The 57,671-nt window shown below is 37.4% G+C and carries 45 protein-coding genes and 1 pseudogene (1 of these 46 running past the window's edge); 22 read left to right on the top strand and 24 right to left on the bottom strand.

Features of this window, described 5'->3' with window-relative positions:
* From EHQ70_RS06015 to EHQ70_RS06005, 3 genes are all read right to left on the bottom strand, one after another.
* Positions 1 to 95, bottom strand: partial view of a cysteine-rich CWC family protein gene (locus EHQ70_RS06015; protein WP_135584502.1) — the beginning only. Its footprint begins 181 nt before the window's first position; only the first 95 of its 276 coding nucleotides appear in the window; the start codon lies at positions 93 to 95; its stop codon lies beyond the left edge, outside the window.
* 301 nt (positions 96 to 396) lie between these two features.
* Positions 397 to 1,179: an ethanolamine ammonia-lyase subunit EutC gene (eutC, locus tag EHQ70_RS06010; protein ID WP_135584500.1), complete on the bottom strand. Its 783-nt coding sequence runs from the start codon at positions 1,177 to 1,179 to the stop codon at positions 397 to 399.
* Entirely contained in the window at positions 1,176 to 2,570 is a 1,395-nt protein-coding gene (locus EHQ70_RS06005) for an ethanolamine ammonia-lyase subunit EutB (RefSeq protein ID WP_135584498.1), read from the bottom strand. The genes eutC and EHQ70_RS06005 overlap by 4 nt, the downstream gene beginning before the upstream one ends.
* A 228-nt stretch (positions 2,571 to 2,798) precedes the next feature.
* On the opposite strand from EHQ70_RS06005, the gene EHQ70_RS18575 reads away from it, so the two are divergent.
* From EHQ70_RS18575 to EHQ70_RS05995, 3 genes are all read left to right on the top strand, one after another.
* Positions 2,799 to 2,960 (top strand): hypothetical protein, encoded by a 162-nt coding sequence (locus EHQ70_RS18575; RefSeq protein ID WP_167481697.1) that lies wholly within the window; start codon positions 2,799 to 2,801, stop codon positions 2,958 to 2,960.
* Between the two features lie 412 nt (positions 2,961 to 3,372).
* Entirely contained in the window at positions 3,373 to 5,604 is a 2,232-nt protein-coding gene (gene katG / locus EHQ70_RS06000) for a catalase/peroxidase HPI (protein WP_135584496.1), read from the top strand.
* Positions 5,605 to 5,606: 2 nt separating this feature from the next.
* A complete protein-coding gene (locus EHQ70_RS05995; protein ID WP_135584494.1) occupies positions 5,607 to 5,981 on the top strand; it encodes a high-potential iron-sulfur protein in 375 nt (124 codons plus the stop codon).
* 20 nt (positions 5,982 to 6,001) lie between these two features.
* Here the strand turns inward: EHQ70_RS05995 and EHQ70_RS18625 are convergent, their stop codons facing one another.
* Positions 6,002 to 6,508 (bottom strand): hypothetical protein, encoded by a 507-nt coding sequence (locus EHQ70_RS18625; RefSeq protein ID WP_208729508.1) that lies wholly within the window; start codon positions 6,506 to 6,508, stop codon positions 6,002 to 6,004.
* 300 nt (positions 6,509 to 6,808) lie between these two features.
* Here EHQ70_RS18625 and EHQ70_RS05985 point away from each other — a divergent pair, with 300 nt between their 5' ends.
* Complete coding sequence (locus EHQ70_RS05985; RefSeq protein WP_135584492.1) at positions 6,809 to 8,194, top strand: Lcl domain-containing protein; 1,386 nt, start codon at positions 6,809 to 6,811, stop codon at positions 8,192 to 8,194.
* 29 nt (positions 8,195 to 8,223) lie between these two features.
* On the opposite strand, the gene EHQ70_RS05980 is transcribed toward EHQ70_RS05985, so the two are convergent.
* A complete protein-coding gene (locus tag EHQ70_RS05980) occupies positions 8,224 to 9,663 on the bottom strand; it encodes a lactonase family protein (protein WP_167481696.1) in 1,440 nt (479 codons plus the stop codon).
* 102 nt (positions 9,664 to 9,765) lie between these two features.
* Between EHQ70_RS05980 and EHQ70_RS05975 the strand changes: the two genes are divergently transcribed.
* The 8 genes from EHQ70_RS05975 to EHQ70_RS05940 all read left to right on the top strand — a co-directional run bounded on the left by EHQ70_RS05975 (position 9,766) and on the right by EHQ70_RS05940 (position 19,499).
* Complete coding sequence (locus EHQ70_RS05975) at positions 9,766 to 11,703, top strand: 7TM diverse intracellular signaling domain-containing protein (RefSeq protein ID WP_135584490.1); 1,938 nt, start codon at positions 9,766 to 9,768, stop codon at positions 11,701 to 11,703.
* Between the two features lies 1 nt (position 11,704).
* Positions 11,705 to 12,463: a helix-turn-helix domain-containing protein gene (locus EHQ70_RS05970; RefSeq protein ID WP_135584488.1), complete on the top strand. Its 759-nt coding sequence runs from the start codon at positions 11,705 to 11,707 to the stop codon at positions 12,461 to 12,463.
* 330 nt (positions 12,464 to 12,793) lie between these two features.
* Entirely contained in the window at positions 12,794 to 14,074 is a 1,281-nt protein-coding gene (locus EHQ70_RS05965; RefSeq protein ID WP_244288233.1) for an ATP-binding protein, read from the top strand.
* A gap of 83 nt (positions 14,075 to 14,157) precedes the next feature.
* Positions 14,158 to 14,682: a chemotaxis protein CheW gene (locus tag EHQ70_RS05960; protein WP_135584486.1), complete on the top strand. Its 525-nt coding sequence runs from the start codon at positions 14,158 to 14,160 to the stop codon at positions 14,680 to 14,682.
* A gap of 13 nt (positions 14,683 to 14,695) precedes the next feature.
* Positions 14,696 to 16,216, top strand: a complete 1,521-nt coding sequence (locus EHQ70_RS18725; protein WP_135584484.1) for a HAMP domain-containing methyl-accepting chemotaxis protein — start codon at positions 14,696 to 14,698, stop codon at positions 16,214 to 16,216.
* Positions 16,217 to 16,224: 8 nt separating this feature from the next.
* Positions 16,225 to 18,090, top strand: a complete 1,866-nt coding sequence (locus tag EHQ70_RS05950) for a chemotaxis protein CheA (RefSeq protein ID WP_135584482.1) — start codon at positions 16,225 to 16,227, stop codon at positions 18,088 to 18,090.
* Positions 18,090 to 19,112: a protein-glutamate methylesterase/protein-glutamine glutaminase gene (locus EHQ70_RS05945; RefSeq protein WP_135584480.1), complete on the top strand. Its 1,023-nt coding sequence runs from the start codon at positions 18,090 to 18,092 to the stop codon at positions 19,110 to 19,112. Before EHQ70_RS05950 ends, EHQ70_RS05945 begins: the two co-directional genes overlap by 1 nt.
* Positions 19,113 to 19,130: 18 nt before the next feature.
* Positions 19,131 to 19,499: a response regulator gene (locus EHQ70_RS05940; protein ID WP_135584478.1), complete on the top strand. Its 369-nt coding sequence runs from the start codon at positions 19,131 to 19,133 to the stop codon at positions 19,497 to 19,499.
* On the opposite strand, the gene EHQ70_RS05935 is transcribed toward EHQ70_RS05940, so the two are convergent.
* From EHQ70_RS05935 to EHQ70_RS05920, 4 genes are all read right to left on the bottom strand, one after another.
* Positions 19,496 to 20,041 carry a chemotaxis protein CheD gene (locus EHQ70_RS05935; RefSeq protein WP_135584476.1) on the bottom strand — a complete coding sequence of 182 codons (546 nt, stop codon included), beginning with the start codon at positions 20,039 to 20,041 and terminating at the stop codon, positions 19,496 to 19,498. The genes EHQ70_RS05940 and EHQ70_RS05935 overlap by 4 nt on opposite strands.
* A gap of 200 nt (positions 20,042 to 20,241) precedes the next feature.
* Positions 20,242 to 21,120: an LIC_13355 family lipoprotein gene (locus EHQ70_RS05930; RefSeq protein ID WP_135584474.1), complete on the bottom strand. Its 879-nt coding sequence runs from the start codon at positions 21,118 to 21,120 to the stop codon at positions 20,242 to 20,244.
* A 324-nt stretch (positions 21,121 to 21,444) separates the two neighbouring features.
* Positions 21,445 to 22,917: a RecQ family ATP-dependent DNA helicase gene (locus tag EHQ70_RS05925; protein ID WP_135584472.1), complete on the bottom strand. Its 1,473-nt coding sequence runs from the start codon at positions 22,915 to 22,917 to the stop codon at positions 21,445 to 21,447.
* 77 nt (positions 22,918 to 22,994) lie between these two features.
* A complete protein-coding gene (locus tag EHQ70_RS05920; RefSeq protein ID WP_135584470.1) occupies positions 22,995 to 24,875 on the bottom strand; it encodes an adenylate/guanylate cyclase domain-containing protein in 1,881 nt (626 codons plus the stop codon).
* Positions 24,876 to 25,144: 269 nt separating this feature from the next.
* Between EHQ70_RS05920 and EHQ70_RS05915 the strand changes: the two genes are divergently transcribed.
* From EHQ70_RS05915 to EHQ70_RS05880, 8 genes are all read left to right on the top strand, one after another.
* The gene (locus tag EHQ70_RS05915) at positions 25,145 to 25,546 is read left to right on the top strand and encodes a hypothetical protein (protein WP_135584468.1); all 402 of its coding nucleotides are present in this window, start codon (positions 25,145 to 25,147) and stop codon (positions 25,544 to 25,546) included.
* A gap of 4 nt (positions 25,547 to 25,550) precedes the next feature.
* Positions 25,551 to 25,826 (top strand): hypothetical protein, encoded by a 276-nt coding sequence (locus tag EHQ70_RS05910; RefSeq protein ID WP_135584466.1) that lies wholly within the window; start codon positions 25,551 to 25,553, stop codon positions 25,824 to 25,826.
* A 5-nt stretch (positions 25,827 to 25,831) separates the two neighbouring features.
* Positions 25,832 to 26,407, top strand: a complete 576-nt coding sequence (locus EHQ70_RS05905) for a WG repeat-containing protein (protein WP_135584464.1) — start codon at positions 25,832 to 25,834, stop codon at positions 26,405 to 26,407.
* A 9-nt stretch (positions 26,408 to 26,416) separates the two neighbouring features.
* Positions 26,417 to 27,997: a C1 family peptidase gene (locus EHQ70_RS05900; RefSeq protein ID WP_135584462.1), complete on the top strand. Its 1,581-nt coding sequence runs from the start codon at positions 26,417 to 26,419 to the stop codon at positions 27,995 to 27,997.
* A gap of 74 nt (positions 27,998 to 28,071) precedes the next feature.
* Positions 28,072 to 30,093, top strand: a complete 2,022-nt coding sequence (locus EHQ70_RS05895; protein WP_135584460.1) for a sensor histidine kinase — start codon at positions 28,072 to 28,074, stop codon at positions 30,091 to 30,093.
* Positions 30,094 to 30,232: 139 nt separating this feature from the next.
* On the top strand, positions 30,233 to 31,174 hold the full coding sequence (locus EHQ70_RS05890) for a DUF1554 domain-containing protein (RefSeq protein WP_135584458.1): 942 nt from the start codon (positions 30,233 to 30,235) through the stop codon (positions 31,172 to 31,174).
* 473 nt (positions 31,175 to 31,647) lie between these two features.
* Positions 31,648 to 35,343, top strand: a complete 3,696-nt coding sequence (locus EHQ70_RS05885; RefSeq protein ID WP_135584456.1) for a LamG-like jellyroll fold domain-containing protein — start codon at positions 31,648 to 31,650, stop codon at positions 35,341 to 35,343.
* Positions 35,344 to 35,697: 354 nt separating this feature from the next.
* Complete coding sequence (locus tag EHQ70_RS05880) at positions 35,698 to 36,540, top strand: CPBP family intramembrane glutamic endopeptidase (RefSeq protein WP_135584454.1); 843 nt, start codon at positions 35,698 to 35,700, stop codon at positions 36,538 to 36,540.
* Positions 36,541 to 36,566: 26 nt separating this feature from the next.
* On the opposite strand, the gene lsa20 is transcribed toward EHQ70_RS05880, so the two are convergent.
* The 10 genes from lsa20 to EHQ70_RS05830 all read right to left on the bottom strand — a co-directional run bounded on the left by lsa20 (position 36,567) and on the right by EHQ70_RS05830 (position 48,670).
* Positions 36,567 to 37,184, bottom strand: a complete 618-nt coding sequence (gene lsa20 / locus EHQ70_RS05875) for an LIC11469 family lipoprotein adhesin Lsa20 (RefSeq protein ID WP_135584452.1) — start codon at positions 37,182 to 37,184, stop codon at positions 36,567 to 36,569.
* A 7-nt stretch (positions 37,185 to 37,191) separates the two neighbouring features.
* The gene (locus tag EHQ70_RS05870) at positions 37,192 to 38,661 is read right to left on the bottom strand and encodes an NADase-type glycan-binding domain-containing protein (protein ID WP_135584450.1); all 1,470 of its coding nucleotides are present in this window, start codon (positions 38,659 to 38,661) and stop codon (positions 37,192 to 37,194) included.
* Positions 38,662 to 38,723: 62 nt separating this feature from the next.
* Complete coding sequence (locus tag EHQ70_RS05865; RefSeq protein ID WP_135584448.1) at positions 38,724 to 39,632, bottom strand: thioredoxin domain-containing protein; 909 nt, start codon at positions 39,630 to 39,632, stop codon at positions 38,724 to 38,726.
* Between the two features lie 48 nt (positions 39,633 to 39,680).
* Positions 39,681 to 40,961, bottom strand: coding sequence for an ankyrin repeat domain-containing protein (locus tag EHQ70_RS05860; protein ID WP_135584446.1), 1,281 nt, complete (start codon positions 40,959 to 40,961; stop codon positions 39,681 to 39,683).
* A 1-nt stretch (position 40,962) separates the two neighbouring features.
* Positions 40,963 to 42,483: a parallel beta-helix domain-containing protein gene (locus EHQ70_RS05855; protein ID WP_135584444.1), complete on the bottom strand. Its 1,521-nt coding sequence runs from the start codon at positions 42,481 to 42,483 to the stop codon at positions 40,963 to 40,965.
* 2 nt (positions 42,484 to 42,485) lie between these two features.
* Positions 42,486 to 43,718, bottom strand: coding sequence for a cytochrome-c peroxidase (locus tag EHQ70_RS05850; RefSeq protein WP_135584442.1), 1,233 nt, complete (start codon positions 43,716 to 43,718; stop codon positions 42,486 to 42,488).
* Between the two features lie 261 nt (positions 43,719 to 43,979).
* Positions 43,980 to 46,958, bottom strand: a complete 2,979-nt coding sequence (locus EHQ70_RS05845; RefSeq protein ID WP_135584440.1) for a PP2C family protein-serine/threonine phosphatase — start codon at positions 46,956 to 46,958, stop codon at positions 43,980 to 43,982.
* Positions 46,955 to 47,383 (bottom strand): ATP-binding protein, encoded by a 429-nt coding sequence (locus EHQ70_RS05840; RefSeq protein WP_135584438.1) that lies wholly within the window; start codon positions 47,381 to 47,383, stop codon positions 46,955 to 46,957. Before EHQ70_RS05840 ends, EHQ70_RS05845 begins: the two co-directional genes overlap by 4 nt.
* A gap of 10 nt (positions 47,384 to 47,393) precedes the next feature.
* Positions 47,394 to 47,735 (bottom strand): STAS domain-containing protein, encoded by a 342-nt coding sequence (locus tag EHQ70_RS05835; protein WP_135584436.1) that lies wholly within the window; start codon positions 47,733 to 47,735, stop codon positions 47,394 to 47,396.
* Positions 47,735 to 48,670: a hypothetical protein gene (locus tag EHQ70_RS05830; RefSeq protein ID WP_135584434.1), complete on the bottom strand. Its 936-nt coding sequence runs from the start codon at positions 48,668 to 48,670 to the stop codon at positions 47,735 to 47,737. Before EHQ70_RS05830 ends, EHQ70_RS05835 begins: the two co-directional genes overlap by 1 nt.
* A gap of 431 nt (positions 48,671 to 49,101) precedes the next feature.
* On the opposite strand from EHQ70_RS05830, the gene EHQ70_RS05825 reads away from it, so the two are divergent.
* A complete protein-coding gene (locus tag EHQ70_RS05825) occupies positions 49,102 to 50,805 on the top strand; it encodes a cation:proton antiporter domain-containing protein (protein WP_135584432.1) in 1,704 nt (567 codons plus the stop codon).
* 91 nt (positions 50,806 to 50,896) lie between these two features.
* Here the strand turns inward: EHQ70_RS05825 and EHQ70_RS18745 are convergent, their stop codons facing one another.
* The 4 genes and pseudogenes from EHQ70_RS18745 to EHQ70_RS05810 form a co-directional block, all read right to left on the bottom strand.
* Positions 50,897 to 51,355, bottom strand: a complete 459-nt coding sequence (locus EHQ70_RS18745; protein ID WP_425270021.1) for a hypothetical protein — start codon at positions 51,353 to 51,355, stop codon at positions 50,897 to 50,899.
* 129 nt (positions 51,356 to 51,484) lie between these two features.
* Positions 51,485 to 52,864: pseudogene (locus tag EHQ70_RS05820) on the bottom strand (AMP-dependent synthetase/ligase); the annotation flags it as partial.
* Between the two features lie 191 nt (positions 52,865 to 53,055).
* Positions 53,056 to 54,354, bottom strand: a complete 1,299-nt coding sequence (locus EHQ70_RS05815; protein ID WP_135584428.1) for a glycoside hydrolase family 1 protein — start codon at positions 54,352 to 54,354, stop codon at positions 53,056 to 53,058.
* A gap of 51 nt (positions 54,355 to 54,405) precedes the next feature.
* Positions 54,406 to 55,074: a DUF2461 domain-containing protein gene (locus EHQ70_RS05810; protein ID WP_135584427.1), complete on the bottom strand. Its 669-nt coding sequence runs from the start codon at positions 55,072 to 55,074 to the stop codon at positions 54,406 to 54,408.
* 113 nt (positions 55,075 to 55,187) lie between these two features.
* Here EHQ70_RS05810 and EHQ70_RS05805 point away from each other — a divergent pair, with 113 nt between their 5' ends.
* Positions 55,188 to 56,084: an HTH domain-containing protein gene (locus EHQ70_RS05805; RefSeq protein ID WP_135584425.1), complete on the top strand. Its 897-nt coding sequence runs from the start codon at positions 55,188 to 55,190 to the stop codon at positions 56,082 to 56,084.
* 509 nt (positions 56,085 to 56,593) lie between these two features.
* Here the strand turns inward: EHQ70_RS05805 and EHQ70_RS05795 are convergent.
* On the bottom strand, positions 56,594 to 57,184 hold the full coding sequence (locus EHQ70_RS05795; protein ID WP_208729507.1) for a type I restriction endonuclease: 591 nt from the start codon (positions 57,182 to 57,184) through the stop codon (positions 56,594 to 56,596).
* Positions 57,185 to 57,671: the final 487 nt, after the last annotated feature.

The following is a 57,671-nucleotide window of genomic DNA, read 5'->3' as shown; positions in this document are numbered from 1 at the left end:
CTTCGATTACAATTGGGACAAAGTTTTTCTTCATGTTTGATTTTAGTTTCGGATTTTTTTAAAAATTCTAAGTTATTTGGTTTGGATTCTTCCAAGATAAATCTCCTTTGATCCAGGAGTCACTCAATCTCTGTTAGGGGGAGGTTGGGACATTCCAGTATCTATGTCCGGGATCCTTTCTTTAATCTAGGAACGAATGATCGTTTACGGGCGATTCATTTGTGGGAAGATCCGACTTTTCCATCCAAAACGAAAGGATGAGAATTCACGGTTGCACCGTCAGTTGAGGAGTTTCACCTCATTCCTCCCGGAATTGATTTTATTAAAAACCAAAGTCACTGTTTCTGTCAATCTTCTGTTCCTGACTAATTCAGTTTTTTCAAGATTGATTCACATTCACTGTGCATCTGTGATTGCCGTTTGGTCTTTGGATGGTAATAAAAACTCTGGAGGCATCTCATCTTTCAACTCTACTCCAGAAAGTTTTCTTTGAATTGCTTCGTTAATCAAATACATTGTTTTAGCTACAGCACTTTCAAAACTAAAACCATTGGGACGAACATTTGAAATACAATTTCTGCTTTCATCAGTTTTACCAGCTAGCGGTTTATAGGTAACGTAGACACCCAAACTATCAGCAGAAGATAAACCTGGTCTTTCACCAATCGCTACCACAGATAGTGTGGCATTCAAAATTTCTCCGATTTCATCACCGATGGCAACTCTTCCATATTCGGAAAGAACCAGTGGTGCAAGTTTAAATCCGGTTTTATTTATGGATTCCATCAAAAGTTTAAAAAAAGGAACTAAATTTTCATCGATAGCCTTTGCGGAAAGTCCGTCTACACCAACCAAAACCAAATCAAAATTACCAGCTAACAGTTGCAACCTGCTAGTGGATTCAAAATCCAACCTTCTTCCCAAATCAGGTCGGAGTAAATATTCTTCTTTGGAATGGACTTGGCTTTTAACCAACAAACTAGAAAGATTTTTTGGTTTTCCTAAAACATCTATCTCTTGGATCAACTTAAGAAAATTCGGACTCAATAAAACTGCATCCCTTGCTCTCGCATGATCCAAACGAAAACGTAATACATCTTTTGTGGACAAAGACCCTCCAAACCTAGAAAGTCCAATCCTTGCATTGCTAAACTGTTTCCATTCCTCTAAAAAAGTCATAAATTTGATTTTCCCAACATCTCTTCTAGTAAACCAAATGCTCTGTTTTCTTTGGGTAAAAATCCATTTTGGTTTGAAAAAATACCTCGATCGAGTAACCAACTTTCAAATTCAGGAGCTGGTTTGAGTCCCAAAACTTGTCTTAGATACAAAGCATCATGGAAGGATGTACTTTGATATGACAACATCACATCATCAGCACCAGGAATCCCCATAATATAATTACAACCAGCAACTCCTAACAATGTTAACAGTGTATCCATATCATCTTGGTCTGCCTCTGCATGATTTGTGTAACATACATCAACACCCATAGGTAGCCCAAGTAACTTCCCACAAAAATGGTCTTCCAAACCGGCTCGGATAATTTGTTTTCCATTATACAAATATTCAGGTCCTATAAAACCAACAACCGTGTTGACCAGTAGCGGAGAAAACTCTCTGGCGACTGCGTATGCTCTAACTTCTAACGTCTGTTGGTCGATCCCATGATTTGCCCCTGCGGACAAAGCACTTCCTTGGCCTGTTTCGAAATACATAACATTATCTCCCACAGTTCCACGTCCGAGAGCCAGTGCCATTTCTCTCGCTTCTTTGAGAACAGAAAGAGAGATGCCGAAACTTCTATTTAAGTCTTCTGTTCCCCCAATGGATTGAAAAACCAGATCTAATGGTGCTCCTCGTTTCATCACTTCCATAGAAGTAGTTACGTGAGATAAAATACAAGACTGAGTGGGAATCGAATATTTCTGAATGAGATTGTCCAACATTTCCAAAAGGACAATAGAAGTTGGAATATTATCTGTTGCTGGATTGATTCCAATTACGGCGTCTCCACTTCCAAGCAGAAGACCATCTAACAAACTAGCGGCGATTCCCTTTGGATCATCGGTGGGATGATTGGGTTGTAATCGCACAGAAAGGCGTCCCGGTAAACCCAATGTATTCCTAAACTTAGTAATTACTTTTATTTTTTTACCAACTAAAATTAGATCTTGGTTGGACATAAGTTTGGATACAGCAGCAGCCATCTCTGGAGTGATCCCCCATCGAATCGAGGCAATCACTTCAGATGTTGTTGTTTCTGATAATAAAAAATCACGGAACCCACCAACTGTGAGATGGGAGATTAAAACGAATGCTTCTTTATTATGAGAAGCAAAGATAAGCCTGGTCACCTCATCCTTGTTTGCAGGAATCAGTTCTACATTTAAAAATTCTGATAGGTAAACATCGGAAAGAGCGATTTGTGCAGCGACACGTTCTTCCTGGCTTTCGGCCGATAAACCAGCAAGATCATCACCAGACCTTTGTGGACTCGCCTTCGCTAATAAATCTTTTAATTCGGGGAAATGATAGGTTTTTGATCCTAGGATGGTTTTGTAACCCATAAAGAAATTATATCCGATTTTGGAGTTTTCGGATATAACTTTTCTTTTGGATCACCCAATCAAATAGAGCATTTCTTCTCTTTTTGATCTTTGCAACTTTGTCTTAAGACTAGCCGAGCCATTTCGCAGGCAGAGTCTCTCGTAGTCACGGTATATGTTGATGGATTGGATCCAAATTGGTAAGAAGTCCGATATTCCGTTTTCGTACAATTTGGGTAGGCAACAAAAATGGATAATTCGCAAATGGCGGCTTCTTCTTTTGCTTTAGAACAGTCCTTTCCCATGGAAGGATCACAGTTGAAGTTAAATACAGATAAAACGATCAAAAACAAGAACCTAATTTTAAATGAACTTTTAAATGAACTTTTAAAATGCTTTGAATCAATGTAATTAAAAATAAACAAACATTAACCTTCCTTAATATAATATACATCGTATATTCCTTTCTTTCTCTGCAATGTTAATTTAATAATCACAAAACATTTGTTCTGTTGTATATTTATTGTTTTTAATGTTCTATAAAATATCATATCGATCTGAACCCAGAGAAACACCTTTTAGTAACAGAAGTTTGTGGAGAAACCAGGGATTTCCGTCAGTTCAAAAAGAAAACGAGATACTCGTCCGGAGGAAAAAGGAAGGGAATAGAGAATCTAATTCAGATTTTTTTTCCGTTCGCATTGACAAATTCTAAGAAATATTGCTTCACCTGTTTAAATTTAGACTAAATCTAAAAAATTGCTTGATTTCTATAGTTAGACTTACCCTAAATTTAAACTAAATCTAGAAAGTGAAGGACAATATGAGAACAACCAATCTATCTGCTATTGCCATTTTAGTGCTTTCCTTAAGCTCCCTGGGAGCTGTGGACACTAAAGAACCTTCGAGTTCGATGGAGCGCCAAGGAAACTCTAACCAGTTTTGGTGGCCCGAACGACTCGATTTAGCACCTCTCCGCCAACATGCTGCGGAATCAAACCCCCTGGGAAGACAATTCAACTACTCCAAAGAATTCAAAGAACTCGACATCCAACAAATAAAAGAAGAGATCAAGACCTTAATGAAGACCTCCCAGGATTGGTGGCCTTCTGATTACGGTCACTACGGGCCATTTTTCATTCGGATGGCTTGGCATAGCGCCGGAACTTACCGGATCGCAGACGGTCGTGGTGGTGCCGGTGGTGGACAACAAAGATTTGAACCACTGAACAGTTGGCCTGACAACGCAAACCTAGACAAAGCAAGACGCCTCCTTTGGCCGATCAAAAAGAAATACGGAAAAAAAATATCTTGGGCCGATCTTATGGTTCTCACAGGAAACGTAGCTCTTGAATCTATGGGATTCAAAACTTATGGATTTGCTGGAGGCAGGAATGATGATTGGGAAGCCGACCTCGTGTATTGGGGACCAGAAAAAAAATGGTTAGCAGACGAACGTTACGAAGGTGATAGAAAGCTAAAGAATCCACTCGGTGCCGTACAAATGGGACTTATTTATGTAAATCCAGAAGGACCTAATGGGAATCCTGACCCACTAGCAGCCGCTAGAGATATCCGAGATACCTTTGGTCGAATGGCTATGAACGATGAAGAAACTGTCGCACTTATTGCCGGTGGTCATACCTTTGGGAAAGCACATGGGAAAGCTGATCCCTCCAAACATGTTGGTAAAGAACCAGCAGCAGCCGGTATCGAAGAACAAGGGTTTGGTTGGAAGAATGCCTATAAAAAAGGAAATGCAGAAGACACCATTACCAGTGGCCTTGAAGGTGCATGGACTGCCAATCCAACAAAATGGACAACCCAATATCTAAACAACTTGTTTGGTTTTGAATGGGTACAATCAAAAAGTCCAGCAGGTGCCATCCAGTGGATTCCTAAAGATGGAGCTGGGGCCAATATGGTTCCCGATGCTCATGACAAAACTTTGCGCCATGCTCCCATCATGTTTACAACGGACTTGGCTTTAAAATTTGATCCAAGTTACAAAGTCATTGCTAAAAAATTCCAAGAAAATCCAAAAGAGTTCGAACTTGCTTTTGCTAAAGCTTGGTTCAAACTCACACATAGAGATATGGGACCTCTTTCCCGTTATATCTCGAAGGATTTACCAAAAGAACCTCTCATTTGGCAAGACCCACTTCCAACCGTGGATCACAAGTTAGTTGGATCAAAAGAAATTGATACCCTAAAAGGTAAAATTCTAAAATCAGGAATCAGTATCCCTGAATTAGTAAAAACTGCTTGGGCATCTGCCGCAAGTTTCCGTAGCACTGATATGCGAGGAGGAGCCAATGGAGCAAGGATACGATTGGCACCTCAAAAAAATTGGCCCGTAAATGATCCTGAAGAACTTGCAAAATCATTAAAAAAACTGGAGGAAATCAAATCCGATTTTAATGAATCAGGAAACAAAATTTCTCTCGCAGACTTAATTGTTCTCGGTGGAAACGTAGCCATCGAAGAAGCGGCCAAAAAAGCAGGAGTCAAAATCTCCATTCCTTTTACCCCAGGTAGAACCGACGCAACCGCGGAACAAACGGATGTGTATTCTTTCTCTGTATTGGAACCAAAGGCAGATGCATTCCGTAACTATTATGGTGCAGGTAACTCTCTTTCTCCAACGGAGATGTTGGTAGACAGATCCAATATGTTGTCTCTGACCATTCCAGAAATGACAGTGTTACTGGGTGGTTTGAGATCTCTAGATGCCAACTCTGGCAAATCGAAACATGGAATCCTTACCACACGCCCTGGAGTTCTTACCAATGACTTCTTTGTCAACTTACTCGATATGTCGACAAAATGGCAAAAGTCATCGCAGACTGATGGTGTGTATGAAGGTGTAGACCGCAAAACAGGTGCTAAAAAATGGACAGCTACTTCTGTGGATCTAATTCTTGGTTCTCACTCAGAACTTCGCGCTGTTGCCGAAGTGTATGCAGCTGATGATGGTAAAGACAAGTTTGTGAAAGACTTTGTTTCTGCATGGAACAAAGTGATGATGTTAGATCGGTTTGACGTGAAGAAGTAAAAATGTCCAAATCTTCACGAAAAGATTTTCTAATCAAATCATTGTATTTGGTAACCTCTCTCTCTTTTGTGGAGGGAGGTTTTGGATTCTTCTCTAGTTTGATGGCAGAAGAAAAACTTCCAGAGACTTTGCCAGAAGGATTCAAACCCGTTTCCGAATCAGACCCTACAGCAAAAGCTTTAGGGTTTCACCAAGATTCCAAACATACAGACTTTACCCTTTACCCTGAAAGAAAAGAACCAGGATCCAAAAACCAATTTTGTAAACACTGCGCCCAGTATACAAAGATCAATGAAAAATGGGGGAAATGTAATATCATTTCTTCTGGTCTAGTTTCTTCTCAAGGTTGGTGTTCGGCTTGGTCGTTAAAATCATAACTATAGTTTGCAAATAGTTTTTATTTCCAAACACAGTTTGTCAGATCTACTTTTTCAAAAACCCAAGGTTTGTGAGCGTGTTTCGCATTTTTGTCTTCAATTAAGTCAAAAGATTTTGCTTCAGAAGCAATACTTGGGAAGTATAAAGTAAACGGAGTATTTTTCATCTGTGTTCGTTTCGGGCAAAGTCCGACACCTTCTGATTTCACAAAAGGATAAGAAGTTCCCAAATCATCCCGAAACAACATCCCTTCTTTCAATACACAAACTTTTTTAGATTCTTTTGTGTACAATTCCAATTTAGTTTCTGATTCGGAAACACAAACTTTACTAAGAACCACAACTCCTAAAAATTCGGAATGCAGGTCACAACACTGCGGAGTCGGATTCCAGGCGCGTTTTGTAACGGTTGTTTGAGTTGTCTCTTCTACAACCTCATCTTTTACCTGTTCGGTCGAACAAAAACTAACCAAACCAGCAATACATAAAAACATTAAAATATTCTGATATAAAAATCTACTGATCATACAACGAACACTTCCTTAATATCCTAATATTAGGACGAGAATCACATTTACACTAAGAAAACCCATTTCCTCTTCCATCCCTTTTTTTAAGCATTTATCTAATTTCTTCAGAAAACAAAACCTGCAAAAAGGGATAAAATGACGGAAGTTTTCAGCTAAAAATTTGGTAATTTATTGACTCCCGAATTAAAATTCCGATTTCAAAAATTAGAATCCTTATAGATTTATACATAAATCTACAGGTGGGAACGTCCCATTTGACTCTGTTTTTTAGGGTTGGAAGGGAAGGTTAGGATCAATATGAAACGAAGTGATGAACGTTCTCTTAAAAACTTCCGTTTCTTTTATTTGTTTTTTCTGTTATTCTTCATTACCTGCCAAAATCCCGAGTTGGAAAACCTTTGCGACCCCAAGTATAGCGGTTACTATGAAACCATCATTTTCAAAATCCTTTCTGGAAATACATCCAACCACTGTGGTCTGAACCTAAACCAAGTGTTTATCCCTATGTTTTCTCCAAATCCTGGACATTATACGGAACCAAATTTTATATCCATCACTTCCTTCACACCCGGGGCCACCATCTACATCACTACTGACGGTTCTTTACCAACGACAAACTCTACTCCCTATACATCACCATCTTCGATTTGGAGATTGGCGGGACAAAAGATCCGTGCAGTGGCGACCAAATTAGGAATGGACAATAGCCCCATTGCCGAAGCTACCTATTCCCTCATCCCATTAAAAACGGGACAAACTGGATCCTTTGGCACTGGATCAGATGGAGACATTCGTTCCGGATTTTCTACCAATTATTCTGGACCTAGTGCCAATGCAACCTACCCCAATGATTATACAACCTATGACCAATCCACCGGGATCCTTTGGAAATCTTGCTCCCAAGGTTTGGAAGGGCCAACTTGTGGAATTAACAGTATTACTGCGGGAAACTTTTCTACCTTAAGTTCTTCATGCACCGCCCTCAATTCCTTAAATTCGGGTAATGGTTATGCCGGTCAGAAAACTTGGCGCCTTCCTACCATGAAAGAATTGTTAACGACTAACGATGCAGATAAAGCGGTAGGAACGATGATCAATCCCACAGCCTTTCCTGCGACGGTGAACTATGCCTATTGGGCTTCTACCCCTTACCTAGTGAATCTTAGCGTTAATTGGTATCTGGATTACACTCGTGGAGATTCCTATCTTCAAAATACAAACGTTTATCATGGTCGCTGCGTGGCCTCACCGGCACCGATCGAAACTGTTTCCTATACTGACCATGGAGATGGAACCGTCAGAGACAATGCCACTGGCCTCACCTGGCAAAAATGTTCTTATGGACAAAACAATGATAACACTTGCTCTCTAGCAGCGAGTGTTATGGATTGGGGAACAGCTCTCACTTATTGTAATACTTTGAATTTAGGCTCTAGAACCTGGAGACTACCCAATCGAAATGAACTGGTTAGTTTATTTCATTATCCTCAAACAGCAGCCCCGATGATTGACCAATCAGTGTTTCCAAACACTTCTAGTAACTTTTATTGGACATCCACAACTCATGCTGATGCAACAGCTAATGCTTGGTATGTAAACTTTAATACTCCCGCCCCTCCTTCCAATCTTACTGAAGGAATCAGCAAAGCAACTTCGCAGTACGTTCGTTGTGTTTCGCAATAACGAAAAAAACCGAACCACCACTTCCATCTCTATGGGTTGGTTCCAGAAGTCACAACTACAAATGGTAGTGTACCAACCCCTACGTTACCGATGGAAACTAAACTTCCATCGGCTTGGTTGATTCGAAACATATCCACTGTATTTGCAAAAGAACTCGTAACGTATAAAAATTTTCCAGAAGAATCAATCGTAATGCCAGTGGGCCCACCACCTGTTCCGATAGAACTCATGGTTGCTGGAATTAAATTACCCGCCACGGGATCAATTCCATAGATAGAAACAGAATTAGAATTTTGGTTGGTCAAATAAAAAAATCGTCTAGTTGGATCGGCAACCACCGCTCTAGCACCTAAACCCAGAGTAGAAGTTACCGGAAAATTAGAACTCATAAATCCATTATTTGGGTCAAGTTGGTAAGTCGAAATATTGTTATCTGCATCATTAACTGTATACATATTTTTACCATTGGCTAATATCTCTACATTTCTTGGATAGGCTCCGCTCCCAATGGTTTGTAATACTGCTGGATTTGGGATTCCCGACGATGGATCAATCTGGTAAAAATCGATTGTTTTTCCATTATAGTTTGGAACATACAAATAATTTCCGAAAGGATCAATGGCAATACTAGAAGCACCCGTACTTGCCGGCATAGTATTAATCAATGTTAAATTTCCGGTAAATGGATTCACGGAAAAAGTAGTTACATTTAAACTATTTCGAATGTATAATATATCTTTATAGGGATGATATGTCATAGCAAGCGGAGAAAAGCCACCACTTGCTATCGTTTGTAAGATCGTTAAATTTCCAGTATTTTGATTGATTACAAACTGACTGATATCATTAGAACTTCGATTTGCAACTGTTAAATAAATTTGACTTGGGCTAACCCCCATAGACTCTGGACCCCCTCCTGTAGCACCAGTACCAATAGACGCAAGTGCGCCGGTAGTTGCATTAATCGAAAATACATTCACAGAACCAGAAGTTGTATTCAATACATAAACAAACTTGGGAGCAAACAAAGATTTGATGATGAGTGAAATGGTCGTTTGTTTGTTACTACTGCTCGCAGTAATCATGTATTTTGTTGAGTTCATTCCCAAAACAGGAGTACCAGAGATAACACAATTGGATTCGTTTAAAGTCAAACCTGCAGGTAAACTAGGAGAGGATTGGCATTTTTCAATTGGCTCTGAGGAAAACGGTATGATAGAACCTACTGGTTCATTTTGCCGGATTACAAGGAAATCAGAACCGTAATTCAATCGCAGCGGATTCAAACCCGCAAAAGCAGGACAGAGAAATTTGCCATCATTAGAACCAAACTCTAATAATGCGGACAAAACAAAACTTTCACTTTCCGGATCACAAGCAGAATTCAATTTAGCGGGACTACACTGAAGATTTAGAAACAGAAACTGAAAACCTAAAAACAAAGACAAAATATTGAATTGATTCTTCACTATAGAAAACCTTAATATGGATTCTAATCGAAAGAATTTTGTTTGTCGTCCTGGGACGGGAATCAGGAGCCACAACCAATTCTCTGGATGTTTCTTAACCAAATGGCGCAAGATACTATTGTTTCATGGATTCCCCGTAGTGTTATATACCACGCAAAAATCTTGATTGTGGTTTTATTTCTCTATTCTTGCCAAACAAATCCAACTGACGAAAGTTCACCGAAGGTCATTGATGGGAAAATTGTTCTCAACGAATCCAATTTACAAAACCAAACAGCAATTAAATTAGATGGAGAATGGGAATTTTATTATGAACGTTTGCTCAGTTCAGAAGATTTCAAAAACGACTACTCAAAGTTAAAAAGAGAAACAATCACATTACCTGGATTCTGGAACGAAACAAAAAAAAATGGAAAATATTATTCGCCATACAGTTATGCTACCTTCAGACTACACCTAACAATTCCTAAATCATACATAAACTCTTCACTATCATTCTACATCCCACACGCATTCACTACGTATCGCATGTACACCAATGGAACCCTTATTTCCGAAAATGGAATCGTAGGAATTTCGAAACAAGATACAAAAGAATATTGGTTACCTAAAGCCGTTTTTTTTACTCCCAATTCTGAAAACTTAGAAATCATCATCCATGTAGCAAATTACAAAGCTCTGAATGCTGGATTTCGACAAAGTATAGAAATCAGCACAGAATCAAACATGGTTCGGATCAAACAAATCAGACTTGCTTTAGATATTTTTCTGATTTCTAGTTTATTTGTAATTTCCCTCTATCACTTCACACTCTACCTACTACGCAAAAACGACCTAAGTTTATTTTATTTTTCTTTGTATTCATTTGTAAACTTAGTATATAAAATCACGAGTGGGGAATTCTTTTTACTCATCATATTCCCTGATTTTGATTGGGATTGGCTTATCAAAATTTTCTTCTTATCAATCTATTCAACTTTCCCATTATTACTTTGTTTTCTTGGAAGAGTTTTCCCAGAGGAAATAAACAAAAAAACAAACAATACATTTCAATTTTTATTTCTAATATTTTCTATTTTCGTATTGGATCCAAAATCAACATGGATAGAGGAAACCTTACTCCCTGCAGAAGTTGTAATGTTATTTTGTTGTTTTTATGTTTTTTATATATTAATCAAAGCGGTAAAAAACAAAAGAGAAAGTGCAACAGGTTTTTTGCTCGGATTCGTTTTTTTATTTTTAACAATCATCAACGACATTTTGTTTGAAAAAAATATTATCAAAACAGAAGTGTATGGACCCATAGGCACCTTTGTTTTATTTTTCTCTCAATCTTTTTTCTTATCAAAAAAACATTCAAATCTTTATGTAACTGTTGAAAAACAAAAAGAAGAACTAGAACAATCAGCATTACTCAAGGAAAAAGTTTACAGAACTAACATTCATTCCAAACGAATGGAATTAGAGTTGTATAAAAAAACGATCCAACCACATTTCTTAATGAACTCTTTGTCCGCAATTCGTTACTGGGTTTCCGAAAGCGCAGAAAAATCTGCACTGATTTTAGATTCTCTTGTCGGCGAACTTCGTATTATCTTAAAAGTAGCATCAAAACAATTAATTCCCATTGGCGACGAAATTGAATTATGCAAATACCATATTGGTGTGATGACAATGCGAATGGAAAAAGAATATCGATTTAAAACCTTAGGGATCGATTATACAGAAGAAATTCCTCCCCTAATTTTCCACACGTTAATTGAGAATGCCTTTACCCACGAAGATTCCTTACATGCAAAACTAAGCTTTGGAATCTTCAAAAAAAAGGCTAAAAAAGATGAGAAATTATTTTCTCAATATTGTTTTATCGTATATAACCATGCTAAAATCAAAGAATCAAACCAACCAAAAACTGGATCAGGAACTGGTTTGGAATATGTCAGACTTAGATTGGAAGAATCCTATTCTGGAAAGTGGTCGCTTACCCATGGAAAATCAAAAAAAGGATATAGGGTCCTCATCCAAATTCAGATAAATTAAAATGAAAATATTGATTTTAGAAGATGAACCAGTCCACGCAAAATTTCTAACAAAACTATTACATACTGTTTTAGGATCGTCCATTGTTGAGATCATACATGTGACTACGATTGACGAGGCCGACGCAGAGTTAAAAAAATCGCCAATCAATCTTCTTTTTTTAGATCTGAATATATTTGGATTTGATGGTTTTGATATTTTAGACAGAATTCCAACTATATTTGTCAACACTATCGTTGTTTCTGCCAATACAGACAATGCCATTAGAGCATTCGAATACGGAGTTATTGATTTTATTGCAAAACCCATCTCTGAAGATCGATTGCGGTTGGCCCTTGATAGACATTCTCTTTTTGCAAACACTTACCAAAGAGGAGGAGATAACCCAAACAATACAAAATCTCGATTGTTACGAGTAGATCTCGAAAATCTTCAAAACCGACTCAGCCATCTTATGGAAGTAAAAAAAGTTTATCAAAACGAAGATTTATCTCTAGAAGTTTTAGCGGAAGAACTAGATTTACATCCTAGACAACTTTCCGAATTTTTAAATGGGAAAAAACAAACTAGTTTTAATACTTTTTTACATAGTTATCGAATTAAAGAAGCCAAAGAACTTTTAATCAAATACCCCGAGAAAAACATCAGCGAAATTGGATTTGAAGTTGGGTATAAATCCCTATCTTCCTTCTACGAAGCCTTCAAAAAAGAACAAAAAATTACAGCATCCGAATTCAGACAAAAGGCAACTTTGCTTTGAATTTTAAAACAAAACCATTTAGATTCAGTGGCAAACAAAACTAACCTTTAAAAACCACCGTCACTTTAGTGCAAAAACTAAACTGTCTAGGGAATAAGACTACAGATACCAATAACATTCGTTTATCAATATATTATAAACTATTGCGGTCATTATGTATTGCAAAAAAAGAACCAAAAATCAAACTAGGCACGGACCGATTCCTAACTGAAAATCCAAAATGTCATACGACATAGTTCTGAAAACCTCTTTAAATTTTATTTATGAACTTTTTTTCATACGCCACTTGAATTTATGAATTTATTATGTTATAAATAGAGTCCGTTCATTATGTATTCTAATTCCAAAACTGAGGGTGAAATTACGGGAATGTCCACGGATGATGCTATTAAAATTTTTACAGGTTCCTTATTCCCCTCCCTTCCCTCTGGAACCTACATCCTGCTTTCCCAAACCGGGGAGATCGTTGAAACTTACACTTCTGCTACAAATCCTTGGGAACTAGGTCCCAGTGCCATTGGCAAACCTATTGAAGAATTAATTCCGCAAACTTATGTAAACTTGCGAGAGACCATAGCCAAGGTAATAGAAACAGGGATCCCTTTTGCCTGCAGTTATTCTTTCTCAAACTTCCAATTGTATATAAAAGTAGCACCTTGTACTTTTCCAAATGAACCACAGAAGTTTTTCTTAATCTCTGCTTTAGAAATCACAGAGGAAACGGACCCACTGGCAAACCTTTCCCAAGTAGAAAAAGCCGTTGTACAATACGAAGAAAACTTACACAAAGAGATTATAAAAATTTTTAACTGGCGTCACGAAATTGAAGGTAAAGGAAGCCATAAAGATTGGATGGAAAAGGCATTACCCAATCTCAATACTTCCCTCATGCAAGGTTCTGGTCTGGGAGCTTTAGTCACAACTGTTGGTTCTCTTATCAGGAAAGCTAAAAAAGAAGGAGACCACTATGAAGTTCCTGCTGCCATCTTTGAGTTGATAGAAGACAACTTTCGCAGCACAAAAAAATTAGTCCAAACCTTAGCAGAAGCACAAGTGGTTTTTGAAGGAAGTGCAAATGCAACAGAACCTGTCCAGTTAAAAGATCTACATAGTATGATCCAAGAAGAAGTAAGTTATCTTTCCGATATGACCATAATCAAAAACCAAAGGTTTCATATCTCAAACTTACAGAACGGACAAGAAAATAAATTCAACTGTCATTTTAAATTATTAAGAACTGCCATTCGAGAACTTTTGATCAATGCAATGAAATATGGACCGGACAATTCCAGTATCTATATTCTATTCATGAGAGCCGGAGAAAAACTTTCTCTCAAAATTTTAAACTCTCCTATGGATCCTTCTATCCACCAATTTGATTTTAAAAAATCAGAAGAGATCATCTTATTCCAACCATTCTATCGTGTGAATCGATATGTCGATGAAAGGTATTCAAAAGAAGAATTTGGTTTAGGTCTTGGATTACCAATTGTCAAAAAAATATTAGAAGATATGAATGCAAAAATATACTTCAATGTTTTAGATTCAAATATTTATAAGGATAAATCTTCAGAAGTATCAGTAACTTTGGAATTTGACATTGTTCCATAAGAAATAGGATTTATTCACCAATTTTATGATTTTAATTGCACTAGTTCAAATATACTTTTTATCGATCACAAGTAGGCGACACTATGAATAACTTAGACATGGACTCCCTTTCTGATGAGAATGATGATTTTGATGACGATGATACACTTGATGGTCGTTTTCTTATATTTTCATTGGCAGACAGAAGTTACGGAATCGAAATCAAATTCATCACCGAAATTGTTGGCATGCAAAGCATTACAGAAATTCCAGACATGCCAACATTCATCAAAGGAGTCATCAATCTTCGCGGGAAAGTCATTGCACTCATTGATGTTCGCGATAGATTTCGAATGCAATCCATTGGTTACAATGACAAAACTTGTGTCATCATTCTCAACGTAAACCAACAACTGATAGGACTAATTGTAGATACCGTTAAAGAGGTAATCAAAATTGCTCCGACAAACATGGAAGAAGCTCCAAAATTTGGAGACCACCAAGGGAATCAGTTTATCAAATCTATAGCAAAAGTCAGCGACGATGTAAAAGTTTTACTCAATATAGAAAACCTTCTCAAAGACGAAGACCAACTGGCGTTAGACGTAGCAATCAGTAATCAAACATAAAAAGAGGCAGAAGATGTTTAACCTAAAATCTATGACAGTCAAAGGAAAATTGATCCTAGGGTTCAGTTTGTTAATTTTTTTCATCGGCATTGGAACTGGATCGGGAATTTACAGTGTTAATATTTTTAACCAAAAAGTAACCGATTTAGTTTTAATCTATTCACCGAAGGTTCAGCTTTCTGAAAAAATTCGAACCAAATTCATGTGGCTTGCCCGGAACGAAAAAAACCTAATTCTTGATGAGTCAGCTGAGTTGATGAATAAACGTCTACAAGATCGAATCAAATATACCGCCGAATTGTTTGGATACATTGAAGAATTAGAAAAAATCGGAAACGAGAAAGATAAAGAAAAATTGGCAGAGCTCAGAACAGCTTACAAAGATTATGCGGATGCTTTCGAATTAGTAAAGGTTATTGCATTAAAAAACTTAATTCAAGAAGCCCAAAAAATTTCAACCGCCAAAGGCCGTCCTGCCGCTGACCGATTTGATGCAGTTGCCGATGACATTGCGGCCATGGCTGCGGCAGATATGGATGAAGCCAACAAATTAACAGATGAACTCTACCAATGGATTTTTGTTTTTATGGCGGGTCTTTTTATAGTTTCAGCAGCAATCTCTGTTATCATCGCAGCCTGGATCATCACAAGTATCACAAAAGCACTAAACTCGGCAGTTGAAATTGCAGCCACTGTATCGACCGCCGCAGAACAAGTTTCGTCCACAGCTTATTCTCTTAGCCAAGGTGCGAGCGAACAAGCGGCCTCCATTGAAGAATCCACAGCCTCCATCGAAGAGATGTCCTCTTCCGTAACACAAAATTCACAAGCAGCAAACGAAACAAATGAAATTGCCTCTACCTCTGCCAAAGAAACTACAAAAGGTCGAGAATCAGTATTCAAAACTCTTGATGCAATGAAAAATATCTCTTCCAAAATTAAAATCATCGAAGAAATTGCATATCAAACCAACTTACTTGCATTAAATGCTGCTATCGAAGCTGCCCGAGCTGGTAAACATGGAAAAGGATTTGCAGTTGTTGCTGATGAAGTTAGAAAACTAGCAGAAAGAAGTCAGGTTGCTGCCCAAGAAATCAATCAACTTTCTTTTAACAGTGTTTCCCTAGCGGAAGAAGCTGGTAAAGTCATTGAAGAAATTGTTCCTAGCATTCAAAAAACGGCAGAACTAGTTTCGTCCATCGCTGATGCGTCCAGCGAACAATCTTCGGGAATCAACCAAATTTCCTTGGCGATGACACAAATGGATCAAACCACTCAAATTGCCGCATCCTCATCTGAAGAATTAGCAGCAACTTCCAATCAGCTAAAAGAACAATCAAGCCACCTAATGGATATTATGGGAACGTTGGTTAAAATCGATAGAGAAAAACTCACGCACAATAAACAGAAAAAAACCATAACAAACAAACCTGGTGATCTAAAAAATATTGCGGCTGAATTTGGTAAAAACAACAAGTCTTCCAATAACTTTGGTTCTGGGCATGAACATGCTGCTGTAACAGAAAAATTTTGAGTTAAGTTATGGGAAGAGAACAGCTCTTACTCGATTTTATCCCCGAAGGATTTGAACTCATAGAGGTTTGTGAATCAGCAATTCTCTCTATCGAAGAAATCAATGACCAATCGGGGGATTATGATGAAGAGTTAATTAATAATCTATTTCGGGCAGTACATACATTTAAGGGTTCTAGCGGATTACTAAAACTGGAAAGTTTAGTTAAAATCTCACACGAAGCTGAAACTTTGATGGATATTTTACGTAAGGAGAAAAAACTCCCTAGCGATGATATATGCCAGGTATTAATTAACACTTGTGATCAATTACGAAGACTCTTACAAAAAGTTGACGAAACAAAATCTAATCCAGAATTAGATGAAGAATCCGAAGCAATTATCGAAGTCCTAAAACGTGAAATCAAAGACTTAAACCTGGAAACGGAAGTTTCTGATTCAGACAACAAACCTAAAGAACCAAAGAAAAAAAGTTTTGAAATCTTTGGAGAGGAATCTTCAAATACTTCCACTCCACAAGAGCAAAAAAAACCTGCTTTTGAAATTTTTGGTGAATCAAATGTAACTTCCGAGCCGGAGAAAATTGTTACCGCCGAAGTAGTCAAACCTCAAGTTGATTCAGAAAAAAAGGCACAGGAAACTTTCACACAAACAAAAGCTCCAACTGATAAAGATGAAACCAATCCCTCCTCGTCTGTTCATAGAAAAGAAATAAAAGTAGCTAACGAAAAGTTAGATGCTCTAATGGATTTAGTTGGAGAGCTAGTGATTGCGGAATCGAATGTGACTCAACATTCTTTACTCAAATCTTTGCGGAACGAAGATTTTAATTCATCCATCAATCGACTGAGAAAAATTGTTTTAGACTTACAAGAAGTTGCTTTATCCACTCGGATGATACCGATCAGCGGTGTCTTCCACAAGATGTCTCGTTTGGTAAGGGATCTACAAAAAAAGGCCAATAAAAAAGTAGCCTTGTACATTAGCGGTGAAGAAACAGAAATCGATAAGTCGATCGTTGATCTAATTGCAGACCCTATCATTCATATCCTAAGAAATTCCATTGATCATGGAATCGAAAATACAGAAGAACGGTTGTTATCGAATAAGCCAGAAGTGGGCTCCATTCAACTGAGCGCAAGACAATCTGTTAACGAAGTTTGGGTAATGATTCGTGACGATGGAAGAGGACTCAATCGAGAAAAAATCATCAAAAAATCGATTGAACGTGGAATCCTTACTGGTGACACCGATCAACTATCTGACCGAGAAGTTTTCAATTTAATTTTTGTGCCTGGATTATCCACTGCAGAAGCTGTAACTGATATTTCTGGTCGCGGAGTGGGCATGGATATTGTTCGCCAAAATATAGAACGAATGGGCGGAAAAATTGAAATCCATAGCCGTTATGGAAAAGGAACAAGTTTTATCTTAAGAATTCCATTATCGCTTGGAATCATGGAAGGGACTGTTGTTCGTATTGGTAGTAAATTTTTTACAATCCAAACAACTGAATTAAGAGAATTTATCAGCCTTCGTGACAGAGAAGAGATTCCTTTGGAAGATAATCAAAAGGTAATCGATGTTCGTGGAGCATTCATTCCTATCTTTGACATCAATCAGATTTTAAACCATAGAGAAGAAATTTCTTATGATGGTTTAGATCCGCTAATGATAGTTCTTGAATATGAAAAACGACTAATAGGTGTCCGAGTTGATGAAATCATTGGTAACCAAAACGTTGTTATCAAACCATTACAAGGAATTTTAGAAGAAGCAAATGGAGTGAATGGTTTCACAATTCTTGGAAGTGGAAATGTAAGTTTGATTTTAGATGTTAAATCCATTTTTCAAAAAATGCAAAGAATCGACTAATGATTAAGTTACTCATTGTTGATGATCAGTCTGTAGTGAGAAAAGTTTTGGCGGAGATGTTTGCCGGTGATAAAAATATCCAAGTTGTAGGAACTGCATCCAATGCTTTAGAAGCAAAACGATTGGTTCCGCAACTTCTACCCGATGTTATAAGTCTAGACGTAGATATGCCGGGAATGTCCGGGATTGAATTTTTAGACTGGTTAATGCCAAACTTTCCTACTCCAGTGATTATGCTGAGCACATACACCGTGTCAGGTGCCAATGCAACAATCCAGGCCCTTGAAAGAGGAGCAATGGATTTTGTTAAAAAACCCGATGGAACCGAAGCAGATTTCTTGCGAATGTTAGAAGAATTAACAAACAAAATCAAAAAGTTCGGCATTGGTGCAAAACCAAAACAAGTCTTAACAAATTCGCAATCAAAACTTTCTGGATTAAAAGGCAAACAAACAGAGATCAAACTAATTGCAATTGGAGCGTCTACTGGAGGAACCCAAGCATTGGATTTTATATTACATAAATTACCAAACGACCTTCCTCCAATTGTTGTTGTTCAACATATGCCAGAACATTTTACAGCACTGTTTGCGCAAAGACTCAACCAAACCACAGGTCTTCCCGTAAAAGAAGCTGCACATGGAGATATCTTAGAACAAGGTCATGTTTATTTAGCACCAGGTGACCAACATCTTCTCGTTCGTCGTATGGCAGGACGTTTTTATTTAGAAGTCGAAATGTTTGATAAGGTAAGTGGACATCGCCCCTCAGTTGATGTTTTATTTAATTCTATCTCTCAAGGAAAGATGGGAAACCATTGTTTAGCAATTTTGCTCACTGGAATGGGAAGAGATGGAGCCAGCGGGTTAAAAGGAATCAAAGATGTTGGCGGAAGAACCATTGGACAAGATGAAGAATCTTGTGTGGTTTACGGGATGCCAAAGGAAGCATTTCTGTTAGGTGGTGTCGAGAAACAAGTAAGTCTTTCAGCGATACCCGATGTTATTTTACAATATTTATAATTTAATAGGAGATTCAATATGTCAAAAAAAATATTACTTTGTGATGATGCACCAACTGCCTTAAAACTTATGGAAATGGTGTTAGGAGATGAAGGTTACGAAATTTTCAAAGCTGAAAACGCAGAACAAGCAATGAAAAGTTTAGAAGTAAACGGGCCTTTTGATGGTTGTGTTTTTGACGTGAACATGCCAGGAAAAAATGGGATCGAACTATCTCGTGATTTTTTAGCACACCCCAAAGGAACAGGAGCAAATATTGTTATTGTTTCCACAGAATCCAGTGATCATTTGCGCCAAGCAGGTAAAGATGCAGGAGTTAAAGCTTGGATTGTGAAACCATTTGATGATGAAGATTTGATTGAAGTTCTAAAAAGAATCACTAATTAAAATGTATAAACATTTGTTTTTTTAACCATTCTTTCGCGAACCTTAGTTTCGAAATGTCTTTCTTGTGTAAGAATTTCAGTAGAGAGGTTCGCAGGAATTCTGGTTATAAAAACATCATAACTATCCGTATGAAAAACTAATTTTCTATACAACTCTCCACCCGTATCTTCGCTTATAATAGGAATTTTTTCTGTTTGCAAAAAATCTTTAACGAAAGAAACATTTTTCGGTCCTGCGTTACTTGATGTTAGTTTCAGAGTTTTAGAACCACCGAATATTTTTGCTTTTAATTGATTCCGCGGGATATTGAGTTTTACAAATTCGTTGATGAGAAGTTCCATAGAAGTAATTCCATACCTTGAACTTTTTTTCTCTTCTACTTTGTCGTTACTACCTGGTAACAGGATATGATTGATCGCACTATGTTTAGTTTTTTCATGATACAAACAAACAGAAACACAGGATCCTAAAATCGTCCTGATTTCATAATTTCCAGAAGTGAAATAAGCTTCACCAATATTTAGAAAAACCTGTTGTTTCATAATGAAATATAAATTCTACAGAGATGTGTATCTTCATTATTATCGGAGAAATAAATTTGTCATTCCAAATTATTTTTCTTTGGTAAACAAGCCTGTGAGTTATCAAATAATTTTCAATCTTGTTCTTTTTTATAAAAATGAGACCATCCAAAGGGAGATTCCCTAAACAATTTGGATGGTCGTAATCTAATTAAATATATTTACCTGGCAGTTCGATACCTAGCGTACACTCCGTCAATATCCGGCCCATTAGAAATCGCCTCTTTTACAAAAGCTAAATTTGTATCTGGATTTTTCCAACGAACGGAAGAGGCAGAAGATAATCGGATATAGGTAAATCCATTTTTTAATTCATCTCGTAAAGTCGAATTACAGCCAGATCCACCGGCCAGGTTGGAAACATCACTCAGTTCCTCTAAATCAAACCCATCTCCCCCAGAATTATTTGTATCAAAAACTAAATTAGGATCGTATCCAAAGTTCTTTGTTGTTTCGTTAAACAAAACGGAATTACGACCGGCAAATCTCGGCCAATCAGCAGGATTCTTCGAATAACTAGTCTCAGGCGAAAAACCATAATTTGGATTAAAACCACACCAATTGACTGTGTCATTACTCAATTCAACAATTACGATATCCATAAAGTATGTACTTGGATTTGATACTTTGAATGCATTTTCAAAAACAATAAAATCAATCCCTGGACCGTTTGTAATTTTGTAACCAGACCACTCCAAAACAATATGATCATTGGCCAAAGTATAGTATAACGAAAACACATCCACTCCACCACCACTTAGGCCGGCACCTCTTACACCGTTAACAGCGTTATTACTATTTCCAATCCCTGAGCCCGTATGTCCGGGAGCTGACTTTACAGTATCTGCTAACCATACGCCATCATCTCCAGTATTTATAGGTCGATTTGGTGTGTTTTCTGATCCACCGGCCGAACTCCCCGTATCGAGTTGTAATAGAGGTAAAACTAACGACGAATCAATGTTCGTTGGTTTTGTTTCGCAGCTCCAAACCAAAAGAAGGGAAATGCAGACGAGAGTTAAGTTTGTTTGAGTTTTCAATTTTGTCTCCTTTAGTTGTCACTAGGAGCGTAGAATTGATAAGTTGTGATTTTTTCATTTGCAACGACCCAGAGTGACATATTCGTCCGGGGCCCTGAAAATAAATTTCGGTGCAAATGATCGTTTACGGGCGATTCATTTACGGGAAGATCCGACTTATTCCATAGAATCTATGGAAATCACGGTTGCGCCGTCAGCTGAGGATTCACACCTCATTCCTCCCGGAATTAAGTCCAGTTTTTGTAAGCAAACATTTTTAACAAGGATTAAAGCATCTGAACTGGAAGAATCCAAAAGAGAAGAAAGAAGTTTTTAAATTTTGAATCAACTTCCTATCTTAGCTAAACACAAATCACAGTTTCCACAACCATCAAAAGAAGAATCAAAATATTCATGAATGAACTTTCTCCTACAATCCTCCGTTTTGGTATAGAGAACAGTTTGGTACAAACGTTTTTGATTTTCCTTTTTTTTGTCTAACAATTCTGACTCAGAAAAAATAGAATCAGACCAAGGGGATTCTATTTGCAAAGTCCCACGTTCCATATCACCTGAAATAAGGCCTTTACTTGCTAGTAAACTGAGAGCTGTTTGGATTCGATGGTCTCCTTTGTTTTTATAAGTCATCAACGATTGTAAAGTTTCGTAATCCATACCGGATAATTCAGTTTGTTTTTGTAAAAGAATATGGAACAACTTTTTTAAATACACTAGATCTGGATTTTGCCATTCAATAAATTCCATTTGAACGGTTAGGTCATCTTGACAATAGTAAAGTTTACAATCGGAAGGGAAACCATCTCTTCCTGCACGACCAATTTCTTGGTAATATGATTCTATACTTCCCGAAATTTGAGCATGGTATACATTACGAATATTAGGTTTATCGATCCCCATGCCAAATGCATTAGTCGCCAAAAGGATTCCCTCCTCTGACTTAAGAAACAATGATTGTATTTTGTTTCTCTGTTCAGAAGAAAGTTTTCCGTGATAAACAATATGACGTTTATGTTTTGTATCCAACCAATGACTAAACTTTTCGAGCTCCCCAATCAAACTAAAATAGATAATGGTTGCACCCTTTGATTGTTTCAAATCTTCCAAAATGGCTTTGTATTTAGATTCTGAATCAAAACAATCCACCACTGATAGTTTCAAATTTGGTCGAAATAATCCGTTATCAAAAATCTGAATTTCTTCTTTTGAAAATCCAAGTTGAGTGATGATATCAGCTTGCACTCGTTTGGATGCAGTGGCCGTAAGTGCTATCGTCGTCGGGAAACCTAAGATTTCACGAAACCAAGCAACTTTAGTATAGTCAGGTCGAAAGTCATGACCCCACTGACTGATACAATGTGCCTCATCAATTGCCAGAAGAGAAACCGTAAGCTCACTGAGTGCATCTAAAAATTCTTTTTTTTGGAATCGTTCTGGTGAAACATATAAAATTTTATAATCACCCGATTTTAGTTTAGAGTAACGATCGATTCTTTCGGCTTTCCCCAAACTGGAGTTTATAAAAACAGCAGAAACACCTTTTTTCTGTAATGCGGCTACTTGATCCTTCATCAAAGCAATTAAAGGTGAAATCACGATACAAATTCCAGGAAGACTAACTGCGGGGATTTGATAACATAAAGATTTTCCCATTCCAGTAGGCATCAGAACAAGAGAATGAGAACCACCAATCACATGTTTTATGATAATTTCTTGTTTACCGCGAAATTCAGAAACACCAAAAATATTACAAACTTTTTCAAAATCTTGCGAGGAAGGGAGAAATGATTGGTTATCGATATTCAGGATTTTTACCTTAACAACTGTCGCACCGAGATCGCATAAAAGTCATTTACTTTTTAAAAAATCTAAGCGAATTATGTTACGAGAAACACTTCCATAGGTTTCAACTTACCTTTCACTGTCTCTTCAGCAATAAATTTTGTATGGAATTCTTCTGGATGTTCTAAACCAGCGATAGTAGAGCCTGAAACAAGTATATCAACAGAATATTTTTTAGTTAATCCTTCTAATCGACTCGCAGCATTCACTGTATCACTAATGACAGTAGAGTCCATTCTTCTATTTTCGCCTATTGTTCCAAGCATCAATGGACCAGTATGAATTCCAATACCAAACTCGACAGCTTGGTATCCTCCCCGAACTCTCCCGTCGTTGTATTCTCTTAGGGTATGTCTCATCGCAATTGCTGCCGCCAATGATTCGTCAGGTGGCCCAGGAAAAAGAGCCATGATTCCATCTCCCATATATTTATCTACAAATCCATTATGATCTCTAATGATAGGACCAAACAATTTAAGAAATGAGTTGATAAACTTAAAATTTTCTTTAGGACTCATTGATTCTGATAAACCAGTAAAGTTTCGAATGTCCAAAAAGAACACAGTCATTTTCATTTCAGAAAAATCACCTAAAACAATTTCGGTAATACTTTTTTTGTTTAAAAAACCCAAAACTTCTCGAGGAATAAATCTTTCAAGAGATGAGTTAATTCTTTCCAAGGCTGCAGAATGCATCTCACTCGTCGCAAATGCATTGGCAAATAAACGTGCAACAACCAAAGACTGTGCTAAAATAAAAACAAGGGTTCCTACATTCACAAGCGAAGGTAGATTCCAGAAAAAATGACTTTTGACTATATCAAGTAGAACGGTAAATAAAAAGATACCCGTACCCCCTACAAACAAACCAGCACCTGGTTCTTTATGAATGAGGGCTCGACCAACAGTGATTAAACTATAGATACCATAGAACACGAGGAGTAATTGAAAAGGGACAAGTAGTTTTGTTGTCCAAACAATTGGAGCGACGACATTGATGATTGCATAAACAATTCCCCCTGTAACAGTAAGGATTGTTATTGGCCGATAGGAGTGTCTAGGATACAACCTGTCCACAAATGCTGCAAAACTAACAAGAGCCAACGCCATCGTAGCATAAACTCCACGAATTACAAAATACCAACTGACATCTGGGAAAATTTCCAAAAATAAAGTTTCACTATATAGAGTAGAACGAAATGAAATCATTAAACAAAAGACTCCAAACCAAAGCGGAGCTCTATTTTGACTTCGAAAGAAAAAGGAACCACAATGATAAAGACCCATAAGGAAGATAGCACCAAAAAGTAAAGCTTCCCATATAATGGCTTGTGTTCGAATCATTTGAATCTGTTCTAAAGTACCAAGTCTTAAACTATAATAAATACCTCCAAATTGATCATCCCAATTTGAAACTTCAACCATTAGATTGATTTCTGATTTATCAGTTTTGGGAATTAAGATCACCCTCGGTCGATAAGAAGGAGAACCTCCTCCTGGAACTGAAGAAATTTTACCTTCTTCTGCAATGACATCCCCATCAACTGACAAAGAAAAGGCGGTTCCCACCAAAGGAGATAAAATTGCTAAATCCGAGGAACTGTCAGGTAATTTAATTTTTAATCGGTAAACGCCATAACCAATTGGATTTCCATGAAATCCTTTTGTAGACGGAACTTCCCAAGGAATTTCGTTTAGAGTCCATTCTCCATCAAGCGAAACAGGTCCTTGACTCCAAGACCAAACACTCAAATCCATTGTTCCAGCAAGTGCAATTGGACTTTGCGATTGTCCAGATTTTGCAGAACACATAGTACAAAAACTAATGGCAATCAATACAACTACGTTATGGATGGCAGGAAACATTTCTTGGAATGCTAACGAATGGTAGGAGATTGTCAATCGATTTAGAATCATTGGGATACACAACTAATCAAAAGAATAATTCATCTATTCAGAAAACTTTGGATTAGTTTTCAGAATCCCATACTTCTAAAATCTAATTCTTTATGATTTTCGAAATGCCTTCTACATAAACTACGGTGAACTACTAAATACCAGAAATAATGCGATGTTTTTTAATCAGATAGGAACAATCTGTCAATGAAGCGGAACAACAAATCTGGTTCAAAGAACTTGACAGTAAATTTTAGAACTTTAGAGTTTTGTAATCTAAAGGAGACTAGATGAAATTAAAACTATCAACAATCGTTTCGATTTGTATTTTTTTTACGCTGACTGCATCCGTTCCAGCACAAAAAGGACAACAGTATGAAGCAAAACCACATGGTGGATTTACAAAAAATATATCAGGCACTTGGGATTGTGGTGACTTTGGGAAACTAACACTCAAACAAAATGGAATTTCAGTCACTGGTGTTTATGATACCAACGGAGGAAGTTTGAGAGGAACCATTACTGGGAATACATTTAGTGGTGTTTGGTCTGAATCAGAAACTGGTGATTCAGGAGCGTTTGAGTTCGAACTAGCCATCAAACGTATGTCTCCAGACCCTACTCATTTAGATGGGAAGTGGAATCACACAAACGATCGTAAATGGCAGACTGGTTGGAACTGCGTCAAATAAGATTATGATAGGAACAATAGTAAAATCTGTTTTAATTATTGCAGGGTTCATTGCATTAGGTGGGGCCATTGGCTTTTTTGGACCTTTCATCATTGCACAATTCGATCAAAATCCTGCTTGGTCTATGATCACAATGATTACCGTACCAATAGGTTTTAATCTAGGACTTGTCGTCGGTTTGTTTTGGGTTTTTGGATTTACCTTTCCCGGAGTCATCGTTCCTTTAATCACAAGCCTTGGTTTAGTTACAATGGTTTACTATCTAATTTTTAATCAGTAGGTGTTATGAAATTTCTTTTTACTTTCTTAATTTGCTTTATGCCATTATTTGCCAAACCAAATCTTCCAATTTCTTTTGAAGAAAATGGGCTTTATGGTTTTAAAAATAAATCGGGTAAAGTCATCATCAAACCCCAATACCAACATGTGATGGACTTCACTAAAGAATCAGTCAGTTTTGTTGTGAGTGAGAACAAGTGGGTATGTATCGATACCAAAAACAAAATTCTTTTGGAAACCTTTGTTTATGATAATGGGCCTGATTATTATTCAGAAAAACTCGCGCGGTTTGTAGAAAATGGTAAGTTCGGTTTTTTTGATTCTCATTGCAAAAAACAAATCCCAGCAACTTATGATTTTGTTTTTCCTTTCGAAAATGGTTTTTCTATCGTATGTAATGGCTGTAAATTACAACCAGAGGAAGAACATTCAAGGATCGTAGGAGGAAAGTATGGTGCCATAAATAAAACAGGCAAACTAGTCATTCCTATCGAATTTGAATCAATCAATTCCATCGATGCAAAAAAGAAAACAGCCAACGTTACCAACAACAAAACAAAAAGTACAATCAACTTCAAATAGAGAATCACAATGCCAATTCGAATGACAGATGACGACAAGGAACCAGAAGAAGAATCAAAATCAGAAGGTAGTTCTTTTTTTCTAATAGCGATTTTCGCCTTCCTCGGTGGACTTATTTTCAAATACCCAAAGGTAATGATCCCGATTCTACTGATAGGCCTACTCGGACTCATTTGTATTGGAAGTATTTCAGATGATTCTGACACAGAAGAGGATCATTCCACCGAATCTGTGTCAGATGGTCCTCATAAATTAGGTGCAAAGTTTGATACGAAAAAGTATGACGCAACACCTGTTTATGAACCTCTTTCTAAAGATTCTGAGAACACATTACCTTCCGAAGTTTCCCTACTCAAATACGCTCCCAAAAGACAAAGCCAAGGAGAACAAGGATCTTGCACTGGTTGGGCCGTATCTTATGCGGCTCGTACAATTTTACACGCGAAAGCAACTGGCGAAGATCCAAACAAAGTTAGTTTCAGTCCCGCTTACTTATTCAATCAAAACACGGATAAAAATTGTGATGGTGCTTATCCTGTGGACTTACTTGAGGATTTAAAAAAACAAGGAAACTTACAGTATTCAGAATTTCCATACAATGAAAATTCCTGTCGCAACAAACCTTCCTCAGAACAAAAAGAAAAAGCAAAAGAGTTTCGAATTGAGGGTTACCAGCGCCTAACAGAAGATGGCGAAAAATACGAAACTGATATTGATTCGATCAAACAATATCTATCCCAAGGTTCGCCCGTAGTGATTTCGATGGAAGTGGGCGGAACTTTTTTAGATCTAAACAAAGCAGTTTGGATTCCCACTTCAGAGGATTACAAAGCGGTCAAACGTTATAAAAAAGGAAAAGATTCATCCGGAGACTGGGGTGGCCATGCAATGACTGCCATTGGTTATGATGATAACAAAGAAGGTGGAGCCATCCAAATCATGAATTCTTGGGGAGAACGATTTGGTCATAAAGGAATTTTTTGGATTCGTTACGAAGACTTTAATTTATTCGTAAGAGAAGCCTATGCACTTTATCCACCAAAAACTTTTGCACCTAACGAAACTTTTTCTTACCAACTTGGCCTAATTGATAATGCAACAAAAGAATTCATTCAGCTGGAACAAACAAAGGATAACGTATATAAAACGAAGGAAAAGGTTAAAATTGGAACACGTTTCAAAGTAAGTGTAAAAAACGAAAAACCAATTTATCTTTATATTTTTGGACAAGATACAGATGGTAGTTCCTATGTTCTATTTCCTTATACGGACAAACATAGTCCTTATTGTGGAACCAGTGGAGTCAGAGTATTTCCCAAAAAACAAAGTTTAGAAGTAGATAACGTTGGTAAAAAAGATAGTATCGCAGTTGTTTTTGCAAAAAAACAACTAGATTACAAATCAATCAATGCAGCGGTCAATAAATCCAAATCAACCTCTTATTTAGAGAAATTCCAATCGGCGTTCAAAACAAAACTTTCCAAAACATCCCAATTCGGCAAAGCAGGAGACAAGGTTGATTTAATTTCAACAGACCATGATCCCAATACACTCGACTTTGTACTAATTGAGTTTGATAAAGAAAAATAAACCTGTGACACCAGAACTCAAGTTTTCACGATGGCAGTGTCGGATAAAATCCGAACCACCGGTTTTTTTGAAAAATGAATTGGAAACTTTTGTTTTGGTTACTTTGCCTATGTAGTTGTGCACCACTTTCTAATACAACAGAAAGCCCCATTGCCACCCAAGGGAAAATGGATCTAAAGCAATGGGACTTTGCATCTACTCTTTTTCTGTCTGGTGAGTGGGCCTTCCAATGGAATCAATTGATCCCGCCAAACCAACTCACACCTAATAACTTACTTAACTTTCATAATCAAAACGCGGAGAATTCTAAAAATTTCCAAGTTATCGGAGAAAGATGGAAAAATAAATTTGAAGGAACTGGCTATGCTACATACCAATTAAATATTTTATTTCCGGAAACTGCAAAAGAAAACATTTATACCCTTCGTTTTTTCCAAACGGGAGGTGCCGCAATGTCTGTCTATATAGATGGCATTTTGAAGTTAGAACTTGGTAAAGTTGGCACAACCAGAGAAACGATGATCCCAACTCGCAGTTCAGGAATTGTAGTCCTGCCACACCCAAATAAAGAGATCAATATTCTGATCCATATATCCAATTTCTATCATGACGATGGAGCATTTTGGTATCCACCAACTTTGGGGTTATACCAAACTACCAATAAACAAATATTAAACGAAGCTATTAGAGATTCCCTTCTTACGGGTGCTCTAGTGTTTATGGCTTTTTATCATTTTGTAGCATTTTTATTCAGAAGGAATCGATCCTTAATTCTATACTTCGGCCTGTATAGTTTTGTCATTTCCCTACACTCCATCTCTTTGAATGGAGATTCTTTATACTATTTATTCCCAGAAGTTCCTTACCGCCTAGCATTTGCTTTATCTTTAATTTTTTACTTAGCAATGCCCTTTTATCTTTTATTTTTAAAAGAACGATTTCCGGAAAATTTTTCAAAGAGAATCACTCACTTTTTTGTTATTTCCTGCTCCATTTTGTTTCTTTTTGTTTTGCTAACACCATCTGAGTGGGGATCACAAACAACATTTTATGGAATATTTTTAACCATCCTTGGATTACTTTATTCAATCATTTGTATTACGTATGCTGTTTTCCAAAAAAGAGAAATGGCGATACCTTTACTTCTAATTCAAATTTTCCTATTTTTAAGTGCAATCAACGACACTTTATATCTCTATGGGATTTTAAATTATTTTTTAATACTTAAATATTCTTATTTATCAACTGTTTTATTCCAATCATTAATATTAGCTTCGTATTTCACAAAGTCTTTTATCAAAACTGAGATGTTGGGAAAAGAACTTTCGGCACTCAATGAATCTTTGGAAAAAACAGTCGTTCTTCGCACAAAGGAATACAAGGAAGCAAAACAAATTGCAGAAGAAGCCAACAAATGGAAAGATAAATTTATTTCCCTTGTGGCACACGATTTACGATCTCCATTAAGCACCGTTTACTCAGCGTTAACCATTGTAACGGATAAAAACTCAAATGAAGATGAAAAAACACATATTTTCAAACAAGTGTTTGTAATTTTAGAAAATGCCCTGTCGACAGTAGAACATCTTTTAAATCTAAATCGATTCCGATTGGATCAAGGACTAATCCATTTACAACTATCGGAAAACAAGTTATTAGAAATCGTAAGTTCTCTCAAAGAATCTTTTTCATTTGAACTGCAAAAAAAATCATTACGTTTAGAAATACTCGTTACCGAATCTGATACTGTTTATGCAGATATGTCCATGCTTGTAGAAATCATTCGGAATCTAATTACAAATGCAATAAAATTCAGTCATCCGAATGGTTGGATTCGAATTGGTTTAGAGGATCACAAGGATTTCACTGAAGTTACAATTGAAGATAATGGCCAAGGCATTTCCATAAATCGCCAAAAAGAAATTTTTTCTAATCCAATTCCATCGCAAGGAACTATGGGCGAAAAAGGATTTGGTATTGGTCTCAAACTCTGTTTGGAACTCATGCGCCTTCATGGAGGAAACATCCGAGTAGAATCCAAACCAGAAAAAGGTAGTAAATTTATTTTAGAGTTTCCCAAAAACAAAACAATTTAGAAAGATCGAAAGGAGTAACCGGATAATTACAATATATTCATCAAACCTAAACTATCTAGCCAAAAGTCGTCTATCGTCGACCTTTTCAAAATCTATAATTTATTGACAATTTTCAAATTTTATAAGTAAAATGTAGCCAATGAAATCGAAAGTTCTAAAAATATCTAGTTTGATTTTTATTCTCACTTTGTATTGTAAACCTGATGATCTCTGCAATTTCAACGATGCAGAAGAAAAGTGCGGTTTAACCAATATATTGGTACAATCGAACTGTGAAATTTCCGCATCGCCGCCAGCCAAACCACAAAATTTGATCGCCACCCCGAGTAATGGACAAATTGCACTAAATTGGAATTCAAGCTATTGTGCAAATCGTTATTCAGTGTATTGGTCCAATACTTCCAATAGCAATCTGCTTACCGCTAATAAAATTATTACTCAGGATGCAAAACTAACGCATACAGGTCTCACCAATGGAGTTGTCTATTATTATCGCATTGTTGCTGAAAATTCCCTAAACCACAAAGAGAGTCTTCCATCCGATGAAGTTTTTTTTTCCCCAACACCCGCAACTCTTAAAATATTTGTAACGGGAGCAACCTATCCAATTCCTACGATCGGAAGTATCGCCGGCGCCGATACAATTTGTAATAGTGATGGTGCCAAACCAGTTGGTGGATCTCTTTACAAAGCTTTACTTGTCGACGAATCTGGCTGTAGTTCTCTTCCTTGTAGAAGAGCCTCAATTACTGCCAACGTCGGAGATGGACAAATTGATTGGGTATTAAAACCAAACACAAATTATGTGAGATCTAACGGAATTACACCGATCATGACAACCAATGCTAATGGATTATTCATTTTTGGAACTCTAACAAATAGTTGGTCAGCAGCTGCAGCTACAGGAATCAGCGGAATGTCTGGTAACTGGACAGTTTTTGCAGGACTTACCTGCACGAATTATAGTTTAAATTCTGGATCGGTAACAACAACCCAATACAACCAAACAGGTAGCGGCTCCCTCTCCAGTGCCTCTTTAACTTGTGGAAACTCATATTCCTTACTTTGTGTAGAACAATAATGAGTTAATAATTTCAGTAAACAGATCAATATTTGCATTTCATTAAATTCGAGACTATATACATCATTCGCGTTCTGCAAATCCGAGGGGCTACATTGGATAAAAGAAAATAAGATGAGTAGATACCACAACCGATACAGAACTTCCGGACAAAGTAAACGCAAACAGTAGAATTCCTACCTTTTCCTCTTGGCCAATGAGTATAATGGATTTTATGACACGGGTCGTTCCGATATAGATTTCAGAACAAAAATTCAGGAACGAATGAATCATTTTGAACTGCAACAGTCTTTTTCTGGGTAGTTTCGTGAATTGAAAAAGTAGGATGGATACAAAAACAACAAAAATGCAAAGGAAACCTTTCAAAAAAGATCAGGTTACATCAAAAATTAGAAACTTCCAAAATGGAAAGTCGAAATATCTTGATAAAAATCCCAAACATTCCACACTTCAATAAACAACGAGTTACTAAAATGAAGAAATTTACACTACCATTGGTATTTCTGGTTCTTTCTTCCTGCTCGTTCCCTTCCCTGACTCGCAGCCCTTTGGATTTTTTAGCTTTCCTCCGTTTTTTTTCCGGTCCACAGTTTACAGGACATAGTATTGGTGGAGCTGTATCGGGGCTCCTTCCTGGAACATCAGTCACACTCACAAACAACCAAGAATCAGTAACAGTGAGTGCTGATGGAAATTTCGTTTTCCCTACCAAACTCAGTTCAGGCCAAAGTTATGATGTCAGTTTTGTAACCAATGGTGCAGGATTGGTTTGTACGATTGCCAATGCACAAGGTGTTGTTCAGAGCAACAATGTAACAAACGTAAGTATCACTTGTGGACTGGGTTCAAACTTTTATGAAGTTGGTGTAAACCTCTCTGGTTTAAGTGGAACCATCAGTGTACAAAATAATGGAGCAGAAACTCTAAACATTGCTACAGATGGTCTCACAAAATTTTCAACTCTCGCAGCAACTGGAACCAATTATTCCGTAGTCATCACCTCACAGCCAGTAGGTACAATCTGTTCTTTTGACAACCCAACATTATCAATAGGCACAATCGCTGCTACCAACGTAACCATATTCATAACATGTGTTACTGGTTATATTGTTGGAGGGAATCTCCACCAAAATCCAAGTACAAATTTAGGAACTAACTTAATCGGAAGAAAAACATTCATTCGAACCAGAGTTGGATCTTATCCTACTAACGCTGGTGGTGCTGGCGCCATTACCGGCGGAGCCGTTGCTTCTGCCGGGCCAACAGTGGCTCGCTTTAATGGCCCAGGTATGATTGCTACAGATGGTAACTTTGTATATGTAGCGGATACTAATAATGCTGTAATTCGTAAAATCGATAAATCCAACGGCACTACAACCATCCTAGCCGGAGGAAATACCGGTGGTGGGACAGTTTGTCCGGGCACTGTCACAACCAGTTGCCAAGATGGGGTTGGAACCTCTGCTCAGTTTAATGGGATTGTTGGCCTCACAACAAACGGAAACAGTTTATTTGTTTTAGAAGCAGCTGGTAGAAGGATTAGAACTGTTAACCTAACAACCGCTGCGGTATCTACATTTGCTGGTTCTGGAAATGCAGCCTCGGCTGACAATACTTCAGGGATCCTAGCTTCTTTTAACAACCCATCCTGGATCACTGTTTTTAATGGAACCATCTATGTTGTGGATAGGGGAAATTGCACCATTCGTGTTGTGAATCCTGTAACAACTACAGTGAGTACTATTGCCGGCGGCCCAACATTGTGTAGCTTTGTCAACGACCCGATAGGAACTAACGCACGTTTCGTGTCCCCAATCGCAGTGGTCGGCCTAGGAAGTTACCTCTATGTTTCTGATATTGGTGTTGGAGGTCATAAAATTCGTAGAATTGCCCTTACAGGATCCAATGCTGTTGATACCATTGCTGGTGATGGGGTGCAAGCTTCCACTGATGGAATTGGAACTGCCGCACAATTCAACGATCCACATGGCCTTACAACCGATGGAACCGATTTATTTATTTCTGAATGGTCTGGTCATAAAATCAGGCATCTAAACCTAACAACAAATAAAGTCACAACCTTAGTCGGAAGTGTTACTGGATACGCAGATAATACTGGAGGAAATGGGCTTTTGAACTTTCCAGGTTATTTATTGTCAGATGGACTCAATATCTATATTGCAGATACGGGAAACCACTCCCTTCGTTACCTAGAATCTTCAGAACTACTTCGTTATACCTTTGATGGAAACACAAACGACTCGATTGGGACAAACAATAGTTTGGTGACAGGTGCACCCACTCCCACTATGGATGAAAATGGACTCGCGGGTGGAGCTTACGAATTTCATGGGGGCGGAGAAGTCATCCAGTCAACAGCAAACATCAATCCAGTCATTACAGATAATTTAACCATTTCTGCTTGGATATATCCAGCAGGTGGAGTTAGCACGCAGTTTATATTCTATAATGGTCAGGGTGGTTCCAATGGATATGGCCTCACTTTCGATAGGAACACTCGTACTTTAGCGATAAGTTTAGGAGCCGTTGCAAGTAGTGGGAATTCCACAATGAAATTACCCTTAAACCAATGGTCTCATGTCGTATTAACTCGGAATGCTACCAACTGGAAAATCTATATCAATGGCAAAATGGATCCCCTTGTTTTTACGATGAATCCGAACCCACCAGCAAATAGTTTCAAGGTGGGAGATGCAGGGAATGGTTTTTTCTTCAAAGGGAAAATCTCTGATGTTCGTTTTTTTAATGGTGCCCTTGCCAACGATGACATCCAAAAACTAGCAGTGCAAGTTCCTTTCGGACTCATCACCTATTTTCCGTTCAACGGGAATTCAAAAGACTATGGAAATTTTCAAAATGATTTGACGATCTCGGGAGCCATAACCACAACAGACCGCAACGGACATCCCAATGGCGCCTATTATTTTAATGGCGCTTCCTTTATGCAAAAATTGAGTCCAAGTGGTTTGCCAATAGGAAATAATCCAAGGACGATTTGTGCATGGTTTAATAAATCCAGTTCTATTGGTGAATACATCGTGGGATATGGAACCTTTACGACCTCACAAGGGAATGGGCTTGTGGTTTCTGATACAGTTACAGGTATGTTTGGTGTGGCAGATGACGTCACAACCTTTCATGAAGGTTTTCGAAACCAATGGATGCATCTCTGCGGAACTTATAATTCCACAAACACTGAAATTTATGAGAATGGAGTTTTACGTGCTGCAGGGCCTAAATCATGGTCTACTGTTCCTGGAGCCAGTTTGGAAGTGGGCAGACGCCTAGATGGAATCGCAAACTTTACTGGCGACCTTGATGAAATTAGAATCTACAATCGTGTTCTTAGTATTTCGGAGATCAGAGCCTTGTCAGGCCATTATCCGACCCAGGTCAGTAGCTGGAACCAAACACCTGCTAGTAGCAGTTTAAAGTTTTTCTTGATGCCGGAGGCCGCATCTTTTGGCCCAGGCCTTTGTGTGGGAGGATCCAATTGTGTAGGTGTTTTGGATGACCGGAGTGGGAACGGCCTTCATGTCAGCCAAGGCACGGGGGCCCAACAGCCAATTTTTAACGCTATCGGTATCAACGGATCAAAAGGTTTGCGTTTTGTGAGTTCAGTAGGAACATATTTAACTAGAGCTTGCATTCCTGAATTAAACACTCCCGCGAACACAATCTTTGCCGTATTTAATGATATGGATGGTTCTGGCAGCGATGGAATTTTTCATAATGGCACATCAGGTAAGTTATTGTATTTACCCAATGGGTCTGGGAACCAAATCAGCTTATTCGACTTGCAACTTAACTCAATTCGATTGATCTCTAACGCAAGTTACAGTGGAGTCAATGAAGAAATATTAATGACTCTCGATTATGATGGAACTTCTGGAAATATTTATAAAGGTGGAGCCATTGAGGCATCCTCAAGTTTTGGGGCTACCGCTTATAATTGTTCTGCCGGACAATTGGACATCGGTAGGTTCTATTGGGGCGGAGGAGCACCCGCCTTTGATGGAGATTATTTAGAAGGTTTTCTTGGTGATTTGATCTATTTCGACCAGCAACTTTCTACCGTTGACAGAGAAATTGTTGAATGTTATCTTTCCAATAAATACAATCTTGCAGTAAGCCACCCCTGCCCGTAACCAGAAATCAATCAACTAGTCAGTCTCCATTTCATATCTTGTTCGTTAGGTGGCCAAAAGCCATCAAAATCATTACAACTTTTATCTTTGGAATTTTTAAATCTTGTTCAGGAGTATTTGAAAAAACACCGTTCAGAAAGATTAAGGAAAACAAGATTGGGTTTTGAATTTTTTAATTGTCTGACCAAGACTGGAAAAAAATTTTTCTAGTCGAGTTCGACATATTTTAATCACTGAACCTGATTCAGCCAAGAAAAAGAAGAGGCAACCGTTAAAAAATAATAAAAAAAACATTTAATCCAAAAGTAAGATATACTAAAATACTAACACTTTTAGCTTTAGCGAACCTTCCTTATGTCCGTATATAAAAAGTTTACTGTTTTTTTCCTATCTATCATCTTTTTAAGCCTAATTGCCAGCTTAGCTATTTACAGCTTACAGATGTTTCTTTATCAGAACAACCCAGAGACTCAATTAAAACCATATCATTTTTCCAAAATCTTATCGCGGACAGCTACTGTTATACTTTTCATTTCTCTGATTTGGTTTCGAAAAAAGATCGATAAAAAATCAATACAATCCCTCGGGCTTGAAAATTTTTCAAAAAGAAAACAACAACTCTGGATTGGTTTTTTAGCCGGAATTTTATCTTTATCACTTGTAGTTGTTGTGAAAATTTTCTTTGATGTTTCTACCTTGGCACCAAAAACTTGGGAGTTCTTCGATTTAGTTAAATGTTTGTACTTCTTAGCTGCTGTGTTTTGTATCGCATTTGTTGAAGAATTGTTTTTTCGAGGTTACCTCTTACAATCATGGATTAGTGATTTAGGAGAAAAAAAAGCCTCAGTATATACAAGTTTATTCTTCTCTCTCACTCATTTCATACGACCTATTTCAGATCCTTTGATTTTTGTATCTGAATTTATTGGGCTATTTTTGGTCGGATATACCTTATCTTTAGCATGGATTTACACTCGTGCATTGTATCTTTCCATCGGAATCCATGCTGGTTGGGTTTACGTCGTCAAAATGCAGCCGTATTTTGTAGATTCTATTCCCCATGACAATCATTGGGTCTTCGGTGGAGAAAGACTTGTCTCAGGTGGAATCTCCTGGATGTTTATGATAGCCTTCGTGTGGTTTCTCAAACTTTCATACGACAGAACGTTAGAGAATAAAAAAATCGAATTGGTATAATCTTATTTCTAAAGTAAATGCCAAACTCAATCCATCTCGTTAGGGATAGATTTTCCAGCACTTTTCTCAAATTGTAACATTCTCTCTCGACTGATACCGATTAGGTTATGAGTTAGAGTCAGTTGATCACCCAAAAAATCGGGTGCTAACCGAATTTCAACAACTCGATACCAAGTTTCCTTCGGCGGGACAGTAAAGGCATGGTTGACACATAAACATTTGAATTTAAATCCAAAACTATGTTCCGCAGGCATAGCGGAATGGGGAGCCGCAAAAAAATATACAGCTCTGTCCGTTGGATTTTTCATCACAAGTAAAAACTGCTTTTTAGAGCCTGGCTTTAAAATGAGAAGACTCTCGGGAATCAAATCTCCAAACGGAGCTCGTTTTCCTTCTTTGACTGACCCAGTGGTCCATAATACCAAATTTTGTTCGCCACTTGGTTCTCGAATTTCCATTTGTAAAGGGAGTTTCGTTGTTTCCCATTTGATAAAAATAGAAACCTTACTTGCTTTATGCGGATTCGAAATGAGCGTTTCTGTTTGAGAATTCTCTTTTTTTTCACCCTCCCCACCACAGGAGAAGATGATTACAAATAAAATTGACAAGCTAATAAAAGTTAATTTATTCAAAAAATAATTCATTACTATTTCATTCTAAACTTAATTCCAAAGTAGAGAAGTCTAAGTTTTCTGTTTTTTTAGAATTGGTCAGATAAAAATGTTTTCCTCTTACTTGTAGTGTCACAAATTCCTGAAAAATTTTCTCCGTATTATTTGGATCAGGATTTTTTACTTGGTTACAATCTCGTCCGCAACCATTACAATCCCCTTCCCCATAATCTAAAAAATTTGTGAACGTTTGTTTACGGAGGAATCCAAAAATTCGAAGATCTATCTTTCCAGGACTTGTCTCTTTAATTTCATAGTTCCCCATTCCATAAAAACGCTGAGAACTTTCTTCACCCGCATCGTAATTGGTACGTGCTGTGGAACCTTCCAAAAAGAAAGTTCCGTCAGAGCGCAATCGAATGGTCCAATCAGAAGCCGAAGGTGGATCCAAGTTCTCTTCCACGGAAACTTCGTTATCTGCACCTGCTGGTAGATCCGTAACCGCTTCTTCTGTTACGGCTGTCACTTCTCTTCCTGTTAAACCGCGATTCAGTACCTTTCGTAAAGAGGCTTTGGTGAAGGCTTCAAAATTTTTGTTAGCAGTCTCTTTGGATTTTGGGAGTGTATCCATCGCGAACCAATCTCCGTCGTTTCCAAAACGTAACTCTGATAAAACGATTCCTTTTTCAGTTAAACCTGGATAAATCTCTTCCACCTTCATGGATAATTTTTGACCTTGATAAGGAGTGGGAAGTGCGATCTCTTGGCTTCCCATTGAGTCTTCTACATTTATCTTTGCAGAATATCCGTCATCACCAGTCAAAAGAAAGGATTTCACTCTTCCATTTTTGATACAATGAACATCAGAACGTTGGTATCCGTTCCAAATTTTGATTACAGATATTTTTTTCTTTTCCGTGAAATCAAAGTTAAATGTGACTCCAACACCACCTTTGACAGAAGCATAACCATTTTCATATTTAGAATCAAAAAGATTTAGAACAGAGTAAGTTGGTTCCGGTGAAGCTGTTTCCGAGGCAGTTACGATTCCTGAGATGATTTCCGGTGCGTAAGTTCTATATGCTTTTTTCTTTTCATCATAAAATTTCACTGACTTCAAACAAATATTTTGGTTTCTTTGGAAATTCAAAGTAACCGACCTAGCCTGCACAATCGGATCAAAATTAACTTCTGAATTTGAGTTTTTAACGTCTGTACTTGCATATACTTCGTCAAAATTTACATAAGCAGCGATACGATCTTTAAAAGAACCAGAACAAGATTCAATAGAAACCTTACTCAAAGAAAACGCATTGTCCGCATAAAAATGCAATTTGACAAACTCCGCACCTGGTTCGGCCTTCCACTCTTTACCATCTAACACAAAAAATGGGAGACCGTTTTCCATTGAAGTGGATGTAACCATTGAGAAGTGGAGTTTTTTGCCACAATTTACAACAAGTAAAACTGGCAAGAGCAACAAGGGAATTACAGATAATCTAAATTTCATATTCTGTCCTCTGAAAAGGTGGATTTAGGAAAACCGATTTGAAAAAGAAGGCAAGAAATTTTTTACGGACTCATTGTATCTTTTAAAACTCGCTCCCAAGTTTCAGCATTCAAACCTCCCACGATCCATCGACCATTGACCCAAAAAGTTGGAACCGAACTCACCCCAAAGGCAGCTGCTTCCTTCAAATCATCTTTCACGAGTGCGAAATATTTCGATTTAAGCTCCTTTGATTGGCATTCCGTTAGAGATTCCCACTCGGCAACCTTTATGTTTTCGTTACGTGTTATTTTTTTAGAATTTCCATATAACAATTGCATATGGAGAGGAAAATTCTTTGAATCCCTTTTCCACAAACAGCGACCCATGGCAAGAGGTAACAAACCTTCTTCCGAATCTGAATCTAATGGGAAATCTTTATGAACATAAAGTATTTGCGATTTATATTTTTTAAGTATATTCTGAGTATGAGGAAAAGTATCTCGGCAAAAATTGCACAAATAATCACTCCATTCGACAATCACCCATTTAGCATCCAAAGAACCGAACTTAGGTGAATTTTTAATTGATATTTTTTTTAAAAGTTCATTTCGTCCAATTTCAAAAGACTTTTCTTTCCATTGAACACCCGCTCGGTGAAAGATACGACTCCATACGATACGAATGCGAATTGATTCTCTTAGACGATCGATTGAATCTGTATCAGAGACTTCCCTTGGTAAGGATTTTTTCTCCAAAGTCCAAAACTTTGATATTTCTTCATCGGTAACCAAGGAACGTTCCCTTTCTTTCCATGCCGTTAAAGTTCTACCTTCCGATTTCGCAACACTTTGTAACTTCGCTAAATGAGAGTCAGATGAAAGAGAAAGTTTAATGGTTTCCTCAGAAGGCAATGACTCTGGTAGAAAAACATCCTTACGGGGGCTCTCTTCACAAGAAAAAAACAAAATGATGAAAAATATAAAAGGCACAACACAAAACCTAGCAAAATAGAAGTTTTAATCAAGATTTTTATCCTGTTACTTAGCTTTTAATAAATCGGCAATTTTTTGGTGTCCGTTTTCTAATGCTAATTCTAAAGCCAGCTGTCCTTTTTTATTTTTCAATAAAGGGTTTGCCTTTTGGGTTAACAAAAACTCTACGATTTCAAAACTACCATCTCTTGCCGCAAGAATCAATGGAGTTTGACCTTCTATTGTATCCGCCCGGTTGATATTGCAACCAAGAGAAACCAATTCCTTTACCATAGGTTCATTCTGAAGCAAAACTGCTAATAATAAAGGAGTTTGTCCAAATTCATTCAGCGCTTCTAAATCTGCACCGTCCTGGACAATCGATTTTACAAATGGAATCGAACCACCTTGTATCGCCCAAAAAAGAGGAGTGTATCTGTGTTCATCAACTTCGTTAATGTCGACGCCTGTTAGTCGTAGAACCTGAAAAAGAGTTATATGGTTTTCTCTAGCTGAATAAATCCAAAGTAATTTTTGTCTTCTAGAGTAATCCAAAAAGAATAAACTAATCAAAATAAATAAAAGTATAAATCCAAAAAACGCTCTTTTAGCAGCATATCTGGTATCTGGATGGAAAAAAAACTCAGAATTTTCTCCCAAAGTTTTTAGAACCGATCGGTATTTCAAAACAATTAAATATACTAATATAATATTTGTTGGTAACGTAAACGCAATGAGGTAAGGAATATTTAGTATTTTACCATTCCCTGCATATAACAGAAAGTATATAGGGAATAAAAAAATGAGGAATCCGTAAATCGTGAAACTACTAGCGATATATCCTTTTGCAGAACCACCAATTCTCAACAAAAGCCCTCTATGAAAACTCATTAACTGCAATAATAACGAGGAAAGAATGGCCCACACAACCGAACTAAGGATTTGTAAGGACGGAAGTGGAATCGGCATATCCCAACGATTTTTGCTCATTCCAACATATAGACCAGCAAGAATGGCAACTCCACCTACAAACCAAAGAGAAAAGAATATGCGAACGGAATGTCTTGCTCTTACCATTCGAGATGGTTTGTCTTCCGCAACATCTTCCTCTCCCAGAATTTCCTCCACCGCGGATCCTGCGCGCAACATACCCAATACGGATACTGCTATGTAATAACAAAGGAATGAAACTGCTAAAAGGTTACGTTTCCAAGACTCATCATTTGATAAATAACGAACAAAAAAAATTAAAATGAAAGTTAATATGGGTGGAGTTATCAGTCTGATGGTTGAAATCAATCCACCATGGAACGGATTCATTAAGGTGAGTTTTTTTTCTGCAGTCATTTTATTTTGTCACCCCTTTGTTCCCTTCGTCTTTTAAATTTAGAATATAATTTGCAACGGCTGTTAATTTTTCATTTCCCAAATACTTTTGAGAAGGCATTTCGATGAACCCTTCTCTAACTTTTTTTGGCATAGAAGCAAAAGAAACCACTCCATAGACATCTTTTTTGTATTTTTCTTGAATTTCTTTTATTGGAGGGCCAACCGTACGAATGTTCATCGAATGGCACCCTGAACATACAGCACCAAATACTTGTTTTCCTAATTCTCTAGCATCTGATTTGGTTTCACCTTGTTTTGGATCACCTATCATAGTTTTGATTTTTTCACTTGTATCCTTGGTATCACAAACACCAAAATCCTTTGTTCCAATTTTTGTAACTGAGTCAGGGGAAATTAAACAATTGTCTTTTCCTTTTCCGGAAGCAACAACATCGTATCCATCAGGAAAGATCCCTACCTTACCACCATTAGGAGATTCTGGGATAGGATTACCGGAAAATATAATTCTTATCACATAAAAGATCCAAGACACTAAATCATTCCACTTACGAACTCCATTATCAATGAAAACATTTTCTAAAATTTTATTACGATCTGGGTTTGGCTCCACATCTGGATCTGGTGATTTCGAATTGGGAAGTAAGTTATTATCACCAATTCCAATTCCTGCAAAGCTATTTCTCCGAATGATATTACCTTCAATGGTTACTTCGTCACCAGCCATCACACCAATACCAATTCCAGGAGGAACACCAGCAACAAGTGCTCCAGGTTCTGCAAAGTTTCGATGGTTGTTATCAAAAATAAAATTTTTCCGAATGATCACGTTTTCTACTTTTTTTAACGGGAGACCCGGCAAAGCAAAAGCAACAATTCCTGCGGAATTATCGTAAACAGTGTTTCCTTCAATCAATACATTTGTAGAATTTTCTATTTCGATTCCAATAACACTTCCATATACCTCATTTCGCCTAACATCAACATTGTGACACATACCAATATAAATAGCTGCATCTGCAATCCCTAAACTAACCGTATCTTCGATTAATACATTCGTACCCATTGTTGGATAAATCCCATAAATTCCCGTGTTTTCTACAATGAGTTTTCGCATTGTGATGTTACCCGCACCTTGGGTCATCACACCATTTGCTTTATAATTTTTAATATGAAAATTTTCGATGAGAAAATTGGCACCTGATCCAATCACTCCATCATTTAACTTACCTAATCCATCCAAAACTGGCCACTTACCATTTACAATTACACCGGATAAAGTAAAATGAGTTTTATCCACAAATAAAAATTCGTGATAAACTCCAGGAAATACTTTTACAGTATCACCTTTTTCTAGTGAGTCGATGACCTTTTGAATAGACTCTCCTTCATGAACTTCAATTGTGCGTGAAAAAATTTCAGAACTGAAAGTAAAAAGAAGAAAGATAACAATACATAGGTGAAATAAACTTTCACGCATTTGAGAAGAAAGATTAGATAGAAAAAGTTTTTTAAAACTCATTATTATTTGGAACTCCGATGGTATGATTCAAATTCGATGGCTACAGGTAAGTTAGAAGGAACAAACTTAGGGATTTTTGGCATACTAGTTTCGTCATTCAACGTACCTAGAAACGAAACAAGGGAAGTGATTTCTTTTTTACTTAGGCCCATTTTCCTAACATGCCAATGGATTCTAAGATCACTCGGTGCACTATTCCCTCGCCCCCCGCCCTCATTGTAAAAGTTAACAACATCTTCCAATGTTTCCAAATTCCCTGAATGCATATAAGGCGCGGTTTTGGTTATATTTCTCAAACTAGGAACTCGAAAAGATCCTCTTAGTAATTCCTGTCCGGTAATGGATTCTCTTCCATAATCCCTATCGCTGGAATCTAACACCCCGATGGTCGCAAAAACGTTATTTGTAAACATTGGTGGTGGATGGCACTCGGCACATCGGGCAACAAAAGAACGAAAGACATTGTAACCTAACAGTTCTTCATCGTTTAAAGCTCCTTTATCTCCCGTTGACCATTTGTCAAATCGACTGCTAAAAGAAACAAGTGACCTTTCAAAGGAGACAATGGCATCAATGACTAAGTGGACAGAAATTTTTGAACCTTTGGCCCCATAGGCTTGGCGAAACATTTTTTGGTAAAAAGAAATATTATTTAACCTTGATTCGATGATTTCTTGCGAACTTCCCATTTCATCTGGCGAGTATAGTGGGCCTTCTGTTTGATCTTCTAAATTGGAAGCTCTCCCATCCCAAAACAAATGTTTCATATAAACGACATTCCATAAACTAGGTGCTGATCTTTTTAGTGTCACACCACCATATCGGTTTGGTCCGTATCCAATGCCACCTTTTCCTATACTTTGTTTTCTACCGTCTGATAAACTATAAGCTGGATGATGACAATGGGCACATGACAACTGTTTATCTCCAGAAAGAACTGGATCAAAAAAAAGATATCTTCCTAAATCAATTACTCTTGGGTCAAGTTTGACTTGAGGAAGTACTTGGCCAAGACCACCATTTTTCTCTAAAGATTGAACGTATTTGTAATCAATAACACAAAGTTCATTTTCTTTTTTCCATCCAGAAGGACAAAACGAAGAAAGTTTAAAATCGACAGGAGGTTCGACGATTTCAAACTCTGACGTTTCTTGAATGATTCTAGATTCTATCTTAGAACAATGAATGACAAAAATGATCGAGGCAAAGATTCCGAAACAAAACCGATACTTCACAAGACAAAAGAAACAAAGAGAGTTAAGATAGAAATCATTTTAACCAATGTTAAAAAAAGAAATCATACAAATTAGCCATTAAAAATTTATGCCCAACAAAGGCTCATTGATATATGTCAATGAGATCATTTATATTTAATATCGGTTTTGTTGAAGAGTTATTTTTCAAGGATTGTTCACAACAATCATGGATAGAAAAATTAAAGAAAAGAACCCATATAAAAACCCAATAAAACTAAACACAAACAGCAATAAGTAAAATTATTTTCTCCGGATTGCAATCATCGCGACGTCATCAGAGAGGGTAGACATACCAGGTAATGATAAATTTTGGGATGTATGTTTTTCTAGTTCAATCACCATACTCTTTATCAAATCGTTTGCCTGTCCCATGCCATTTGCTAATAATTGTTTGGCGATTTTAGATTTTCCAAAAAAATCCCCTTCCGCACTCCTTGCTTCGTCCAATCCATCCGTATATTGGAAAAAAAGATCCCCTGAATCTAGTATGATAGCTCTTCTTTCAATGGTAGATTCAAAAAATGAATTTTCATCCATTCCTAAAGGCAAACCACCCGCAGGTAATTCATGAATTTTATTCGTGGATGCATCATAAAACATTGGTTTTAAGTGTCCGGCAGAAACATATTCTACTGAGGATTTTTCTGGGTCGAAAACTCCGAGAAAAAAAGTGACAAAGATATGATCTGGGGTATCCTCATAAAGACTCCCATTCACTTCGAGAAGAATCTTTTTAAGATTTCGTTCTCCTTTTCGGAAAATAGAACGAATTTGAGCACGAAACAATGCCATGACTATGGCAGGTCCAACACCATGGTTGGATACATCGCCAATACAAAATGCAAGTTTTCCATCCGTTAGTTCAATGAAATCATAATAATCTCCACCAACGCCAGTCATTGCTTTATAAAAAGCAGCTAGTTCAATTTTATCTTCTAAACTAGTTGGTAATTTACCAGGTAACAGACGTTTTTGGATCTCTTCAGCGGCGACGAGTTCACCCTTCATCTCCTCCCGTTCCTTTAATCCGTGCACCATGTCGTTTAAGGACTCGCTAAGGATTCCTATTTCATCATAACCAGCCTTAGGAAAGGAGACATCCAAGTTTCCTTTTTCAATTTCTTCCGTTTTTTTGCTGATAATTTTTATTTTTCGAACAAAGAACCAAGCAAGTATATAAGCGAGTAAAATACCCACAATGGCGATTGCACTTGCATAACGAATTTGTTCTTCTCGATTCTTTTTGATTTGTCTGTAACCATCCGTTCTGTCGATGATTATGATATTAAATCCGAGTAAGTCTTTTTGTAGTAATTCGTAAACCAAACCAGAAACGTTTTCTTTTGAAAGAAGAATGGGAGTTTCATCCAAATTCCACATCATTTCTTCTGCTTCCGTTCTGCTTCGTACAAGAATTCCAGAGTCGGAAAACGAAAACTTTCCTTTGAGTTTAGGTAACACAGTTTCTGAATTTCCAGACAAAATCCATTCTCTAAACTGTTTGTGTTTCGTATCCTGAATTTCCCTTTCTCCTTCATCTTTATAATAACGCATCAAACTCGAAGGTCCGGTTTGAAATGGCATAAATGCAAAATCCTCTAGAGCTACATCGCGAATTACCAATATCGCATCATTCAACTTTGCTTCTTTAAAAGAAGACCAATCATCTTTACTAACGACAACTCTTTGAATATGATCATTTGTTTCCTCAAGCGATGCTTCAAGATTTCTAATTTTTTCTTGTATCTCTTCTAGAGTAAAAACTGTTTCTCCATTTTTGGGTGGTGATTTTAATTTTTCTTCCCAATCGTTTATCTCTTTCCCGATTTGTTTTTTCTTTTCAATAAGTGCAGAATGATCTTCATTCCAATTCTTTGTATGTAGTTCAAAAGCCGACTTGTTTGGCATTAGTTCCTGGAATTTCAAATCGCGTTTTTTGATTAACCCTCGATAAGAATCAGCAAGGGAACGATAAGTCGAATCAGCACCTGGCTTCACCTTTCCTTCTTTCCGAAGTTCTGCGACTCTGGTCTTCAATTTCAAAATTACTTCCCTGAGTTGTTCTGAAATTTTTAGATCCTCTCCAAAATATTCTAAGTAACTATTTTCTTCATCCGAAAGCAATTCGGTAATTAATTTTGCTCGTTCTGCAGTTTTTGGATTTCGAAATACTGGTCGAAACACAACTTCATATTGCCGACCACCTACTTCATAACTGGCTGGTAAATATTCTTCCCGAACCAAACTCATCACGTTTTTTTCAGAAAACAAAGTTTTCTTACTATCTAAAAAATCAGTTTGTTTTAAGAGTTTTTTGCCTGTTCCCGAGGATTCAGGAAACAACAATCCTGTATCTAAAGTTTCTTTACCCATTCGATCATAAGCAAAGATTCTAATTTTATCAGGTAACAAACCAATCGAGGTGATATGATCTTTATAAGATCCCCTAAAAAAATTCTGCAACGCCTTTGTCAAAAGAGTTTCGTAGTTTAATGATTTCCTTTCATTTTCGGGGATCATTTTTTCATTTAACTTACGTTCATTGACTAAACTCAACTTATCAGCTATCAGTGTTTTTTTTCTTTTTGGAACAAGTCCTTCATCCAATAACTCTGTTTCAATTGGCTGCAACTCTTCTTCAATCTCCAACAAACGTATCTTGGCTCGTTCTACGTTAATTCGTGCAGCGGCAGTCTTTTCCGCAAAACTCTTGATATACTTATAAGTAGAAGGGTCAATTGGTGCCCCATTGTCTTTCCGAAGTTCAGCCTTTACTTTATTTTCAAAATCATCAATTTCTTTCTCCGAAAGATATCTGGTAAAGTAAGTATCTACTGATCTATAAACATTATTTCTTTTTAGATTGAGACCAAGGGATTTTCCAAAATCTTTTAAAGAGCCTAGTAACCCGGTTTCTTTACTCACAACAGTCCGCTTAAAACGGCTCAATTCTTTCTTTTTCCCTTTTACCCTTACCTTAAATTCTTCTATCATCACAAGACTTCTGGTTAAGTTTTCTAAATCCAAAACAACAGAATTGATATACTCTAATGGAGTTTTTAGTTCCGATTCTAGTTTTTCTTCTAATGCTTTTTTCTGTTGGTTATAGTGTAATGATGAAGTAATCGCCAAAATGGATATGACGAGGATGGCAGTAAAAAAACTTAATTTGGTTCTGATGCCGGGGACAATGGCTCTTAGGATTCTTTTTTTATTCAAGGTTCAGTCCTCATATAACTTAATGTCAATTCATTCAAAGATTCTGCTGTTAATCTTTTGTATTCTAACGTCATAATTTTTTTTACAGACCTAAGTCCAAACCCACCATCTAACCCAGACTCATATAAATGTTTCCAAGTATCTGATTTTTTTTTAGTTGGGTCAAAGGGAATACCACTATCAGTGATAACAAACTGTAACTGCTTGGGCGTTTTTAACATTTTGATTTGAATTGAAGATTGATTTTCATCTATAAATCCATGTTCAATGATGTTAGTAACGATTTCATCTATACAAAAAACGAGTTTACCTGTTATATCTGTTGGTATATCACTCGCTAAAAAAGATCGAACCGATTGCCTGACCTGCGACAGGCTGTCCAAATGATTTGGAATGACAACAACCTGTTCTTTGTTTGGTTCCAAAGTGATTGTCCTAAAATCCAGCCAGGGCTCCATCCAAATTTGCAAATACCTTAACTTTTTTAGTAAAATACATCAAGTCCATAGTATCTTTTACTTCTTTAGTTAAATTTACTAAAACAATTTCGCCTGATTTATCTTTTAAGAATTTTTGTATGGAATTTAATACACCAATACCCGCCGAAGAAATATAAGTTAGTTCACTAAAATCCAATACGATTTTAGTGGCGCCATTTTCAATCGAAAGTTCTAATTTAACTTTTAATTCTGGAGCCGTTTTGGCATCGATTTCGCCAGATACTTGGATTACGAATTTGTCGCCGTGACTTTTTTCTTTAAAGTTTATATTTGCCATTATGTACCTCTTTTTAAATCCTTCATTAACTCTTTCATAAGCCCTTTTGTTTGGATAATCCCATATAACTTCCGTTCGAGGGCATCAATTTCGTAACTAAACTTAACATTCGGATCACCTTCAAAAATATATGCATACTTTCGTATCCCTTGGATTGCCTTTTTTGTGTTCCCTTCCATAATTCCTCTTGTGACCGAATAATATATATCGATTGCAAGAGAATCCCAAAGGTTTTGCCTAAAACCAGTTTCCCTTTTATCAAGTGCAACAAGTAATGTTTCAACTTCCGACTTATTAAAACTTTCAAATTCATTATAGGTAATGATGTAACGAGTTAATAATTTTTTACACTTCGCAAGATTGTTAGATTTAGTTGCCGTTAAAACTTGCTGGTATAAAGTATGTAACTCAGTCTCTACATACACTTTTTTTCTGGTATTATCTAAACGAATTGGGTTAAAAGCTGTCTGTAAGTCTTCTGCAGTTAAATTAGCGATTGTTTCTTCAAACTTTTTTTCATTGGATTCATTTGTGATTTTTGCAAATGTCTTTAATGATTTTTCAATCGCATAAACAAACTCAGTTGCTTCCGCAGAGGAAGCGAGCTCGATATTTTCCTGGATTCGATCCAGAAAAAAGATACATGAATCACCCAAAGCGGATAAACTTTCTACCAAACTCTGAGAAATCAACCGTTTGCATTGATGTGCGATAGTATGTTTATAGGCTGGATCTTCTATATCTTGATGGATTTTATCCATCAGTTTAGCAGTCGATGACCCTAAATGTGCTTTGTCTCGTTCCCAGCCAGAAAAGACAAGCGGCTCGTAAAGATAGGTTTTAAAATTCTTTTTACCTGAAAGGGCAAGTAATCTGATATTTTTTACAATTTCTTGGGCTAAGTCGGGAGAAATAAAGGTTCGTTTATTGGCCATTTTTGAGGTTACATGGAACAATTTCAATTTGCGGATATCCCGAAAAAAGAGTAAAGAATAATCTCTAGTCTAAACTTGTCGAAAATACAAGACCGGGATTTGCCATCAAAACGAGAAAAGCAGAGATTGCGCAGTGACCTCATTTTACAAACTACTATTTGTTAGGTGAATCTAAGGAAAGGTTTTCAAAACTACACATCGCCAATACCAAAAAGAAGTAAAACCATTGATAAATAAGTTTCATATTACTAAAAAATTAGAGATGTGGCTTATTGAAATAATGGATCTAGACCAATGACTGAAAGTGCAGTTTGTTCCGTCGATCCAATCGCTACAATTCACAAACGTGCAGGCTCTATTAGAATCGTTTCAGAATTCCTCACAGGAAAAAAAGATTGTAAGAAGAGGACTCGTATTAGTCTAATTTTTACATGCCCCATGAAGTGAATCTAATTTCTACTGTTGCCGTCGGCTTTGGTTTGGCAATGATCTTGGGATTTCTCGCAATCCGCCTACGAATGCCGCCACTCGTGGGATATTTAATTGCCGGTATCATCGTTGGTCCTTACGTCCCTGGATTCGTTGCAGATGCGGAACTCACTGCTCAACTTGCTGAAATTGGAGTCATGTTGCTTATGTTTGGCGTTGGACTCCACTTCTCCATCGAAGACTTAATGTCTGTAAAACGGATTGCCATTCCAGGCGCCATTGTACAAATTTTAATGGCAACCATACTAGGTGCCGGCGCCATCCTATTTTGGGGAGGCAGCTGGGGAGAAGCCCTTGTCTTTGGATTGGCTCTATCTGTTGCCAGTACAGTCGTGTTACTAAAAGCACTGGAGGCCAGAGGAGTCCTTGATAGTATCAATGGGCGCATCGCCATTGGTTGGTTGGTTGTAGAGGATCTAGTCATGGTCCTTGTCTTGGTATTACTACCACCATTAGCTGGAATCATGGGAAGCAAGGCTGATGGTATCCACCAGCCAACCGATGCCAATATAATGCTCACACTTGTCATCACTCTCGCCAAAGTCATCACCTTTGTTACAGTTATGTTGGTTGTGGGAAAACGTCTGCTGCCCAAATTGTTATGGTGGGTTACTGGCACGGGTTCACGAGAACTATTTAGTCTGTGTGTAGTTGCCACCGCAGTCGGTGTTGCCTACGGTTCTGCTTTGTTATTCGACGTGTCATTTGCCCTGGGTGCTTTTTTTGCAGGTATGATGTTACGAGAATCTGAATTCAGTCATCGTGCTGCCGAAGAGTCATTGCCGCTTCGTGATGCCTTCGCTGTATTGTTTTTTGTTTCCGTTGGGATGATTTTTGATCCACATATTTTAGTGGATCAACCATTAAAAGTAATTACCGTAATTGCCATCATTATGTTTGGAAAAACACTCGTCGCCATTGCACTTGTGCTTATCTTTCGTTATCCACTAAATACTGCTTTGACTGTAGGTGCCAGTCTTGCCCAAATTGGTGAATTCTCTTTTATTTTAGCGGGCCTAGGTGTGAGCCTTGGTCTTTTGGATATAGAGGGTAGAAACCTAATTGTAGCAGGTGCGCTGGTATCTATTGCATTCAATTCTACCTTATTTACGGCACTAGAACCATTACAAAAATGGATCCGCAAACATTCCTCATTTGCACGCAAACTAGAAATGCCAGACGACCCTCTTTCGATGTTACCAATGTCAACGGACAATGTCTTTTTATCCGGCCAAGTAGTGTTAGTTGGTTATGGTCGAGTAGGAAAACGAATCGCCAATATTCTAGATGAACATAAGATTCCTTATGTGGTTGCGGAATCAAACCGCGAGATAGTCGAAAAATTGCGAACACGAGAGATACCCGCTGTATGCGGTGATGCCTCCGATCCCAATGTATTAGTTCAGGCACATATTGCCCATGCTAGTTTGTTAGTTGCTGCTACATCAAACACATTCCATGTACGCCAAATGGTTGAGATTGCACGTAAATTGAATCCAAAAATTGAAACTGTGATTCGCACACACAATGAGGACGAAGCCAAGTTGTGGACGGAAGAACAAATAGGAAAAATTTTTCTCAGTGAACAGCAGCTTGCCGGTGGTATGGCGGAACATGTATTAAAGCGTATGGGAAAAATCGCATAAACGAATTTTTTTTCCTCTTAAAACAAAAAAGCCTCAGATCTCACGACCTAAGGCTTTTCAAAATTTAGCTAAAAGAAAATTATTTTTTCTTTTAATCAACAGATGCTTTTACTTTTTCCATATACATGGAATCAATCAGCGATTGGTATTTTGCTGTAATGATATGCCTCTTCATTGAAAGTTTTGCAGACAATTCATCACCTACATCAAAGGTTTTTGGCAAAAGTCTGACTTCACCAATTTTTTCAAAACTCTTAAATCCATTCTCTATTCGAATGATAGTTTTTACTTCTTTTTCAATTCTTTCTTGAACCTTTTTGTTCTTTGCCAGTTCTTCATAAGTGGATCCATACTCTAAAAAAACTCCAAGGCTAGGTAAAATCAAAGCACCTAGAAATTTCTGATCTTGCCCGACAACCATCACATGGTCTATAAGTGGAGATTGGATGAGTTTATTTTCAATGGGCACTGGCTCTATATTCTCTCCATTGAGCAATACAATTGTTTCTTTGCTTCTACCAACGATCTTTAGAGTATGATTGTAGGTCATAATCCCAAGATCTCCCGTGTTCAACCAACCATCATTTGATAAAACCTTAGCAGTAACGTCAGGCCGTTTATAATAACCTTTCATGATCTGAGGTCCGCGTACATAGATTTCCCCTTTGATTCCTTTTTTAGGAGGGTATAAGATTGCACCCGTCTCAATATCCTTCAATTGAATTTCTGTTTCAGGGAATAAAGGTCCAACACTCCCCACAACCAAATGTTTTGGGGTTCGAAAAGCAAGACCTGGTGAAGTTTCAGTGAGTCCATATCCCTCAAAGACAGGGATTCCGATGGTATTAAAAAATTCATCTATATGAAAAGGCAAAGATCCACCTCCGGAAACAGTGCCTCTTAATTTCCCGCCGGTCACTTGCCGAATCTTCCTTAAAACCATCGTATCAAGGATAAAATAAGGAAGAATGAATATGATTATCCTATAGATAGACAATATAACAAACGATAGAGACTGGATCAAATTTCGACCTTTAAGATCCAAGAGATTCCCTTTAAAAAAATGAAACGACCTTTGTATAGGAAGAGCAGAATTGTAAGCTGCTTTAAATAATATTTTTTTAACAAGAGAGCTACTCTCTACCTTTGCCTGCATCGCCTGATATAAATTTTCCCAAAGTCTTGGTGCGGATGCCATAAAAGTAGGTTTTACAATCGATAAATCTTCACGTATATTTCTAACATTTGTATAATACTGACAAGCACCCATAGCAATTGTTCCCATTTGGAAAACTCTTTCAAAACTATGCCAGACAGGTAGGATGGAAAGAAATCGATCCTTGGGACCAATGGTCATTGGAATATTCCTTATTTGCGAAATCATATTTTTATGAGTTAACATAACACCTTTGGGTTCTCCCGTAGTTCCAGAAGTGTAAATGATAGTAAATAAATCATCAGGACTAATTGTCGAGATTCGTTCTTCGACCTTTTTATCACCTAATCCTCGCAACCTTTTCCCTTTTGTAATTAGCTCACTCAAATGAATGACATTAAAAACTGTTTGAGCCTTTTGATAACTTTCTACTTTTTCACCGAAACTTAGTTCTGTGTTTTTGATCGTAGATTTTTCATCCATAAGAATCACATGGGTTATGTTTGGCAGATTCTCAAAATTTTTCTCAATTTTCCGAAGTGTAGTTTCATTTTCTACAAAGACCATCTTTGCATCCGAATGGGGAAGAATGTAACGAATGTCACCATCGGTTACGTCAGTACCACGAGGAACATCCGCAGCCCCACAAAGAATAATTCCGTAATTGGTTATGATCCATTCCTTTCTATTGTCGGAAAGAACTGCGACATGTTCGCGAGCCTTTAATCCAAGTTCGATGAGCCCAGTGGCAAGAGCAAGTCCCGTATCATATACTTCCTGAAAACTCACCGTATCAAATTGTTTTAGATGGTTCCTGGTTCCAAATGCTGGTTTGTCCCCATACTTACTCGCACTTTCGTAAAACAATTCTGCGAGGTTTTTCGCTCTGATTTCTGAACTCATATCTATTTCTCTCCAAAGTAGATACAATAGCAGATTTTAAAATTCAGTCTTGAACGGAACGGCTAACGAGAAAAGAAAATGGTCGGAATCCAGGATGACTCAGATGGAATGTTTTTCTGGTCTTTACGTGAGTGGCCTACTTCGTTAAGTAAAGTCAACTTAAACCAGAAAAACATTTTGATTTAGAATGGCTAAGGATTCAAAGATACTCTTTTCGTTTTACAAATCTCTGCATAACGAAGAGCACTTTTACGAACTTTCCGATCCATATTCGAATAATCCACTTCAACCAGTCCAAACCTTGGACCATATCCATCATTCCATTCTAAATTATCTAAAAACGACCAATAGTAATAACGTTCCACAGAGACACCTTCATCGAGTAACCGACGAATCGTTGCTAAATGGTTAACAATATACTGTTCCCTCTTTTCGTCTTTTTCATCAGGAATCCCATTCTCTGTAATATAGATGGGAAGTTTGTATTCATCCCAAATCCGATGACAAACAATAGAGAGTCCTTCCGGATAAATCTCCCAACCCAAATCATTTTTGCGAGAATCGGGACAATTTGGATCTACCATAGGCGTAGCAAATAAATTTCCAGGATTGTAACTGGCTTTAAAAAGATGGCGAGAGTAGTAATTAATTCCGATAAAATCACAGAAAACACCCTTCCCTTCTGGATAACCAAATCCAATGGGAAAGGATAACTTCCCTTCTATGAAACCTTTTGTTTGAATTTCATGAAATAGATAATCACTTAAAAAACAACCAAGACGTGCTAAAGGATGGGATGTTAGAGGTGCAAAAACAGCAAGATGGTGCGCAAAACCAACCTTAGTTTGTCCTGTAAAACCAGATTCCTTTCGAATTTTATGAATGAGTTTATAAGATTTGAGGTGAGATAGAATGAGCCGACGAGTGACTTTTAAATACGCAGGTATATCCCCATGACTTCCCGGAGGATATTTACCATCCACATAACTATCATTAGCAAAAACATTTGGTTCGTTGATCGTGCACCATTCGGAAACAAGATCGCCAAATTGTTTTACAGAAAATTCAACAAAGTTTAGGAATTCACTTACCGCATCCTTTCCTAACCATCCTCCCTTTTTCTGGAACCATTCGGGACAAGAAAAATGATGGAGTGTGACTAGAGGTTTGATCCCAGCTTCCAAAAGAAGTCGAAACTCATCACGATAATGAGCTACTGCATCCATTGACCATTCTCCCTCAGAGGGTTCGATCCGACTCCATTCAATACTCATCCTGTAACATTCTTGATTGAGTTTTGATAATAGCTTTACATCTTCCGCATAACGCGCATAATGATCGGCACCAGTAAAACTAGACTCTCCATTTCCGACTTTTCCAGCAAGTGACCAATGATACCAATTGTTATGAATATCTCCACCTTCAATCTGAGTGGCAGCGGTAGCAGAACCTAATAAAAAATCTTTCGGAAGTTCAAAACCTTTTGACATTCCCTTCTCCTTCTAGACAAGTTTCAAATTTTGTTTCATTAATAATTGCGATTATTTCTTCGCCATAGTTTCTTCTAAAAATTGATTTAGAGGGTATATGGTTTGAAAACTTTGGATTGCATCATCCATAAAATGATTGGATGTTAAATCAGTATTTTTTATCTTTTTTGCAACAGCAAATCCTTTGTATTTCAAAAACTCTAACGCAGGATGGTCTTTCGCAAAACCTTTAGGTGCTGTTTTCAATTTTTCCGCATAGAAAGTTGTTCCAAAATTTTGAACAAATTTTTGATTCTCTAAAATTTTTCGAAATGACTTTGTATCGGCGACAATCCTTTCTCTGATTTGTTGTAAGGCCTTGGGCTCCGGCTTATAACAACCACCACCGAGAAGAGATCCATCTGGTTCTATATGTAGATAATAACCTGTGCCATCAATCTTCCTGTTTCCTCCTCGCATAAAAATCCCGAAATGCGTTTTGTAGGGACTTTTATCTTTAGAAAAACGAACATCTTTATAAATTCTAAAAATACAAGATTTAGGATCGACTCCTCTGACAGTTTTATCAAACTTTTCTATTTCACCTAACAAAGAACCAGTAATCATAATCAATTCATTTTGGATTTCTTGAAACCTAGTTTTGTTTTCTAAAAACCAGTTACGATTGTTGTTTAGTTTTAATTCAGAAAGGAATTGAAGAATATTTTTGCCGATTTTCACTACAGATGAATTTCCTATTTTACCATTTTGTTTTTTATTAAAGAATTCGTAAAATAGAATGAGTGATCACATAACACAGTTTACAAAACCTTTTCGAAAAAAATCATCTCTTTATGGCCCAATCCTTATCCTTTCTTGAAATTGCCCAAAAGGCCTTAGTGGAAACAGGTAGTCCCATGAGTCCTTCTGAGATTTGGGCTTTTGCTGAAAGTAAAAAATGGAAAACTGATTCCGTAGGTAAAACACCTTGGGCAACCATCTCTGCACAAATTTATGTAAGTATCAAAAATGACCCAATCTCACCGTTTCAGCAAGTAAGCAAAAGACCCACTCGTTTTGCTCTGTCTGGCTGGGGTGAAACTATTGATCGAATAGTTTCTGATTTTAATGCAAGAATGTTGGAAGAAGAAAATATCCCCGTGAAGGAACGGAAACTACATCCAGTCCTTACCCAATTTGTATTTTCCCACCCCCACTTCCGAGCGTATACAAAGACGATTTATCATGAGATTTCAACAAAATCAATAAAAGGTAAAAATCGATGGTTACATCCAGATCTAGTCGGAGTCAGGTTTAACTTTGATGAATATACAGAAGAAACAGTGAGTCTGCAGAAATTAATGGCAACTGCAGATTGTTACCTCTTTTCCTTCGAAGTAAAAGTGAATTTGCATTTCGGAAATTTAAGGGAGGCGTTTTTTCAAGCTGTTTCAAATTCCTCTTGGGCCAACGAAGGTTATCTCGCAGCACTAAACATAGAGGAAGACTCTGACCTAATGGATGAATTATCGAGACTTTCCAAAGCCTTTGGTATAGGTGTTCTTAAATTGGATTCGACTAAACCTGAAGAAAGCGAAATATTATTCCAATCAAATCCCAAACCCAACCTAGACTTTACAACAATCGACCGTTTGGCGGAAGAGAATAAAAATTTTAGAGACTTCCTCAAAAACATTGCAGAGGATGTGAAGTTAGGAAAAGTTAAGAGCTCCTATGATACGAAGGAATAGAAACTTGCAAGTGGGCGTTCTCCATCGATTGGTGTATCGGGATTCTAATTAAGAAGGGTCGGAATCAAATTTATTTTTTAAACGTAGTATTTAGTTAGTCTTTAGCATTTTTCTCACACAGACCAAAGTCTCCAAAATAGAACGACTGGCGGAAGGTTTCATTCTCATCGAAATGACGGGAACAAAGTTGATCCCAGGAAGTAAGGTGCAAGTCGATGTGGGAAATCCCCCCCTACCTCCGAACATAAAAAAAGCCTCACATCTTTCGACGTAAGGCTTTTCCCAACATTTGTATGCGACATGTAAATGAACAAACAACGCATTAGTCTATATATACACGATCGTAATCGTGTATATTGTAAGCTCTGGCGATTCGTATCACTTGGCTGATCCAGCGCTTCGCGACTGAACTTACACCTGTGACCTATCAACCAGGTCGTCTGCCTGGACTACATACAACAGGTGCGATCTTATCTTCAGGTGGGTGTCCACTTATATGCTTTCAGCGGTTATCCCGACCGAACACAGGAGCCATGCCACTGGTGTGACAACAGATGCACAGTGTCCCTTCGGGTCAGACGAGTTTTGGCTAGGCTTACGCTTTCGCCAAACTCGCATTCTCGCAAACCAACGGGATCCAATTTTGGTATCTCTGCAAATCTCTTTCGCAATGATGTTTCATTTCGATGCCAATCTTTTAAAGTTGCAGGAGTATGGAATGCAAAGATTTCACGAGCTCTAGGTTTCGGATCTAAAAAGTTCGAAAATCGGATCACCTCGCCAGTGGCAATGTATGTAAAAGGTAAATGTTGTTTATGTAAATGTTTTAAAGTAGCTTTTGCATAGTTTTCGGCTTGTTCTTCATGGGTTGAAATTCGATGACCTTCTTCAGCTCTTTTAGCTTCCACAACTCCGCATGGCTTTCCATCGACAAACAAAAGATAGTCAACTGGCCCTACATCAGTCTGGTATTCTCTTACTGCTACACCCATACCAGCATTCAGATTGATTTTATTTAAATTTTGTATGATCCACCCAGCTTGCCCTAGTTGAATGTCAATTTGATCCCTAGCTATTTGTTCTGGATTCTGATTTACCATACAATCAATCTATTCGAAACACAGTATAACAGTTGCTTGAAACAGTTCATTAGAATTTAATATTATTTAATCCTAACAAATAATTTAACTGTTGTTTCACCATTGCCAACTCTATAGTTTTCAACAAAATTCGACAACTCCATTATACAAATCCCTAGGACAATTCTAGCTTCGAACATAAAAAAAGCCTCCGATCTTTCGACCAAAGGCTTCTTCTTATCTAACTCTTTTTCCACTATATACAACAAAGGTTCTATTTTTCCCGAAGAGAGAAAGCCAACCGCAACGAACCATAGGGAGTGAGGTTGGGACTTTTGCGGAGCGTTAGCCTAGCAAAAAGTCCATCGGCGCAGACCGCCAAACAGAACAAAGTAGAACAAACAACGCTTAAATCTATACATACACGTTGACACGTGTATATTGTAATATGGTCAAGCCGATCGAGCGATTAGTATCACTTGGCTGAATCCATTACTGAACTTACACC

The sequence above is a fragment of the Leptospira congkakensis genome (assembly GCF_004770265.1).
In the GTDB taxonomy this organism is placed as follows: domain Bacteria; phylum Spirochaetota; class Leptospiria; order Leptospirales; family Leptospiraceae; genus Leptospira_A; species Leptospira_A congkakensis.
This window is presented reverse-complemented; position numbering and strand designations above follow the sequence as displayed.

Coding starts and splice junctions, on each gene's coding strand:
- eutC (WP_135584500.1), bottom strand. CDS start 1,179: ATGACTTTTTTAGAGGAATGGAAACAGTTTAGCAATGCAAGGATTGGA.
- EHQ70_RS06005 (WP_135584498.1), bottom strand. CDS start 2,570: ATGGGTTACAAAACCATCCTAGGATCAAAAACCTATCATTTCCCCGAA.
- EHQ70_RS18575 (WP_167481697.1), top strand. CDS start 2,799: ATGGATAATTCGCAAATGGCGGCTTCTTCTTTTGCTTTAGAACAGTCC.
- katG (WP_135584496.1), top strand. CDS start 3,373: ATGAGAACAACCAATCTATCTGCTATTGCCATTTTAGTGCTTTCCTTA.
- EHQ70_RS05995 (WP_135584494.1), top strand. CDS start 5,607: ATGTCCAAATCTTCACGAAAAGATTTTCTAATCAAATCATTGTATTTG.
- EHQ70_RS18625 (WP_208729508.1), bottom strand. CDS start 6,508: ATGATCAGTAGATTTTTATATCAGAATATTTTAATGTTTTTATGTATT.
- EHQ70_RS05985 (WP_135584492.1), top strand. CDS start 6,809: ATGAAACGAAGTGATGAACGTTCTCTTAAAAACTTCCGTTTCTTTTAT.
- EHQ70_RS05975 (WP_135584490.1), top strand. CDS start 9,766: ATGGCGCAAGATACTATTGTTTCATGGATTCCCCGTAGTGTTATATAC.
- EHQ70_RS05970 (WP_135584488.1), top strand. CDS start 11,705: ATGAAAATATTGATTTTAGAAGATGAACCAGTCCACGCAAAATTTCTA.
- EHQ70_RS05965 (WP_244288233.1), top strand. CDS start 12,794: ATGTATTCTAATTCCAAAACTGAGGGTGAAATTACGGGAATGTCCACG.
- EHQ70_RS05960 (WP_135584486.1), top strand. CDS start 14,158: ATGAATAACTTAGACATGGACTCCCTTTCTGATGAGAATGATGATTTT.
- EHQ70_RS18725 (WP_135584484.1), top strand. CDS start 14,696: ATGTTTAACCTAAAATCTATGACAGTCAAAGGAAAATTGATCCTAGGG.
- EHQ70_RS05950 (WP_135584482.1), top strand. CDS start 16,225: ATGGGAAGAGAACAGCTCTTACTCGATTTTATCCCCGAAGGATTTGAA.
- EHQ70_RS05945 (WP_135584480.1), top strand. CDS start 18,090: ATGATTAAGTTACTCATTGTTGATGATCAGTCTGTAGTGAGAAAAGTT.
- EHQ70_RS05940 (WP_135584478.1), top strand. CDS start 19,131: ATGTCAAAAAAAATATTACTTTGTGATGATGCACCAACTGCCTTAAAA.
- EHQ70_RS05935 (WP_135584476.1), bottom strand. CDS start 20,041: ATGAAACAACAGGTTTTTCTAAATATTGGTGAAGCTTATTTCACTTCT.
- EHQ70_RS05920 (WP_135584470.1), bottom strand. CDS start 24,875: ATGATTCTAAATCGATTGACAATCTCCTACCATTCGTTAGCATTCCAA.
- EHQ70_RS05915 (WP_135584468.1), top strand. CDS start 25,145: ATGAAATTAAAACTATCAACAATCGTTTCGATTTGTATTTTTTTTACG.
- EHQ70_RS05910 (WP_135584466.1), top strand. CDS start 25,551: ATGATAGGAACAATAGTAAAATCTGTTTTAATTATTGCAGGGTTCATT.
- EHQ70_RS05905 (WP_135584464.1), top strand. CDS start 25,832: ATGAAATTTCTTTTTACTTTCTTAATTTGCTTTATGCCATTATTTGCC.
- EHQ70_RS05900 (WP_135584462.1), top strand. CDS start 26,417: ATGCCAATTCGAATGACAGATGACGACAAGGAACCAGAAGAAGAATCA.
- EHQ70_RS05895 (WP_135584460.1), top strand. CDS start 28,072: ATGAATTGGAAACTTTTGTTTTGGTTACTTTGCCTATGTAGTTGTGCA.
- EHQ70_RS05890 (WP_135584458.1), top strand. CDS start 30,233: ATGAAATCGAAAGTTCTAAAAATATCTAGTTTGATTTTTATTCTCACT.
- EHQ70_RS05885 (WP_135584456.1), top strand. CDS start 31,648: ATGAAGAAATTTACACTACCATTGGTATTTCTGGTTCTTTCTTCCTGC.
- EHQ70_RS05880 (WP_135584454.1), top strand. CDS start 35,698: ATGTCCGTATATAAAAAGTTTACTGTTTTTTTCCTATCTATCATCTTT.
- lsa20 (WP_135584452.1), bottom strand. CDS start 37,184: ATGAATTATTTTTTGAATAAATTAACTTTTATTAGCTTGTCAATTTTA.
- EHQ70_RS05870 (WP_135584450.1), bottom strand. CDS start 38,661: ATGAAATTTAGATTATCTGTAATTCCCTTGTTGCTCTTGCCAGTTTTA.
- EHQ70_RS05860 (WP_135584446.1), bottom strand. CDS start 40,961: ATGACTGCAGAAAAAAAACTCACCTTAATGAATCCGTTCCATGGTGGA.
- EHQ70_RS05855 (WP_135584444.1), bottom strand. CDS start 42,483: ATGAGTTTTAAAAAACTTTTTCTATCTAATCTTTCTTCTCAAATGCGT.
- EHQ70_RS05835 (WP_135584436.1), bottom strand. CDS start 47,735: ATGGCAAATATAAACTTTAAAGAAAAAAGTCACGGCGACAAATTCGTA.
- EHQ70_RS05830 (WP_135584434.1), bottom strand. CDS start 48,670: ATGGCCAATAAACGAACCTTTATTTCTCCCGACTTAGCCCAAGAAATT.
- EHQ70_RS05825 (WP_135584432.1), top strand. CDS start 49,102: ATGCCCCATGAAGTGAATCTAATTTCTACTGTTGCCGTCGGCTTTGGT.
- EHQ70_RS18745 (WP_425270021.1), bottom strand. CDS start 51,355: ATGACCTACAATCATACTCTAAAGATCGTTGGTAGAAGCAAAGAAACA.
- EHQ70_RS05815 (WP_135584428.1), bottom strand. CDS start 54,354: ATGTCAAAAGGTTTTGAACTTCCGAAAGATTTTTTATTAGGTTCTGCT.
- EHQ70_RS05805 (WP_135584425.1), top strand. CDS start 55,188: ATGGCCCAATCCTTATCCTTTCTTGAAATTGCCCAAAAGGCCTTAGTG.
- EHQ70_RS05795 (WP_208729507.1), bottom strand. CDS start 57,184: ATGGTAAATCAGAATCCAGAACAAATAGCTAGGGATCAAATTGACATT.